Source organism: Micromonospora olivasterospora (assembly GCF_007830265.1).
Classification (GTDB): domain Bacteria; phylum Actinomycetota; class Actinomycetes; order Mycobacteriales; family Micromonosporaceae; genus Micromonospora; species Micromonospora olivasterospora.
Window position 1 is genome coordinate 6,883,122 of record NZ_VLKE01000001.1, and the last position, 57,671, is coordinate 6,940,792.

Consider the following 57,671-nt stretch of genomic DNA (forward strand, 5'->3'; position numbering starts at 1 on the left):
GATCGGTCCGCTTAGGCATTCTTGCCGCCCTCACTGTTGTTCCGGTCGAGGCCACGGCCCTCGCTCCGCTTCCGGTCGAGGCCACCGCCCTCGATCAGCTCGGCGAAACGGTCGAACAGGTAGTCCGCGTCGTGCGGGCCGGCCGCCGCCTCGGGGTGGTACTGGACGGTGAAGGCGGGCACGTCCCTGGCCCGCAGCCCCTCGACCACGTTGTCATTGAGGCAGACGTGCGACACCTGGACACCGCCGAACTCGGTGTCGATCACCTGGTCGGGTACGACGGCGCCGGCCCCCGCGCCCGGTACCTGCACCGCGAAGCCGTGGTTGTGGCTGGTCACCTCGACCTTGCCGGTGACCCGGTCGAGCACCGGCTGGTTGATGCCCCGGTGGCCGTACCCGAGCTTGTAGGTGCCGAAGCCGAGCGCGCGGCCGAGGATCTGGCTGCCGAAGCAGATGCCGAACAGCGGCACCCGGCGGCGCAGCACCTCCCGGGCGAGGGCGACCGGACCGTCCGCGGTGGCCGGGTCGCCCGGCCCGGGCGAGAGGAACACCGCGTCCGCGCCGGTGGCGAGCAGGTCGTCGATGGTCGACGAGGCGGGCAGCACGTGGGTGGTGACGCCGCGCTCGGCGAGCCGGCGCGGCACGTTGCGCTTGATGCCCAGGTCCAGCGCGGCGACGGTGAACCGGTGCGCGCCGCGCGCCTGCACCACGTACGGCTGCGGGGTGGTCACCTCGGCGGAGAGGTCCGCGCCCACCATCCCCGGCGACCGGCGCACCCGCTCGAGGAGGGCGCTCGGGTCGTCCTCGACGCTGGAGACGCCGACCCGCATGGCGCCGCGCTCGCGCAGGTGCCGGGTCAGCGCCCGGGTGTCCACGCCGCTGATGCCGACCACGCCCTCGGCGGCGAGCCGCTCCTCCAGCCCGCCGGTGGCCCGCCAGTTCGAGCCGATCCGGGCGGGGTCGCGCACCACGTACCCGGCGACCCAGATCCGGCCGGACTCGTCGTCCTCGCCGTTCACGCCGGTGTTGCCGATGTGCGGCGCCGTCTGCACGACCACCTGCCGGTGGTACGACGGGTCGGTCAGCGTCTCCTGGTAGCCGGTCATGCCGGTGTTGAACACCGCCTCGCCGAACGTCTCCCCGATGCTGCCGTACGCCTCGCCGTGGAAGGTCCGGCCGTCCTCCAGCACGAGGATCGCGGAACGTCTGCGACTCACTTAACTGCCTTTCCGTCGAGAACCGTCGGCTCGCCGCGCAGGAAGGTCGCCACGATGCGACCTGGCAGCGTCATGCGGGCGTACGGGGTGTTGCGACTGCGGCTGGCCAGGTCCGCCGGTTCGATCACGCGGCGGGCGGCCGGGTCCACCAGGGTCAGGTTGGCCGGCACACCGGGCGCCGGGTCCAGGCCGTGCGAGTCGAGCCCGGCGATGCGGGCCGGGGCGCGGGACATCCGCTCGGCGATCAGGTCCCACTGCGGGCCGAGCACGTCCAGGGCGATCGACAGCGCCGTCTCCAGCCCCAGCATGCCCGGCCGGGCGTACGCCCACTCGCACTCCTTGTCCTCCACGGCGTGCGGGGCGTGGTCGGTGGCGACGACGTCGATCACGCCGTCGGCCAGCGCGGCGCGCAGGGCGGCGACGTCGGCGGCGGTGCGCAGCGGCGGGTTGACCTTGTACACCGGGTCGTAGGTCTCCGCCTTGGCGTCGGTGAGCAGCAGGTGGTGCGGGGTGACCTCGGCGGTCACCCGCACCCCGCGCGCCTTGGCGTGCCGCAGCACCTCCACGCTGCCGGCGGTGGAGACGTGGCAGACGTGCAGCCGGCTGCCGACGTGCTCGGCCAGCAGCACGTCGCGGGCGATGATCGCCTCCTCGGCGACCGCCGGCCAGCCGGTGAGCCCGAGCCGGGTGGAGACCTCTCCCTCGTGCATCTGCGCGCCCTCGGTGAGCCGGGGCTCCTCGGCGTGCTGGGCGATGATCCCGTCGAACGCCTTGACGTACTCCAGCGCCCGGCGCATCAGCCTCGGGTCGGCGACGCAGTGCCCGTCGTCGGAGAAGATCCGCACCCGGGCGGCCGAGTCGGCCATCGCGCCCAGCTCGGCCAGCCGCTCGCCGGCCAGGCCGACGGTGACCGCGCCGATCGGCTGCACGTCGACCAGCCCGGCCTCCCGGCCGAGCCGCCAGACCTGCTCGACCACGCCCGCCGTGTCGGCGACGGGCGAGGTGTTGGCCATCGCGCAGACCGCCGTGTAGCCGCCGAGGGCCGCGGCCCGGGAGCCGGACTCGACGGTCTCGGCGTCCTCCCGGCCCGGCTCGCGCAGGTGGGTGTGCAGGTCGACCAGGCCGGGCAGGGCCACCAGCCCGGTGCCGTCGAGCACGGTGGCGTCCGGCGCGGTCGGCCCCGCGCCGGTCTCCGCCACCACGCCGTCGCGGATCAGCAGGTCGGTCGGCGCGGCGCCGACGACGCTCACGTTGGTGATCAGGTACGCGGTCACAGGTTGTTCCCCCCGAGCAGCAGGTAGAGGACGGCCATCCGCACGGAGACCCCGTTGGCGACCTGTTCGACGATGGTGGAGCGGGGCGAGTCGGCGACCTCGGTCGTGATCTCCATTCCCCGGTTCATCGGCCCCGGATGCATGACGATGGCGTGCTCCGGCAGCCGCCGCATGCGCGGCCCGTCGAGCCCGTAGCGGCGGGCGTACTCGCGGGCGGAGGGGAAGTAGGAGTCGCCCATCCGCTCCCGCTGCACCCGCAGCATCATCACCACGTCCACACCAGGAAGAACGGTGTCGAGGTCGTAGGAGACGTCGGTGCCGGGCGCGAGCGCCGCCGCGATGTCCACCGGGATCAGCGTCGGTGGGCCGACCAGGGTCACCTTCGCGCCGAGGGTGGACAGCAGCAGCACGTTCGAGCGGGCCACCCGCGAGTGGAGCACGTCCCCGACCACCGCGACGTGCAGGCCGGCGAGCCGCCCCAGCCGGGAGCGCATCGTGTACGCGTCGAGCAGCGCCTGGGTGGGGTGCTCGTGGGTGCCGTCGCCGGCGTTGACCACCGACCCGTCCACCCAGTTGGCGAGCCGGTGCGGGGCCCCGGAGGCGGGGTGCCGGACGACCACCGCGTCGGCGCCCATCGCCTGGAGGGTGAGCGCCGTGTCCTTCAGGCTCTCGCCCTTGGCCACGCTCGAGCCCTTGGCCGAAAAGTTGATCACGTCGGCGCTGAGCCGCTTGGCCGCCGCCTCGAAGGAGATCCGGGTGCGGGTGGAGTCCTCGTAGAAGAGGTTCACCACGGTCCGGCCGCGCAGCGCGGGCAGCTTCTTGACCTCGCGGCCGGCGACGGTGGCCATCTCGGCCGCGGTGTCCAGGATCTGGGTGGCGGTGGCGGCGTCCAGATCGGCGCCGGAGAGCAGGTGCCGGATCATGAGATGGTCTCCCCGTACAGCCGGACCTCGTCGGCGCCGTCGGTCTCGGCGAGGGTGACCCGGACGCTCTCCGCGAGTGAGGTCGGGATGTTCTTGCCGACGTAGTCGGCGCGGATCGGCAGTTGGCGGTGGCCGCGGTCGACCAGCACGGCGAGCTGCACCGAGGCGGGGCGGCCGAGGTCGCTGAGCGCGTCGAGGGCGGCCCGGACCGTACGGCCGGAGAAGAGCACGTCGTCGACGAGGACGACCCGCTTGCCGTCGATTCCGCCCGCCGGGAGCTGGGTCGGGCCGACCGCCCGGGTGCCCTGCCGGTGCAGGTCGTCGCGGTAGAGGGTGATGTCGAGCACACCGGCCGGGACCGTGACGGTCTCGAAGGCGCTGATCCGGCCGGCGAGCCGCCGCGCCAGGGGCGCGCCCCGGGTGGGGATGCCGAGCAGCACGGTGTCGGCGGCGCCCTGGGTCTTCTCCAGGATCTGGTGGGCGATGCGGTCCACCACGCGCGAGACGTCCGCTGCGGTGAGGATCACCTTCACCGAGGGTTGTCGCGGTGGCGACGAGTGGGCAGCCGGTGGGTAGGCCACGGCGGACCTCCTTCCCCGCCTCACGGGACGGGTCGTTAAAGGACGTCTGGCACCTCCGGCGGGCCGCGAGGGCGGCCGACCGGGGCTCCACGCCACGTTACCAGCGGTCACGGGGCCCGCCGACGCCGGCACTGACCCCTGGATCAGGGTGTCGAAACGGGATAACCCACCCAGCGCCTGCCAACGGTAGGGTCACGACCACTTGACCACGTGTCGCAATCCCCGTACCGTCACGCTCCGTAGCGAAAACTGGGGAGAACCCCGAAGCACTCGAGCAGCACTGGGAGTGTCCGAATGCCCTCTGAATACGCCAAGTCGCTGGGCGCCCGCCTGCGCTCCATCCGCCAGCAGCAGGGCCTGTCCCTGCAGGGGGTGGAGGAGAAGTCCAACGGGCGGTGGAAGGCCGTCGTGGTCGGCTCGTACGAGCGCGGTGACCGCGCCGTCACGGTGTCCCGCCTGGCCGAGCTGGCCGACTTCTACCGGGTGCCCGTCTCCGAGCTGCTGCCCGACGGCAGCGGGGTTCGCCACGAGCCCACCAGCAAGATCGTGCTGGACCTGGAGCGGCTCTACGACGACGCCTCCGAGGAGCTGGCCTACGTCGCCCGGTACGCCCGCGCCATCCAGCAGCAGCGGGGCGACTACAACGGCCGGGTGCTCTCCATCCGCGCCGACGACCTGCGCGCCCTGGCGATCGTCTACGACGCCTCGCCGTCCGGCCTGATCGAGCGCCTCACCGAGCACGGCGTGCTCGTCGCCGACCCCCGGGCGTTCTTCGCATCCTGACCCCGCACGACGCAGGCCCGCAGCCGTTCGGCTGCGGGCCTGCGTCGTTGTGCGTTTGCCGGGTGGCGTCGGGTTCCTCAGCGGGTCGCGTACTCGGCGATCCGCCCGAGCACGCCGTTGAGGAAGCGCGGCGAGTCGTCGGTCGACATCTGCCGGGCCAGCTCGACCGCCTCGCTGATCGCCACGGCGTCGTCGATCTCGTCGACGTACAGCAGCTCGTAGACCGCGATGCGGGCCAGGTTGCGGTCGACCACCGGCATCCGGTCCAGCGTCCAGCCCTCGGCGTAGCTGGCAATCAACTCGTCGATCCGGTCCAGGTGCGCGGCCACCCCCTCGACGAGGCCGACCGCGTACCCGAGGTGCTCCGGGTGGGGCTTCTCGATCCGCTCCAGGTAGCTGGCCAGCACCTCCACCGGGGGCCGGTTGCGCAGGTCGGCCTCGAACAGCACGTCCAGCGCCCGCTTGCGCGCCTTGCGGCGCGCGGGCATCTGCTGCTTCGGACCCTCGGCCATCAGGCGCGGCCGAGGTAACGGCCGTCGCGGGTGTCGACCTTGATCTTCTCGCCCGTCGTGATGAAGAGCGGCACCTGCACGGTCGCGCCGGTCTCGACGGTGGCCGGCTTGTTGCCGCCGGTGGAGCGGTCGCCCTGTAGGCCCGGCTCGGTGTAGGTGACCTCCAGCACGACGGAGGTCGGCAGCTCGATGTACAGCGGCACGCCCTCGTGGGTGGCGACGATCGCCTCCGCCTCGGGCAGGAGGTAGTTGGCCGCCTCGCCGACGGTGCCGCCGGGCACGGTGATCTGGTCGAACGTCTCCAGGTCCATGAAGACGTAGTCCTCGCCGTCGGCGTACAGGTACTGCATGGTGCGCTTGTCGACGGTCGCGGTGTCGACCTTGGTGCCCGCATTGAAGGTCTTGTCGACCACCTTGCCGGACAGCACGTTCTTCAGCGTGGTACGCACGAAGGCGCCACCCTTACCGGGCTTGACGTGCTGGAACTCGACGACGGCCCACAGCTCCCCGTCGAGGTTGAGTACCAGGCCGTTCTTCAGGTCGTTGGTGGTGGCCATTTCCTGCCTTGATCATGAATTTGGCGGACAGACCTGGCAAGTCTACTAGCTGCCCGCGGCGGCGGTTTCCGCGCTCAGGCGTCGGGCCAGGTGGTGCAGGGCGAGCCGGTACCCGTCGACGCCCAGCCCGCAGATCACCCCGGTCGCCACCGCGGAGACCACCGAGTGGTGCCGGAACTCCTCGCGGGCGTGGATGTTGGAGATGTGCACCTCGACCAGCGGGCCGCGCAGCAGCGCGCAGGCGTCCCGCAGGGCGATCGAGTAGTGCGACCAGGCGGCCGGGTTGAGCACCACCGCCGCCCGCTCGTCGGCCGCCGCGTGCAGCCAGCCCACCAGCTCGTGCTCGGCGTCGGTCTGCCGGACCAGCACGTCCAGACCCAGCTCGCGGCCGGTCTCCACGCACATGGTCACCAGGTCGGCGTAGCTGGTCAGCCCGTAGACGTCGACCTGCCGGGTGCCCAGCCGGCCGAGGTTGACCCCGTTCAGCACGTACACCCTCACGAGGCCACCTCCCGGTAGGCCCGGTGCAGCAACTCCTCGTCGGGGCCTTCCAGGATCGTCGGGCGGGCGAGGCCGTCCAGCACCACGAACCGCAGCTTCGAGCCGCGCGTCTTCTTGTCCACCCGCATCGTGGCCAGCAGCGCCGGCCAGGCGTCGGCCCGGTAGCTCGTGGGCAGCCCGAGCGCCGCCAGCACGCCGCGGTGCCGCTCGGCCGTGGCCGCGTCCAGCCGGCCGGCCAGCCGGGCCAGCGTCCCGGCGTAGACCATGCCGACGGCCACCGCGTGCCCGTGCCGCCAGCGGTAACCCTCCACCTTCTCGATCGCGTGGGCCAGGGTGTGGCCGTAGTTGAGCACCTCGCGCACCCCGGACTCGCGCAGATCGCCGGAGACCACGTCCGCCTTGACCCGGATCGCCCGCTCGACCAGCTCCCGGACCAGCGGGCCCCGCGGGTCGGTGGCCGCCGCCGGGTCCCGCTCCACCAGGTCGAGGATCACCGGATCGGCGATGAACCCGCACTTGACGACCTCGGCGAGCCCGGCGGCCAGGTCGGCCGGCGGGAGGCTGTCCAGCACCGTGAGGTCGCAGAGCACCCCGGCCGGCGGATGGAAGCCGCCGACCAGGTTCTTCCCGGCCGCGGTGTTGATCCCGGTCTTGCCGCCGACCGCCGCGTCGACCATGCCGAGCAGCGAGGTCGCCACCGGCACCCAGCGCACCCCGCGCAGCCAGCAGGCCGCGACGAAGCCGGCCAGGTCGGTGACCGCTCCCCCGCCCACCCCGACGACGGCGTCGGTCCGGGTGAACCCGGCCTCGCCGAGCCGGTCCCAGCACGCGGCCGCCACCTCGATCGCCTTGCCCGCCTCCGCGTCCGGCACCTCGATCGGCAGCGGCGCCATCCCGGCGGCGGCCAGCCGGGCGCCGATCGCGTCGGCCAGCGCCTTGAGCGGCGGCGCGTGCAGCACCGCCACCCGGGCCGCGCCGGGCAGCAACGACGGGAGGGCGTCGAGCAGATCGCGTCCCACGAGCACGTCGTACGGCCGCTCGCCGTCGACGGGAATGCGGGTAGTCACCTCGTCCATCGCCCGCCACCCTAGCCCAGCGACCGCCCCCAGACGCCCGCCTGTCCACAGGGTGGTTGGCTGCCGGGCGATCAGGGCTTGAGCAGGGCGACGATCTCGGCGGCGATCTCCTCCGGCGTCCGCCCGTCGGTGACCACGGTCACGGTCGCCACCTCGGCGTAGAGCGGTCGGCGCTGGTCCATCAGGTGCCTCAGCGTCGCCCGCGGGTTGAGCGCCAGCAGCGGCCGGCCGCTGCCCAGCCCGACCCGCTTCACCGCGTCGGGCAGCTCGACACTCAGGTGCACCACGGTGTGCCCGACCAGGGCGGCCCGGTTCTCCTCGGCGAGCACGGCGCCGCCGCCGAGGGCGAGCACGCCGGCGCAGGAGGCCAGCGCCGCGGCCGTGGCGGCCCGTTCGAGCGTACGGAAGTGCGCCTCGCCCTCGTCGACGAAGATCTCCGGGATCGGCTTGCCGGCCAGCCGCTCGATGTCCTGGTCGGTGTCCCGGAACTCCACGCCGAGCAGCGCGGCCAGCGCCTCGCCGACGGTCGTCTTGCCGGACCCCGGCGACCCCACCAGGACGCACACCGGCCGACTCATCTGATGACCAGGGAGTCGAGGTAGCCCGTCAGGTTGCGGCGCATCTCGGTCACCGAGTCGCCGCCGAACTTCTCCGTGGCGGCCTCGGCGAGCACCAGGGCCACCATCGCCTCGGCGACCACGGCGGCGGCCGGCACGGCGCAGACGTCGGAGCGCTGGTTGATCGCCGTCGCCGGCTCTCCCGTGGTGACGTCGACGGTGGCCAGCGCCCGGTTCAGCGAGGAGATCGGCTTCATCGCGGCCTTCACCCGCAGCGGCTCGCCGGTGGTGATGCCGCCCTCCAGGCCGCCGGCCCGGTCGGTCACCCGGCGCACCCCGGTGGCGGTCGGCACGATCTCGTCGTGCGCCTCCGAGCCGCGCGACCGGGCCTGCTGCCAGCCGTCGCCGATCTCCACGCCCTTGATCGCCTGGATCGACATGAGCGCGGCGGCGAGCCGGGCGTCGAGCTTGCGGTCCCACTGGACGTGGCTGCCCAGGCCCGGCGGCACCCCGTACGCCAGCACCTCGACCACCCCGCCGAGCGTGTCGGCGGCCTTCTTCGCGGCGTCGACCTCGGCGACCATCCGGGCGCTGGCGTCCGGGTCGAGGCAGCGCAGCGGGTCGGCGTCGATCCGCTCGGCGTCCTCCGGCGTCGGGCGCAGCCCCGGCTTCACGGCGATCGGGCCCAGCTCCACCACGTGCGAGACGATCTCGATGCCGAGCGCCTGCCGGACGAGGGCCTTCGCCACCGTGCCGACGGCGACCCGGGCGGCGGTCTCCCGCGCGCTGGCCCGCTCCAGGATCGGCCGGGCGTCGGTGTGGCCGTACTTCTGCATGCCGGCCAGGTCGGCGTGGCCCGGGCGCGGGCGGGTCAGCGGCGCGTTGCGGGCCTGCCGGGCCAGCTCCTCCGGGTCCACCGGGTCGGCGGCCATCACGGCCTGCCACTTCGGCCACTCCGAGTTGCCGACGCGGATGGCGACGGGGCTGCCCAGGGTCAGCCCGTGCCGGAGCCCGCCGATGATCTCGACCTCGTCCCGCTCGAACGACATCCGCGCGCCCCGGCCGTAGCCGAGCCGGCGGCGGGCCAACTCGTCGGCGATCTCGCCGCTGGTCACCTCGATCCCGGCGGGTACGCCCTCCAGCATCGCGACCAGGGCGGGACCATGCGATTCACCTGCAGTCAGCCAGCGCAACACGTCGGCAAGTCTGTCACGACCGCGTCACGTCCCGGCGCACCGCCCGCCGCGTCCCGCGAAGCGGACGCCGGGACGCGGCGGGGGGTACGGGCCGCCGCCGGACGGCCCGCACCCCCTCGCGTCAGCGCCGTCCAGCGGGTCGGCTCGGCGACGGACTCGAACCGCACCGTCGCCTCGAACCGGAAGTCGGTGAGGTGCCGGCCGAAGGTGATCTTCCTGGTGCCGCTGGTGGCCGTGCCGTGCAGCCGGCCGTCGCGCACCGTCCACTCGCCGTCGATCGCGCGCCAGCCGGCGGGCAGCGTACCGGCGGTGAAGTCCTCGGCGACGACGACGGTCCCCGGCTCGGCGGCGGGGGTGGGGGTCGGGACGACGGAGCCCTGGTGCCCCCGCGTCTTCATGCGGGGGCACCAGGGCTCCGCTACTCAGCAGGCGTAGCTACTGCCGTTGTTGACCAGCAGGGAGTCCTTGACCCAGCCCTGCGCGCCGGTGGTGTTGTCCCGCAGGTGCGTCCAGGTGCCACCCGCACCCGAGCGCCAGCAGTGATAGGTGACGCTGTGGCTGCGATAGCCCAGCCCGACCGAGGTGCACTCGGTGGTCGGGCCGATACGGATGTTGGTGCCATCGGTGGTGAACCCGCCCCCCTGCGGATGGGACGTCCAGCTGGGCTGGGTGCAGGCCAGCGGGCCGAGCTCGGGCGAGTTTTGGCCACCGGCTGGAGCGGCGCTGGCGGGCGCAGCCAGGACCGCGGTGGACAACGCCACTGCGGACAGGCCTGTGACAGTGCGTCGCATTTCTACACAACCTCCATAGATAGGCGCGTGTGGACCAAGAGCCAGGTTGGCACCTACCCGTCAGGAAGTCGTCCCATCTGTCGAATTTCGGTCAGAGCGTGTGGCGGCGGAGGTTGCCGCTGGGAGCCGCGGCCCGGTGTCGTGCAGCGACCAATCGGCCAATATTGGGTGATTGCACAAGAAAGAGCCTGACAGCCATGACGCATGTCTAGCGCTCTGTCTCGCAGTTGCCGGCCCAGCTTCGCAATCTGCCTGCCCGGCCAGTCAGCGAAGGCCCCGCCGGGCATGATCCGCCCGTCCCCAAGGACCGTCGCCAGAACGTTCAGACGCGTAGTCCCGCGGACTGATTTTCCTCCGGGTGTTGCTGGGCGTATCGCGTTCCCGCCGCGCCGGCCTTCAACCTGCGCCGGAGGACCAGCAGCCACCAGAGCAGCGGGAGTCCGAGGATGCCGGCGAACACGATGCCGTTCCCGGCAAACGCAGGCAGGAACAGCAGGGCGGCCTCGACCACGAGGAAGACCACCAGGCTGATCACCAGCACCGGGGTCCGCGCTTTCCCCAGGTCGTAGGTTCCGGGCTCCGCCGCGGGAACTCGTCCCTGCCGACTCGCGACGAGCAGTCCGACGGTCTGCAGGACGTAGGTGGTGAAGAACGCGAGCGTGGCGATTCCCAGGAAGTAGTTGAATGCACGCGCGTTGACCAGGGCGGACAGCAGCATGAGCACCGAGACCACACCGAGGCTGACGACGGCGGTGGACGGCGTCTTGCGGGCCGGCGAGACGTGCCGGAGGGCACGGGAGAACGGCATCATGTTGTCGCGCGAGAGGGAGTACAGCAGCCGCGTCGCCACCAGGACGTTGGCGAGCAGGCAGACGAGGATGTTCGTCAGTGCGACCGCCACGGTGATGCGCGAGAACACCGGACCCAGCTGCTGGGTGATGATCACCTCGATCGGGGCGGACGAGTCGGTGAGTTCACTCGGGTTCCTGATGGCGAGGACGTACACGAAGTACATGAGGAATTCGATGACGCACGAGCTCGCGAACGCGTAGAACATCGTGCGGGGAATGACCCGACGCGCACCCTTGGTTTCCTCGGCCACGTCGGCGACCGCTTCGACGCCGACCAGGCCGAAGAACGGTCCCAGCGACGCGGTCAGCCAGGCGATGAAGTACGACTGCGTCTGGCCGTCGGGCGTCGTACCTTGGAACAGCGAGCTGATCGGCTGGGCGTCGTCGTGGACGGCGAACGCCACCACCGCCACGATGAGCGTGACGGCGATGGTGATGACCAGCTCGAGGCCGACGCCGATGTTGTTGAGGAACGTGGCCAGACGCAACCGGTAGGCATTGATTAGTACGCATATGCTGACCACGCCGACGGCGATGAAGATCTGTTCGGCCTGGGTGAGGTCCCACCCCAGGAGGCTGCCCAGATAGCCGGCGAAGATGTAACCCAGGCTCGTCATTCCGCTGACCCAGCCGATGAGCGCCGCGCACCCGGTGAACCAGCCGTAGCTGGAGCCGTTGAGCCGGCTCGTCCACTGGTAGGCGTACCCGGCCAGGGGGATCTTGGCGGCCATGTCGGCGGCGATCAGGGTCCACAGCAGGAACACCGGGATCGCCAGGAAGAGGGTCCAGATGAACGGGGACCCGGCATTGAAATAGCCGGCGCCGAACCCGGTGAAGACGGCGGTGGTCGCGCTGATCGTCGAGAAGCCGATGGCGAATGAGGCGATCTTGCCGACCGAGCGGTCGAGCTTCTGCTCGTACCCGAACTCGGCAAGCCGGGCGTCCTCGTCCTCGCCGACGACGCGCGGCGGTGGAGCGAGGTCAAGTCTGGGTCCTGTCGCCTGGTCGGTCATGCCGCACTCCCTTTGCTGACGACCTCGGGCCCGCACGGCCGAGGGGTGTCAGCAGTGAATCTCCGGCAGTGGCCGGACCGGAAGGACGGAGCTTCTATCTACCGGTAACCAGGGGTTATGACCGCCGCTGGCTCGTGCGGGGGACGCGTCTGAGCATGTACCGCACCACCTGTCGCCCGCCGGCCGACAGGCGGTTCGGGCGCCAGGCGACGGCTGTCAAGCTAGCCGGTCGGTCGACGATGGGGACGAACCTGATCCCCGGCCGATCGTAGAGACGCGTGAGCGAGGACGTCGTGAAGCTGATCCCGACACCGCGGGCGACCATCGTCGTCTCGACCTCGTAGGTGGCCGCCTCCGCGGCGATGTTCGCCGGTCTGCCGTTTCGGACGTCGCTAGCCATCCAGTAGTCGCGCCAGACACCGGCCGACTGGGGGGCGACGACGATCGGTTCGTCCAGCAGCTCGCCGATGTGCAGCTGGGTGCGGTCGGCGAAGCGATGCGTACGCGGTAGGCAGGCGACCCAGGACTCCTTGGCGACGACCACCGACTCGAGATCGGGGACGTCCACCGGGAGCCGCAGGAGCGCGATGTCGCACGCGCCCGACCGGAGGCCTACGGTCGGGTCTGAGAAGTCGTACTCGGTGGTCTCCAGGGACAGCTCGGGCAGGCTTGTCTCCACCCCGTCAAGCAACTCGAACAGCAGGTCGGCGCCCATGCCGGTCAGGTAACCGACCCGGATCTGGGCGCTGCCGACGAGATTTTCGACGACGTCGAACGCCGCTTCGACCTCGTGCAGCGCCCTCCGGACGTGGGGCAGCCACTCCTGACCGAGCACGGTGAGCGCGACCGAGTGTGTGTCCCGCTCGAACAGCCGGCCACCGATGTGGCCCTCGAGTTGTCGAATCGCCGCCGACAGGGCCGGCTGGGAAATGAAGAGCCGTTCGGCCGCTTTATGGTAATTGAGTGTGTCGGCAAGGGCATCGAAGTATTTCAGCAAGCGAAGGCTCACGCCATGGTTCATCACACCTCCCAGGGTTCGTGATAGGCGCCGCTTATCAGATCATCGCAATTTTTCCCTTCCGCTGCAAGAGCTCTCGTCGCATCCTGATCTCGCCGAATCATCCGGCCAACGAAAGGTAGCCGATGTCCGCCTACTACACGTCCGTCACGATCGAGACCCCGGCTCGGCAGGAGTTCTACGACGTGACCGCCCAGCTGGAGGAGTTCGTCGCCGGCACCGGTGTACGTGACGGGCTCGCCATCGCCTACTCGGCCCACACGAGCTGCTGCGTCCTGCTCCAGGAGGAGTCCGAGGACGTCACGTACTACGGCACCCAGCTACTGCTGCAGGACACCCTCAACGTCTTCGCCAAGATCGCGCCCCCGACCCGGCACGAGGGACAGTACCTGCATCCTGGCCCGATCCACATCCGCAATGCCGCCAAATTGCGCGACGAGCTTCCGGAATGGGGCCTGAACACCGACGGGCACATTATCTCTTCGATTTTGGGCCGTTCGGAAAGCATTCCGCTCGTCGACGGCACGCTACTGCTCGGAGAGTTCGGCCGAGTCTACTTCGGCGACCTCGACGCCGTCCGTGCCCGGACCCGGACCGTTCACTTCCAGGTGCTCGGCGCCTGACCATGCTCGCTTACGCGGTGGACGTCGGTACCACCAACATCAAGGTCGTCGTCTTCGACGAGTGCCTCCGCCGGCTGGCCGTCGCCGCCGCGCCCGCGGTGTACCAGCGCACGGGCGACCGCGTCGAGTTCCGTCCCGAGGGAGTCTTCGACCTCGTCATTGAGCTGATTGCCCGGTGTGCCGGATCGATCGGGGACGCCGCCCGCCATGACGCGATGATCGCCCTGACCGGCCAGGCAGAGTCGTTGGTGCTCAACGACCGGCGGGGCGATCCCGTGCGACCAGCGCTCTCGTGGCTGGACAACCGTGCCACCGCCGAAGCCGGCGAGCTGGGCGAGCGCTTCGGCGTCGAGAATGCCTTCGCGGTCACCGGCGAGCCCGGCCCGTCGGCGACCTGGCCGGCGGCCAAGCTGCGCTGGCTCGCCAAGAACGAACCACGGACGCTCGACCGGACGGCGGCCGTCCTCATGGTCAAGGACGACCTGCTCCGCCGCTTCACGGGAACCGCGGTGGGCGAGGTGACGACGCGAGGATTCACCTACCTCTACGACGTACGACGCGGTCGCTACTGGGAGGAAATGCTCGACTTCGTCTCCGTACCGGCGGGGTCGCTCGCCCCGATCGTGCCGGCCGGGACGGACGTCGGCCGCGTACTTCCGCAGATCGCCGACCGCCTCCCGCCCGCCCGTTCCTACCGGGTCAACGCCGGAGCGCTCGACCACTTCTGTGCCATGGCCGGCACGGGTTCCTACACGCCGGGGGCCGTGAGTGAGTCCGCCGGAACGGTGCTGTCGCTGTCCATGCTCACGGCCGGCTGGTCGTTCGATCCCGAGCGGAAGGTGTCGTTCCACGCCGGGCTGCGCCCCGGCGACATCGTCCTGTTCAACGGCGTCGACAGCGGGGCGTCTCGCTCGAATGGTTCCGCCGCGAGGGTCTCGGCGGTATGTCGTACGACGATCTGGAGGAACGCCTCGCCGCGCGTACCGCCGGCAACGCACCGATCTTTCTGCCCTACCTCACCGGGGTGAACCCACCTGACCACTTCCCCCACGCCCGGGGGGCGTTCCTCAATCTGGACCTCGCGCACGACCGGATCGACCTCGCCTACGCCGTCGAGGAGGGCGTGGCCCACCTCCTGCGCCGCAACGTGGACTATCTCACCCCTGCTCGCGTACGCGAGATCGTCTCCACCGGCGGTGGTTCGTCGTCCCCGTTCTGGAACCAGCTCAAGGCCGACGTGTGCGGCGTCGACGTGCTCGTCCCGGACGAGCGGGAGGCCACCTGCCGCGGAGCGGCCGCGCTCGCCCTCGTCGCCTCCGGGCAGATTGCCGGAATTGGTGAGTCAGCCCACCTCAGTCGGCCGCCGACCGTCCGTTACCAGCCGCGCCGGTCCGCCGAGCGGGACGCGCGGTACGAGTTGTTCGGCGAATACCTGAGACGCCTGTTCGTGAACGACCCGGAAGGAGCTCCACGATGATGCTGGCCTGCTCGTCCCCGATGGTCCCGGGAGAGTCGCTGACCGCCAAGGCCGAGTCGCTGAAGCGGTGGGGTTACGACGCCCTCGCCGTGTTTCACCCGTTGGCGGAATGGAACGACGGCGTGCGCCGTGAGCTCGTCACTCTGGAACAGCGCACCGGCGTCCGGCCCGTGGAGTTCGTGCTCATCGACGAGATCTACGGCAACGCGATGTCGCCGGACGCCGAGCGCCGGGCCCGCTGCCGCGCGATGTACCTGGAGGCCGCTGCGGTCTGCGCCGAGATCGGCACGGTTACCGAGATCGAGTACGAGTACGGCGCCCGCGACCCGTTGCCCCTCTTCCATCCCTACCAGAAGCTCGACGCCGGCCAAACCGAGCAGTTCATCGACTTCTACCGCGAGGTACTGGCCGTGGTCGAGGGAACGCCCGGTCGCGTGCTGCTGGAGCCGATCAACCGATACGAGTGCCGGTACCTCAACCTCGTGACCGACAACCTCGAGATTCTCGACGCTGTCGCCCACCCGAACGCCGCGCTGCTGCCGGACACCTTCCACATGTCGATCGAGGAGGCAGACCCCGCCACCGCCATCCGCCGCGCCGGCGACCGGGTCGCCCACGTCCACCTTGGCGACAACAACCGCCTGCTACCGGGGCACGGCCGGCTCGATTGGGAGTCCATCTTCGGCGCGCTGCACGAGATCGGCTTCGACGGCGCGGTCAACCTCGAATGCTCGACCGAAGGCGACCCGGCCGTGACCCTGCCCGCGACCGCCGAGCGCCTGCGGAAGTTGATCGGGGAATGACCGGCTCCCTGACCCCGCCGTTCTTCGAGATCGGTCCGAAGAACCTGCTCCGCCGCCGCGAGATCGAGTCTGTCGCGGTCGCGGCCGGCCGCGCGGGCGACGACCACGGCGTCACGGTACTTCTCACTGTGCCCACCGCACTGGTCGCACCGGTCGAGGGCCTCGGCTGCGGTGTACGCGTGCTGGGACAGGGCATGCACACCGATCGACTCGGTCCGTCGATGAACCGGGTCACGGCGGAGTCGCTGGCAGATGCCGGCGCCTGGGGCGTGATGCTCAACCACGACGCCGACCCGCTCGACGGCACGCAGCTGGAGCTGGCGCTACGGCGCGCGGCAGAGGTAGGCCTCGAAACGGTGGTGTGTGCCGCCACCCAGCACGAGGCGGTCCGGTTTGCCGCTCTGGAGCCGACCGTCGTGCTCTACGAGCCGCCCAGTCTCATCGGCACCAGCGGGGCCGGCCGCCGCGACTGGATCGCCGCGTCGACCGAAGCCATCCACCGGGCCGGCCACACCGTGTTGGCCATGCATGCCGGTGGCATTTCGACGCCCGCGACAGCCCGGGCCGTCATGGCGGCCGGTGCCGACGGCACGGGCTCCACCAGCGGAGTGCTGTCGGCCCCGGACCGCGAGGCGGCGGCGCGCCAGTTCATCGCCGCCACCAGGATCGGCTGGGACGAGGCGCGCCGCGCCCGGCCCGCCACCACCACGTGAGATCAGTTGAGGGAGAGCACCATGACCAGCAACCTGACGGGCCGCACCGCGGTCCTCACCGGAGGCGCCCGCGGCATTGGCCTGACGCTCGCCAAGACCTTGGCGGCAGGCGGCATGAACGTCGCTCTTCTCGACCTGCTCGACACCGTCGAGGAGAGCGCGAAGGCCATCGCCGACGAGTACGGGGTCGCCACGCACGGGCAGAAGATCGACGTCACCGATCAGGACGGGGTTGCCGACGCGTTCCGGGCCGTCCGGCAGACCCTCGGCGTTCCGTCCGTTCTGGTCACGGCCGCCGGTATCGAGATCAACGGCGACTCGGTCAAGGTCACCGCGGAGCAGTGGCGGAGGGTGATCGACGTCAACCTCACCGGCACGTTCTTCGCGGCCCAGGCGTTCGCCGACGGACTACTGACGGCCGGAATGCCCGGTAGCGCGATCTTCATCGCGTCCATGTCGGGCTCGATCGTCAACGTGCCGCAATGGGCGGCGTCGTACAACGCGTCCAAGGCCGCCGTCGCGCACCTGGGCAGGTCGCTGGCCGTCGAGTGGGCGCCCGCCGGGATCCGGGTAAACTCGATCTCGCCCGGATATGTGCTCACCGACCTCACGAAGGCCATCCTCGACCGGGAGCCGGAGCTGCACGACGACTGGGTCGCCCGGATCCCGCAGGGCCGCATGGCCAAGCCTGAGGATCTCGCCGGGCTGGTCCGCTTCCTGGCGTCCGACGCCTCGACATACCTGACCGCGCAGGACATCGTCATCGACGGCGGTTACACCGCGATCTAGCTTGATCTTGAAGCTGTGGTGTGGCGGGGACTACCCGACCGGGCGGGCCGCGCGGACCGGCAGGCCGACCACCGCCGACAGGGCCGCCGCCATCTCCTCCACCGGGGCGCGGACCCCGGTGAAGTGCTCGAACTGGCCGACCGCCTGGGCGACCAGCAGGTCCAGCCCGGAGACGACCCGGCAGCCGGCCGCCTCGGCCGACGCGGCGAGCGGGGTCGGCCACGGGTCGTAGAGCGCGTCGAAGTAGACCGCCCCGGGCCGCCAGCGGGCGCCGGCGGCGAGCGGGTCGGCGACGCCCTTCGGCACGGTGGAGACCACCACGTCGGCGTCGGTGTGCGCGGGCGCGTCGGCCCAGTCGGCGCCGGCGAGCCGCAGCCCGAGCGCGTCGGCGGCCGGGCGCAGCTCGTCGAGCGCCGCCGCGCGCCGGGCCACCACGGTCACCGTCCCGGAGCCGAGGCGCGCGGCGGCGGCCAGGGCGGCCCGGGCGGTGCCGCCCGCACCGAGCACGGTCACCCGGGCGCCCGGCCGGACGTCGGCCGCCGCTAGCAGCGCGTGCATGCCGGCGGCGTCGGTGTTGTCCGCGTACCAGGAGCCGTCGGGCCGGTGGACCAGGGTGTTCGCGGCGCCCATCGCGGCGGCGACCGGCGACACCTCGGCGGCCAGCGCCAGCGTGGCCTCCTTGCAGGGCATGGTCACCGACAGCCCGGCCCACTCGGGGCCGAGGCCGGCGACCATGGCCGGCAGCTCCGCCTCCGCGCACTCGATCGTCGTGTACGACCAGCCGGCGAGGCCGGCGGCGGCGTAGCCGGCGTTGTGGATCACCGGGGAGAGGGAGTGGCTGATCGGCTTGCCGACCACGGCCGCCCGGTTTGCTTGCTTCATGTCGTTGCCAATCCACGCTTCATCCGAAGCCGAACCCTAACAAGTCATGACCTCGGCAGAGGCGGAAAGAAGGCCCCTCAGCCTCGCGCCGGGGAGCCTTCTCCGCGTCGCTGGTCAGTGCTGCCTGGCGAGGCCGACGAACGCCTTCCAGGAGGCGGGGCCGAAGGTGAGCACCGGCCCCTCCTTGTCCTTGCTGTCGCGGACGCCGACGACGCCCGGCAGGTTGTCGGCCACCTCCACGCAGTTGCCACCGTTGCCGCTGCTCCGGGTGCTCTTGCGCCAGACCGCGCCGGTCAGGTCCATGACTCTGCTGCCTCCGAGATCAACGTGAGGGTGGCCCCGTGGGGCATCGCCTCTGCTCGCACAGACTCCCAGGTCTGCCGCAGCGAGTGTACGTCCACCGTGCGCTCCACGATCGTCCCCTGCAACTGGTTGTCGAGGTACGCGAGGTCGTCACCCTCCGGTGGGGTGGCGATCACGAAGGCACCGTTCAGTCCGGGGTACGCGCCGGTCCCCTTCGGCACCACGTGCAGGTGGACCCTCGGCCGGCGGCCCACCTCCACCAGGTGCCGCAACTGCTCCCGCATGACCTTCGGGCCGCCGACCGGGCGTTCCAGCACGGTGTAGTCGAGCACCACGACGAGCTGCGGCGGCGCGGGCCGGGCGAGCACCGCCTGCCGGGCGAGTCGCGCGGCGACCTGCTGTTCCATCTCGTCGCCGACGAACTGGCTCGCGCCCTCGTTCAGAGCTCGCGCGTACGCCTCGGTCTGAAGTAGGCCGGGCACCACCAGCGGCTCGAAGTTGCGCAGCCCGGTGGCCTCCTGCTCGATCGTCACCCACTCGCGGAACCACGGCATCAGGCTTTCCTTGAGGATGGCGTCCCGAATCCGCACCAACAGCCCCTCCGCCTGGAGGACATCATCGCAGCGCAGAGTGAACCCCTCGCGGGGTGGCCGGCGGCACTGCTCGACCCCGGCGACCAGGGAGGCTGAGTAGTTGATCCGTTCGCCCAGCGCCTCCTGCGAGAGGCCGGCGCGCACGCGCAGGCGGCGCAGCTCTCCGGCGAACAGCTCCAGCATGGGCAGTCGATCCATCTCTGCACACCTCTGCACATCCGGGGGCGGGGGCTGCGCTCCTGCGCTGAGCAGCGCGAGTCCCTTCCGACAGTAGTGCTGTCCTTACCAGACTGTCACGCATGCGGACCTGCTCCACGCCGGATGGCTGGGGCGGACTCCGTCCCGGGCCGCCCTGCCTCCCCCCGGTGCCGGGCGGCCCTTCCAGCTTTCCGAGGAGGTCGATGTGCGTATCCGTTGGTTCAGGTGCCGGACCAAGGCCCTGCCGTCTCTGCCGAAGCGGGAGCGGGGGAAACACCTGCCGGGGTGGATGACGCAGCCGACCGATGTCTTCCCGACCAACGACCCGGGCCGCGCCGGCAGGCTGACGAGGGCCCAGGAGTGGCGGGCGAACGGGGGGCGTCCGTGAGGCCCCGCCGGGTGCCGCACCCGCCGCCGCGCTCCACCGGGCCGCGCCCCGCCCCGACGCCGCCGCGCCCGGTCCCCTGGCTCACCCTCGAAGACCACTGCGCGGCGGGCCCTGACTGGGTCTGCGAGGCATGTGGCGAGGCTTGGCCCTGCCTCGCGTGGACGAGCCTGCCGGTTGACTCCAGCCTGCGCCGGGCCCTGCTGCCCAGCTTCGTCGGCCTGACCAGGCAGGCGATCCGAGACCTGCGCGGCAGGCCCGAGGGCCCGGAGCCGCCCGAGATCGTGACGCGCTTCCTGTGGTTCCTGCCGCTGAACGATGACGAGGCGCGAGCGACGGCGCTGAGGCTGCGCTGATGCCCCGCGTCATCCCACACGTCGCCATGCGCCCGCTGTGGCGGTGCCGGAACTGCGGTGCGGAGTGGCCCTGCCAGCCGGCCCGGCTGTCCCTGCTCAGCGAGTACCGGGGCAACCGCACCGCGCTCCTCATCTACCTGGCCACCCTCATGGCCGAGGCGCGCGACCAGTTCGCCCAACTCCACGACCAGGCGGTGCCGCCCGACCTGACCGACAGGTTCATCACATGGGCACGAGCACGATCCCGAGACTGACGTTGCTCCCACCCAAACGAGAAGGACCCCGGTGTCGCTGGCTGCCCTCAGGAGGGTCCGGCAACGGTGCTTGCCGGGCTGACCCGGATCGGTCACCCCGTACCGCGCCGCCCCGCGACCGTGTGCTTCCTGAACCAGCTGCAGCAGACCACGGTCGCGCAATACCCCGATCCGGCGATGCACCATCGACTGCGGTGTGGATGTCGCCGCGGTGAGGGCTGGCTCGCTGGCGGTGATGATCCCGTTGTCGTCCATACGGGTGATGATCCCGTTGTCGTCCATACGGTTGATCAGGGCGTTCCACAACTGCCGCAGCCGGTCCCGCTGCGGTGTTGTGGTGGCGATGTGGTCGGCGTGCTGCTCGAACAGCCTCTCGGCCGCATCCGGGTCGCGCACCCTCCGGCTGCCCGCAGAGGGTTGGGGTTGGGGTTGGTCGGGGTGCAGTGGGGCGGTGGTGGGTGGCTCGTCGGCCGGGTGATGGGGGGTGTCGCCGGCGTGGAGAGTGCCGGCGTCGGTGCGGGTCACCGCTGGGGATGGTTGTCAGTCCATGACCGGCCCCTGGTAGGTGGCCCAGTCGCCGAGCTTCCTGCGGCCGTCGTCGGGCTGATTGTCGATGGGCGGCGGGCCGAAGTTGGCGGGTATCGCAGCACCGTGCCCGTCGGGCACACCAATGTCGGGAACCCACCCTGCCGGCCCGGGCATCGGCGACTGAGGTGCCGGATCCTGCACGCCCGGTCCGGGCGGGAACGACTGCGTCCCTGGGAACTGGCTGTGCTGGTCGCCGCTGGGCGGCGACCACGATGTCGGGCCGGGCGGGGTCTGCGCCCAGGGCGGATCCATCGGTTGCGGCCCGGGGCCGGTTTCCGTGTCCATGGCCGTGGGCGGGCCGACCCACGCCGCCGGAGGGAGCGGATCAAACAGATCGAGAGCTGGGTTCCCCTGCCAGGTGGCCCAGTCGCCGAGGTTCCCGCTGCCCTCGCCGGCCTGATCGTCGATGCGCGGCTGGCCGCGGTCGGTGGACATCGCAGCACCGTGGGCGGTCACATCAATGTCGGAAACCGGCCAACCCGGTTCCGTCCACCCCGCCGGCCAGGACGACGCGGTGGGGGCATCCGGGTCATCCAGCGGCCCGGGCAGCCAGGGCAGACCCGTGCCCGCCGGCGGGGCAGGTGCCGGCCCGGGCATCGGCGACGTATCCCCGCGGTCCAGCCAGGACAGATCCTCACTACCCTGCGGGCGGCGGTCCGGTTCGGGGGCAGCGCCCGGCACCGATGCCTGCCCAGGCTGACCCGGATCGGTCACCCTGTACCGCGCCGCCCCGCCACGGTGTGCCTCCTGGACCAGCTGCAGCAGACCACTGCCGCGTAATGCCCCGATCCGGTCGCGCACCGTCTGCCGCGGTGTGGATGTCGCCGCGGCGAGGGCTGGCACGTTGGCGGTGATGATCCCGTCGTCGTCCATACTGCCGATCAGGGCGTCCCACAACTTCAGCAGCTGTTCCCGCTGCCGCGTTCTGATGTGGCCGGCGTGCTGGTCGAACAGCCTCCGGGCCTCATCCCGGTCGCCCTGCGGGCGGCGGTCCGGTTCGGGGGCAGCGCCCGGCACCGATGCTTGCCCAGGCTGACCCGGATCGGTCACCCCGTACCGCGCCGCCACGCCACCGTGTGCTTCCCGGACCCGCTGCAGCAGACCACGGTCGCGCAATACCCTGATCCGGTTACGCACCGCCGGCTGCGGTGTGGATGTCGCCGCGGCGAGGGCTGACCACCTGGCGGTGATGATCCCGTCGCCGTCCATACGGTTGATCAGAGCGTTCCACAACCGCCGCAGCTGATCCCGCTGCCGCGTGATGCGGCCGGCGTGCTGGTCGAACAGCCTCCGGGCCTCATCCCGGTCGCGCACCCTCCGGCTGCCCGCAGTGGGTTGGGGTTGGGGTTGGGGTTGGGGTTGGGGTTGGTCGGGGTGCAGCGGGCGGTGGTGGGTGGCTCGTCGGCCGGGTGATGGGAGGTGTCGCCGGCGTGGACAGTGCCGGCGTCGGTGCGGGTCACCGCTGGAGAGGGCGCGAGGGATGGCTGCCAGTCCATGACCGGCCCCTGGTAGGTGGCCCAGTCGCCGAGGTTCCCGCTGCCCTCGCCGGCCTGATCGTCGATGCGCGGCTGGCCGCGGTCGGTGGACAGCGCAGCACCGTGGGCGGTCACATCAATGTCGGAAACCGGCCACCCCGGTTCCGTCCACCCCGCCGGCCAGGACGACGCGGTGGGGGCATCCGGGTCATCCAGCGGCCCGGGCAGCCAGGGCAGACCCGTGCCCGCCGGCGGGGCAGGTGCCGGCCCGGGCATCGGCGACGTATCCCCGTGGTCCAGCCAGCACAGATCCTCACTACCCTGCGGGCGGCGGTCCGGTTCGGGGGCAGCGCCCGGCACCGATGCCTGCCCAGGCTGACCCGGATCGGTCACCCTGTACCGCGCCGCCCCGCCTCCGTGTGCCGCCTGGACCAGCTGCAGCAGACCACGGTTGCGTAATGCCACGATCCGGTTATGCACCGTCGACGGCGGTGTGGATGTCGCCGCGGCGAGGGCTGGCTCGCTGGCGGTGATGATCCCGTCGTCGTCCATACTGCCGATCAGGGCGTTCCACAACTTCAGCAGCTGTTCCCGCTGCCGCGTTCTGATGTGGCCGGCGTGCTGGTCGAACAGCCTCCGGGCCTCATCTCGGTCGCCCTGCGGGCGGCGGTCCGGTTCGGGGGCAGCGCCCGGCACCGATGCTTGCCCAGGCTGACCCGGATCGGTCACCCCGTACCGCGCCGCCACGCCACCGTGTGCTTCCTGGACCAGCTGCAGCAGACCACTGCCGCGCAATGCCACGATCCGGTGATGCACCGTCTGCTGCCGTGTGGATGTCGCCGTGGCGAGGGCTCGCTCGCTGGCGGCGATGGTCCCGTCGGCGCCCATACGGTCGATCAGGGCGTTCCACAACTTCGGCAGCTGATCCGGCTGCCATGCTGTGGTGACGATGCGGTCGGCGTGCCGGGCGAACAGCGCCCGGGCCTCATCCTGGTCAAGCACCCACCGGCTGCCCTCAGGAAGGTCCGGCAACGGTGCTTGCTGGGACTGACCCGGATCGCTCACCCCGCCCGGGGACTCGACCTGTCCAGTGTCCTGCGGCGGATCCCACGCGTCGACGTGTGGTGTACCCAGATCCATCCCGTCAAGATCCGGGTCCCATACGTTCAGGAATTCCTGATCACCGGACGCCGGGCCAGTACCAGACGGGTCGTCGAGGTTCCTGTTGCCGTCGTCGAGCTGCTTGCCGATGGGCGGGCCGAAGTCGGCGGGTATCGCAGCACCGTTCCCGTCGGGCACACCAATGTCGGGAACCCGCCACCCTGCCTGCCAGGGCGATGCCGTGGGGATGCCCGGGTCGTCCAGCGGCCCGGGCAGGCCCGTGTCCGTCGAGGAGACAGGTGCCGGCCCGGGCATCGGCAACGTGTCCCCGTGGTCCAGCCGGGACAGATCCTCACCCTGCGGGCGGTCCGGTTCGGGGGCAGGGCCCGGCACCGGTGCTTGTTGGGGCTGACCCGGATCGCTCACCCTGTACTGCGTCGCCACGCTACTGTGACTTTCCTGGACCAGCTGCAGCAGACCACTGCCGAGCAATACCTTGATCCGGTCGCGCATCGTCTGCCGCGGTGTGTTTGTCGCCGCGGCGAGGGCTAGCTGGCTGGCGGTGATTTTCCCGTTGTTGTCCATAAGGCGGATCAGGGCGTCCCACAACCGCCGCAGACCATCCCGCTGCCGTTTTGTGGTGGCGATGTGGTCGGCGTGCCGGGCGAACAGCGTCCGGGCCTCATCCTGGTCGAGCACCCACTGGCTGCCCGCAGGAGGGTCCGGCAACGGTGCTTGCTGGGGCTCACCCGGATCGCTCACCCGGTACCGCGCCGCCACGCGACCGCGACTTTCCTCGACCAGCTGCAGCAGACCACGGTCGCGCAATACCCCGATCCAGTTACGTACCGGCTTCTGCGGTGTGTCTGTCGCCGCGGCGAGGGCTCGCCCGCTGGCGGTGATGGTCCCGTTGTTGTCCATACTGCCGATCAGGGCGTCCCACAACCGCCGCAGATCATCCCGCTGCCGCTGAGTTATGGTGGCGACGATGTGGTTGGCGTGCCGGGCGAACAGCGCCCGGGCCTCCTCCTGGTCGAGCACCCACCGGCTGCCCTCAGGAAGGTCCGGCAACGGTGCTTGCTGGGACTGACCCGGATCGCTCACCCCGTCCGGGGACTCGACCTGTCTAGTGTCCTGCGGCGGCTCCAACGCGTCGAGGTGTGGTGTACCCAGATCCATCCCGTCAAGATCCGGGTCCCATACGTTCAGGAATTCCTGATCACCGAACGCCGGGCCAGTACCAGACGGGTCGTCCCTGCCCAGTGGATCGGAGTGGGGGAAGTCGGCAGGGTCGGGGGCGGTGGTGTCTGCCCGCATGGCCTGGGACGGGCCGCGTGGCGGGCTGGTGGAGGCGAGCAGGAACGCGCTGGTGTCGGTGCCGGTCATGGTTGTCGGCCGCGGGTGGCGGGCGGCCTGGCCGAGGAGATCGGTGATGGTGGCGGGCCGACCGTCCCCGTCGAACGCGGCCACCCGGGTGCTGGATGCGAACAGGTGTCGCAGCCACGGATCACGTATCGGGTCGTCCGGCTCGGGTCGGTCGGCGGCGCCGGGCAGCAGAGGGTCCCGCACCTGGATCCTCGGCGGCCCGGACTCCTGCGGCTGGCTGTGTAGGGCGAACACGTGCTGCGGTTCGTTCGGTGGCGCGGCCCTGACCACCACCATCGACCCCGGCGCCGCCCGCAACGCGGCCAGCACGTCCTCTCCCGCGACCCCGTCCGGGTGGGCGACCCGCTCGGGTACCGTGTCGAGGATCTCCATCAGTTGCGGCCAGCCCATGGTGGGCGCGAGCCGGCCGTCCGGCCCGATGATCCGGTCGTCGAACACCGCCCGGTTGCCCAGCCGCTTGTACTCGGTGTGGAACACATCGAGAGTGGCCGCCACGCACCACCACAGGTCACCGCTGCCGGGACGTGCCTGCTGCGCGGCGGCCCAGTCGGCGGCCCGCTGCCCGGACCCGAACGGCGTGAGATCCTGCCCAGTCGCCGCGGCAGCCGGCTCGCCGTGTCTGCCGGGGCCGCCACTGACCGGTTCGTCCCGCAACGACACATCCCGCCACGAGCCCGCGTCGCTGAACGAATCCGCGTCGCTGAACGAATCCGCGTCGCTGAGGCCGTGCTTGCCAGGCACCCCGCCAAGCGACTCGTCCGGCAAGGACACGTCACTGATCGACATGGTGTCGCTGGTGTCGAGGTTGCTGAACACGTCATCGCTGGACACCGACATGTCACTGGCGGTGGCGTTGTCACGGCCGCCGACGCTGGCGTTGTCACGGCCGCCGGCGCTGGCGTGGTGGTGGATCGGCGTGCCATCGGCGGGGTAGGCGGCGCCAGCGGGCACGGTACTACCGGCGCTGACCGCGTCGGGGGTGCCTGGCGTCCCCGCCGTGCCGGGCGTGGCGGGCGTGGCGCTGCCGGCGGCCTGGGCGAGGACCTGCTGGTACCGGTCCTTCCATTCCTGTTGGAACGATCCGGCGAGGATGTCGTGACCGGCCGGATCCAGGCCGTACCGGTGGGCCAGCGCGGTGAACTGGGCCCGCGCCAGACCAGCCGCCGCCACGGTGTGCCGCTCGGGCGTCACCGGCACCGCCGGCGCGCCGGCACGCCCGCTTTCCTGAACGTCGATGGCAGCCACACCGGCGGCCGCTTCCGTGACGCCGGGAACGACCGCGGCCGAGAAACGGGCGGGCAGGTCGACGACCACCTGCCGGACCGCGTCCGCCACGGCACTGACCCGCGCGGCGTCGGGACCGGCCACCACAGCGGGCAGCACGGCCGGCAACACGGCGGGGGCACCGAGGATCGCATCGACCCTCCGGTCCACCTGGCTCCACACGTCGCCCTCGACCACCGCGCGCACAGCGGCGGACGGCACCGCCACCCCAGCGCCCCCGGCGCACCCGCGCCCCCCGCCATGCCAGCTGCCGACGACGTGCCGGGGCCTGTCGGCGTGCCGGGGCCTGTCGACGTGCCGGGGCCTGTCGGCGTGCCGGGGCCTGTCGGCGTGCCAGCGCCTGTGGGTAGGCCGGCGGCGAGGTACTGGTCGATGTGGTGTTGGACGGCCAGGTGCGCGATCGAGCGCAGCGCCTGCCGGTCGAACTCCGCCGGCAGCGCCGCGATCACCTGCTCCGACCACACCTCGGCCGGGACCTGCCCACCCGCGGACGCCAACGCCTCGGCCATCCGGGCCACCGCCCGCTCCCGGACACCCGTCAGAAATCCCTCGGTCAGCGCGGCAGCGGGCAGACCGACATCGGACAGGAAACCCGCAACAACCCGATCACCCTCCCGGGCCTCGACCCAGCCGGCGAAAACCCGCTCGATGGGTATGGCGAGGGCGGCCATGCTCTTGCCCGCCCGAGCCACCCCGGCCAGCAACCCACCGTAACGGTCCACCAGATCCTGCTGGAACCCTCGCCACCGCTCGACCACCGGCCCACCCGCTGCCGCGACCCACGCCGGCACCGGCGCAGCCGGCACCGACAGGCTCGGCACCGACCACGACGGCACCGACGGGTCCAGGGGCGGCGTGGGCAGGTCCAGCAGCTTCGGCGTGGGCAGGTTCGACGCCGGCAGCGGCGGCGGCGCTGCCGGCGGCGGGGCCTGCCCGCCGGTACCCGCAGCCGTCGGATCGTCGACCCCAGCCTGGTACCCCGTGGACGTGTCCCCACCAACCGGTGTCGGCCCCACCGGCATGACCGGCTTCCCGTCGGGCGTGAAGTCGGGGCGAGGCATCTGCACCCGGGGCCCATTCATGGCGCGACTCACGACGAGCCCGAGGCCGCTCGCGGCCGCCCCGCCCGCCCCCGACAGCGCCCCGGACAGAAGATCCGCACCGAGATTGCCGGTGTCGTAGTACCCGTCGACCATCAGGCTGGCACCGATACCGAACAGCCCCTCCGTGCCGGTCTCCAACACCGGCCGCGTCAGCAGATCGGTCAACAGCATTCTGGTGCTGTCCGACAGGCCGAGTTTGCTGACCGCGGCGGCGACCGCGCCAGCGGCCTTGCCCAACGCCGGCCCGCCCACCGTGCCGAGGAACGCCACCGCCCCCGCGTACGCCGCCTGCTTACCGACCGCCGACCAGTTCACCCCCGACTGCAAACCATCGGTCATCATCGACACCTGCGCCAGCAGCGCAGAACCCGGCATGGTCAGCATCTGCATCGCCGTGCTACTCGCCGCCGAGCGGACCAACGCCGAACGCAGGATCGCCTGGATGACGCTCCGCGCCTCGGCGAGGTGTGCCATCGCCCCCACGGGATTCCAGAACCACATCGCGGCGGCGGCGGCGAACTCGGCCTGCATGAAGGAGAACATGGCCACCGTCGTACGCTTGCCGGTCTCCGTCTCCAGGAAGAACTTCTTCTCCGCATCGACCACGGCGAGCATCAGATCGGCCGTCTCGGCCATCTTCCCCACGAACGGAAGGGTCTGCGCCACGAACCGGTCGAAGGCCTCACCCTCCCCCGCCCCCCGGACCGCCCTGATCGTCTGCTCCAGCAACGGACCCAGCACCGTACGCACCCGATGCTCCAGCGATTCCAGCGTGCCGATGTCATCCCGCAACAACGGCAGCTCCGCCCGGGACACCCTGACCCCGGTGAACGCTTCCAAAGCCCGCAGCGAACTCTCACTGAGCTCAAGGGTCGGAACGGCGGCGACCATCGCGCAACGCTCCCTTCCTGCCCGGATCAGGGGCACCCAGTGCGAATCAGTCAGCCGCGCTGACCGCCACCCAGCCCCGACCATCTGGCCGAAGCCGTCGCGGAGTCCGGCGTCCCACTCGCGCCGTAAGCCGGCCGCGAGCCGTTTGGTATCAGGCGGGTCTCGGCGTGCGCGGCGAACTGGGTCGACGCGCCCTCCGCCGCCACCTCCACGTGGTGCTCAAAGGACAACTGGCACCCAGGCCGTCGGTGAGCCGGTCCAGGGCGGCATTAGCCGGCGACGTCGACCGATCGGGAGCCAACGGGAAGTGCGCGGCGAAGTTCGCATCCACGTGTGCCAGGTACACCGAACGGATCCGCCCCAGCGCTGTCGTCGATCCTGCCGACCAGATCCAGGGCCGCTGCCCGGCGCGGCCGTGGACGGCGAGGCGCTGTACGGCGCTCGCATCGCCACCGCTCCGGTGTTCCTGCTCGCGGCGATCGGACGCGGCACCGGTGTGATCCTGGAACAGCGCCAGGTCCGCGTGAGCCGTGTCCTGGCCAGTGCGTACGGGGCGGCGCAGGTTTCATGCGAGTCCCCGAGCCGGGCGAGCGTTTCGGCCGCTGCGCTGTCGAGAGCGGCGACATGATCGGAGACGAAGACTCGGAGCGAGTCGTGGACCGCTCTGGCCAGTGCCACGCCGGCAGCCCGACCGTTGGACATGGCTGATGCCCCGCGCCAGCTGGCGATCCAGCCGATCGCCGGATTCTGCGCGGGCCGGGCCTGACCGGACATGAGCACTCTCCTTGGGATACACACTGCTCCATAACCCGGGATTCCTATCAGGAAGCTAGGGTATTGGATAGAACGCCAGCAAGCGATACCGCAGAGGTCGAGCAGGGATGTAGGTTCCGTCACAGGAGCCGGATGCTGTTGGTGATCTTGGTTGCTTGATCGCCGTGGGGGTGCTTCGCTGCTGGAGCTGGGGGCGCTTCGATGCCTAGATAGCGCTATGTCGATGGGTGTTGGTTCGGCTTCTGGCGCCCCGACACCCGGCTTTCGGCTGTGGTGACCGGCAGCGGAAGGTTCGGTGAATTGGGCCGGCTCGAGTTGCCGGCTGCGGAGCGAGCACTGCAGGACTGGGGAACGATCGCCGTTCCCCTCACGGCGGAACTGCCTGCCAGTGCGTCTACTGGCGTACCTCGCCGCCCTTGTCGGCGCGCTCCTCGTCGCCGCTCCGGCGCAGGCGCACGTCCGCGCGGCCTCGGTCGCCGTCGACCTGCGCAGCCAGGGCGACGGCGCCGCGGCTGTCGTCGACGTGGAGTACGGCGTCCTCGCCCGACTGCTGAGTCTCTGGGCTTGCATGCCACCCGGATCCTGCTGGCTTATTGCCGGGTTCATGCAGCCAGGGCGAGGCGGGCGAGGTGGCTGGTGCGGGTTCGGTCGAGGGGGTGACCGTTCTGGTAGGCGGTCAGTCGTATCAGGTTAACCGCGACGGCGCTGAAGACGTTTTGCAGGTGGGTCTTGTCCAGGCCGCGGTAGCGGGCTTGGCGTATGCCAGTGACGTTGGCGGCTTGGCTGACGGTCCCTTCGACGCCGGCGCGTCGGGCGTATTTGGCCTGCCAGGCATTGGTGTGCTGCTCGGCGCGGGCCAGTTGTATCGCGTGGTGGACCTCGCGGGGACGCACGGACAGCTTGCGGCCGGTGTGCCCCCGCCGGGGCCCGGCGCGGGGTGTGGATGTGTGGGCGGGGATGGCTGGTGTCGCCGGTGTCGACTACCGTCACTTTGCGGTGAGGGGTGCGTGGCTCTCGGCGATCAACACTGTCGGTGGTGGTGGGCGTCGGTCGGGTCGTGGGGTGAGGTGTGGGGGTTTTGGCCGGCGGGTGGGCGACGGGGTGGTGAGGTTGTCGCCGGCGAGGTGGTCGGGGCTGGGGTGGGCGGTCCGCGGGGCTGGCTGATCCGTACTGGGTGTCCTTGGTTCGGGGGCGGGGAGGGAGCGTTGCGCGTTGGTCGCCGCTGCTTTTTCGACTGTTGAGCTCAGTGAGAGTTCGTTGCGGGTTTTGGAAGGGTTCACCGGGGTGCGGGTGTCCCGGGCGAAGTTGCCGTTGTTGTGGGATGACATCGGCACGCTGGAGATGCTGGCGGGTCGGGTGCGTACGGTGCTGGGTCCGTTGCTGGAGCAGACGGTCAGGGCGGTCCGGCAGGCGGGGGAGGGTGAGGCCTTCGACCGGTTCGTGGCGCAGACCGCTCCGTTCGTGGGGAAGATGGCCGAGACGGCCGATCTGATGCTCGCCGTGGTGGAGGCGGAGAAGAAGTTCTTCCTGGAGACGGAGACCGGCAAGCGTACGACGGTGGCGATGTTCTCCTTCATGCAGGCCGAGTTCGCCGCCGCCGCCGCGATGTGGTTCTGGAATCCCGTGGGGGCGGCGGCGCACCTCGCCCAGGCGCGGACGATCATTCAGGTGGTCCTGCGTTCGGCGTTGGTGCGGTCGGCGGCGAGTAGCACGGCGATGCAGATGCTGACGATGCCGGGTTCTGCGTTGTTGGCGCAGGTGTCGATGATGACCGACGGTCTGCAGTCGGGGGTGAACTGGTCGGCGGTCGGTAAGCAGGCGGCGTACGCGGGGGCGGTGGCGTTCCTGAGCACGGTGGGCGGGCCGGCGTTGGGCAAGGTCGCTGGCGCTGTCGCCGCCGCGGTCAGCAAGCTCGGCCTGTCGGACACGACCAAGATGCTGTTGACCGATCTGCTGACGCGGCCGGTGTTGGAGACCGGCACGGAGGGAATCTTCGGTATCGGTGCCAGCCTGATGGTCGACGGGTACTACGACACCGGCAATCTCGGTGCCGATCTTCTGTCCGGGGCGCTGTCGGGGGCGGGCGGGTCGGCCGCGAGCGGGCTCGGGCTCGTCGTGAGTCGCGCCATGAATGGGCCCCGGGTGCGGGTGCCGCATATCGCGTTCACGCCCGACGGTAGGCCGGTCCTGCCGGTGGCGTCGACACCGGTTGGTGTGGACCCGTCCACGGGCTACCAGAGCGGGGTCGACGATCCGAAGGCTGTGGCTGCCGGCACGCAGGCCCCGCCGCCCACCCCGCCGCCGCTGCCGGCATCGAACATGCTCACGCCGAAGCTGGACCTGCCCGTGCCGCACCTGGACCCGTCGGTGCCGTCGTGGTCGGTGCCGAGCCTGTCGGTGCCGGCTGCGCCGGCGCCGCAGTGGGTCGCGGCAGCGGGTGGGCCGGTGGTCGAGCGGTGGCGACAGTTCCAGCAGGATCTGGTGGACCGTTACGGTGGGTTGCTGGCCGGGGTGGCTCGGGCGGGCAAGAGCATGGCCGCGCTCGCCATACCGGTCGAGAGGGTTTTCGCCGGGTGGGTCGACGCCCGACAGGGTGATCGGGTTGTTGCGGCTTTCCTGTCCGCGGTCGGTCTGCCCGCTGCCGCGCTGACCGAGGGGTATCTGACGGGTGTCCGGCAGCGGGCGGTGGCCCGGATGGCCGAGGCGTTGGCGTCCGCGGGTGAGCAGTTCCCGGCCGAGGTGCGGGCGCAGCAGGTGGTCGCCGGGCTGCCGGCGGAGTTCGACCGGCAGGCGCTGCGCTCGATCGCGCACCTGGCCGTCCAACACCACATCGACCAGTACCTCGCCGCCGGCCTACCCACAGTCGCGGGCACGCCGACAGGCCCCGGCACGCCGACAGGCACCGGCGTGTCGTCGGCCGCTGGCACACCGGGAGGCGCTGGCACGTCGTCGGGCGCGGGCGTGCCGGCAAGTGCCGGGGCGGGGGTGCCGTCCGCCGCCGCGGTCGAGGTGGTCGAGAGGGAAACGCGGAACTGGGTGGACCGAAGCCTCGATGCGATCCTCGGCACCTCCGCGCTGCCCGCAGTGCTGCCCGCCGTGCTGCCCGCTGTGCTGCCCGCTGTGGTGGCCGGTCCCGACGCCGCGCAGGTCAGTGCCGTGGCGAACGTGGTCCGGCAGGTGGTCACCGACCTGCCCGCCCGTTTCTCGGCCGCGACCATTGCCGATATCACCGCACCGCACGCCATCCCGTTCCCGGCGGACGCCCCGGCAAGCTGGCGTACCGGCGCGCCGGCAGTGTCGGTGACTGTCGAGCAGCACACCGCAGCCGCGGCCAGCCTGGCAGAAAAGCAGTTCACCGCCCTGGCCCACCGCTACGGTGTCGACCCGGCCGGTCACGACACCCTCGCCGAACTGTTCCGAGGAGACTGGGTGGATGGATACCATCAGGTGCTCACGCAGGCCGGCGGCAGCACGCCCGGCATGCCGGACACGGCCAGCGCCCGCGGTACGGAGCCGGGCGGCGCTGCCTTCCGCGTTGACGCCACGCCGATCTACGACAGCGACACGACCCCGGTCAGTGACGTGTCCGTGGCAAGCGATGCGGTGTTCAGCCCCGATCTCGGCTCCAGGGACACGGATTCGACCGGTTTCAGGGACACGGGTTCGATCGGTGACGTGTCGGTGCTGGACGAACCGGTCGGTGTCGACTCTGCCGGTTTCGGCGAGCCGGCCGTCGCGGCTACCGGGTCGGCCGGGCAACGAATCCACGAGCTCGCCAGCGGCGGCTACGGCCGTGCCAGCGACGCTCAGTTGCGCCGCCTCGCCGCGGACATCGGTATCCAGACGGCGTCGCCGGACGGGGTCCTGCCCCGACTGTTCGAGGTGTCCAGGGACATCGTCATGGCGGACACGTTCAGCGGGGTGTACTTCGCAGACCCGGCGGCGGCGGATCCGGACGCGGCGGCGGATCGCACGGCGGCGCAGGCGCTGCCGTGGGTGCGGGGATGGTTCACCATCGCCGGGCACCGGAACCTGGCCGAGCGGCTGGCCGACGATCCCGTGCGTCAGGCCTTGTTCCTCCGGATGCTCACCGCCTCGCCCGCCTGGCAACACGCCGTCGCGCAGGCGCGACAGCGCGGCGGCGACGCACCCGACATCATGCTGGTCTGGTGCGACGCGGCATGGCAGGCACCGGGACAGGCCACCTCCTTCGGTGAATGGCTGCGCACCCGGCTGCGCGCCCGGCGGCTGATGTCGTCCACGCACGAGGTGGACCAGATACCCGGCGAGCTGCGGCCACACGTGGACGAGCCGGTGCGGTCGGTGTTGTTCTCGGACGCCTCGGTGGAGTTGTTCGGACCGGATCTCGTGGAGGCGGTACGGACCGCGGACATCATCGACAACGGTCAGGAACCCGGCGTCCGCTGGCCGGACCAGCAAGACTTCGCCGCCGCTGGCGGCCGGCACCGGTGGGCCGGCAACACCTCACACGGGCAGTCACCCGATCCAGCGCAAGACGGCGACCCGTCCGGTCCTGGCCCGGCGTCCGCCGCCCAGTGGATGGGGGGCCCGTCGCGGGATCCAAAGGCGGAATTGCCGGTGCCGGGCCCCGCCCTCGGACCGGACCGCCCGCAGGGTGAGGACCTGTCCTGGCTGGACGACTGGGATGCGCTGCCGATGTCCGGGCTGGCACCTGCCCCGCCGGCAGGCACGGGGCTGCCCGGGCTGCCCTGGCTGCCCTGGCTGCCCTGGCCGCTGGACGCCCCGGACGCCCCCAGCGCGTCGGCCTGGACGGCGGGGCCGGCCGCGTCGGCCTGGACGGTGGGGTGGACGGAACCGGGGTGGCCGGTTTCCGGCATTGATGTGACCGCCCACGGTGCTGGGATGTCCACCGACCCCGGCCAGCCGCGCGATCAGGCCGGCGACGGCGGGGATCTCGGCGACTGGGCCACCTGGCAGGGGCCGGACATGGACTGGCAACCATCCCTCGCGCCCTCCCCGGCGGTGACCCGCACCGACGCCGGCACTGTCCACGCCGGCGACACCCCCCATCACCCGGCCGACGAGCCACCCACCACCGCCCCACTGCACCCCGACCAACCCCAACCCACTGCGGGCAGTCAGTGGGTGCGCAACCGGAATGATGCCCAGACGCTGTTCGACCAGCACGCCGACCACATCGCCACCACAACACAGCAGCGGGAACAGCTGCCGCAGTTGTGGAACGCCCTGATCAACCATATGGACGACGACGGGACCATCACCGTCACCGAGTCAGCCCTCGCCGCAGCGACATCCACACCGCAGACGACGGTGCATAAACGGATCGTGGTATTGCGCGACAGTGGTCTGCTGCAGCTGGTCCAGGAAGCACACAGTCGCGTGGCGGCGCGGTACGCGGTGAGCGATCCGGGTCAGCCCCGGCAAGCACCGATGCCGGACCTTCCCGCGGGCAGCCAGTGGGTACGCAACCGGAATGATGCCCAGACGCTGTTCGACCAGCACGCCGACCACATCGCCACCACAACACAGCAGCGGGAACAGCTGCCGCAGTTGTGGAACGCCCTGATCAACCATATGGGCGCCGACGGGATCATCACCGTCACCGAGTCAGCCCTCGCCGCAGCGACATCCACACCGAAGCAGACGGTGCATGACCGGATCAGGGTATTGCGCGACAGTGGTCTGCTGCAGCTGGTCCAGGAAGGACGCCGTGGTATGGCGGCGCGGTACGGGGTGAGCGATCCGGGTCGGCCCCGGCAAGCACCGTTGCCGGGCCTTCCCGCGGGCAGCCAGTGGGTACGCAACCGGAATGATGCCCGGACGCTGTTCAACCAGCACGCCGACCACATCGCCACCACAACACAGCAGCGGGAACAGCTGCCGAAGTTGTGGAACGCCCTGATCAACCATATGGACGACGACGGGACCATCACCGCCAGCGAGTCAGCCCTCGCCGCAGCGACATCCACACCGCGGCCGACGGTGCATAAACGGATCGTGGCATTACGCGACCGTGGTCTGCTGCAGCTGGTCCAGGAAGCACACCGTGGCGTGGCGGCGCGGTACGCGGTGACCGATCCAGGTCAGCCCCGGCAAGCACCGGTGCCGGGCCCCGCCCCCGAACCGGACCGCCCACAGGGTAGTGAGGATCTGTCCCGGCTGAACCACGGGGATACGTCACCGATGCCCGGGCCGGTACCTGCCCCGCCAGCGGGCACGGGCCTGCCCGGGCTCTCAGGGCCGCCCGGGCCGCTGGACGCCCCGGACGCCCTCACGGCGTCGGCCTGGCCGGCGGGGCCGCCCGCGTCGGCCTGGCCGATGGAGGAGGGACCGGCGGGACCGGCGGGGCCGGTTTCCGGCATTGATGTGACCACCCACGGTGCTGCGATCTCCACCGACCCCGGCCAGCCGCGCGATCAGGCCGGCGACGGCAGCGGGAACCTCGGCGACTGGGCCACCTGGCAGGAGGACCCAGCCCTCGATCTGTTTGATCCGCTCCATCCGGCGGCGTGGGTCGGCCCGCCCACGGCCGTGGGCACGGGACTCTACCCCGGGCCGCAACCGATGGATCCGTCCTGGGCGCAAGCCCCGCCCGGCCCGACACCGTGGTCGCCGCCCAGCGGCGACCAGCCCAGCCAGTTCCCAGGGACACAGTCGTTCCCGCCCGGACCGGGCATGCAGGAACCGGCACCTCAGTCGCCGATGCCCGGGCCGGCACCTGCCCCGCCGGCGGACACGGGGCTGCCCGGGCTGCCCTGGCTGCCCGGGCCGCTGGACGACCCGGACGCCCCCACCGCGTCGGCCTGGACGGCGGGGCCGCCCGCGTCGGCCCGGACGGCGGGGTGGGCGGAACCGGGGTGGCCGGTACCCGGCATGGGCGTGACCGACGGGCACGGTGCGGCGATCTCCACCGACTTCGACCAGCCGGGCATCGACGATCAGGCCAGCGACGGCGGGAACCTCGGCGACTGGGCCGGCGACGGCGGGAACCTCGGCGACTGGGCCACCTACCAGGGGCCGGACATGGACTGGCAGCCATCCCTCGCGTCCTGGCCGGCGGTGGCCCGCACCGACGCCGGCGCTGTCCACGCCGGCGGCACCCCCCATCACCCGGCCGACCAGCCACCCACCACGCCCGCCTCGCCGCACCCCGACCAACCCCAACCCCAACCCGCTGCGGACAGCCGGCGGGTGCGCGACCCGGGCGAGGCCCGGGCGCTGTTCGACCAGCACGCCGGCCACATCGCCACCACAACACCGCAGCGGGACCGGCTGCGGCAGTTGTGGAACGCCCTGATCGACCGGATGGACGACAACGGGATCATCACCGCCAGCGTGTCAGACCTCGCCGAGGCGACATCCACACCGCGGCCGACGGTGCATCGCCGGATCGGGGTATTGCGCGACAGTGGTCTGCTGCAGCTGGTCCAGGAAGCACACGGTCGCGGGGCGGCGCGGTACGGGGTGAGCGATCCGGGTCCGCCCCGGCAAGCACCGCTGCCGGCCCCTCCCGAGGGCAGCCAGTGGGTACGCGACCCGGGCGAGGCCCGGGCGCTGTTCGACCAGCACGCCGGCCACATCGCCACCACAACACGGCAGCGGGAACCGCTGCGGCAGTTGTGGAACGCCCTGATCGACCGGATGGACGACAACCGGATCATCACCGCCAGCCTGTCAGACCTCGCCGAGGCGACATCCACACCGCAGCAGACGGTGCATCACCGGATCGGGGTATTGCGCGACAGTGGTCTGCTGCAGCGGGTCCAGGAAGCACACAGTCGTGTGGCGGCGCGGTACGGGGTGAGCGCTCCGGTTCAGCCCCGGCAAGCACCACCGCCGGGCCCTGCCCTCGGACCGGACCGCCCGCAGGGTGAGGACCTGTCCTGGCTGGACCACGGGGCTACGGTGCCGATGCCCGGGCCGGCACCTGCCCCGCCGGCGGGCACGGGCATGCCTGGGCTGCCCGGGCCGTTGGACGACCCGGACGCCCCCACCGCGTCGTCCTGGCCGGCGGGGTGGGCGGAACCGGGGTGGCCGGTACCCGGCATGGGCGTGACCGACGGGCACGGTGCTGCGATCTCCACCGACTTCGACCAGCCGGGCATCGACAATCAGGCCAGCGACGGCGGGAACCTCGGCGACTGGGCCACCTACGAGGTGGACCCAGCCGGTTCGCTCGATGTGGACCCGGCCGATCTGCTCTATCCGTTTGCGGCCGTGGGCACGGAACCCGACCCCGAGCCGCAACCGATGGATCCGCCCCGGCCGCAGGCCCCGCCCGGCCCGACATCGTGGTCGCAGCTCAGCGGCGACCAGCCCAGCCAGTCCCCCGGGACTCAGTAGTTCCCGCCGGGACCGGGCGTGCAGGACTCGGCACCTCAGATCGCGCGGCCTGCCGGTCCGGGCGGCTGACCGCCCCGGCGGGCCTGTCCGCGTGGACAGCTCCGAGACCAGATCCAGTACATGCTTCTGGCAATCGGCCAGGGTCGCCCCGGCTGCGTTTGCCGAAAGGGCCTCGCCGTAGTTTCCGGACCGGACCGAAAACAACGCCAGCCCTGATCGCGGCCCCGTACGAACGCCAGGGAACTTGGATATCCATCACGTCCTTGACCAGCGTTGGCGTTGTTTTCGGTCCGGAAACTACCGGCGGGCCGGATGATGTCCGTCTGATCCAACTGTCATCAAACGCTGTGGTCGACTCGGATCGGCCTGCATTGGATCGGGGGGTCGGATTCCCGTGGTCGGGAGTGATCCATTGGCTCCGTTCCGTACCTGTCGTCAAATGGTCCTCTGCCGACAGAGACATCCGGGGCGAATGCCGCATGCCCGGCCAGACACTCAACCCCGCACCCTAAAGATCAACTACAGTAAATGATCCCGGGTGACATGAGCGTTAGGAGACCCCTAAGGCCCGTGAAACTCAAGAACTAAAACTAAAGCAGAAGGTGTAAATCAAATGGCAACTCAAGACCTTGACCCGTTCCGGGTGGCGGTGGAGGGAGCGGCGGCGCCGCCTCCCGCCAATGAGCTGATCTCAGCGACGCGAATGTGTTGATTGGTGCGACACGGATGAAGGCACTCAGGCCGGACAGTGCTGGAAGTGGACGTGAGGTCCTCGGTAGGTAGTTCTCACCACAAGATCACCCACACGGTGAGGACCCCACGTGATCGCATATCGTGCCATGGTCGACGTCCCGAGGGAACTCGTGCGGTACCTCAGCCGGCTGCTTGCCGCGGAACGCCGAGCCAAGGGGACACGGCGCGGCACCCGCGCGTTGACCTGCTTCTACCAGGCACTGCTGGTGCTGGTCTGGTTCCGCAAGGCCGAGGACGTGACCCTGCTCGGCGCCGGGTTCGGCATCTCCCGGGCGACCGCGTACCGCTACCGCGACGAGGGCATCGCCGTGCTCGCCGCGCAGGCGCAGGATCTGCACACCGCGCTGCGCCGAGTCGCCGACGACGGCTGGTCCCACGTGATCCTCGACGGCAAGCTGTTCGACTGCGACCGGCTCACCGAGACCACCCTGTCGGTCAAGGGCGAGATCATCGACGCCTGGTACTCCGGAAAGCACCGCGACTTCGGCGCGAACATCCAAGCGATCATCCGCCCGGACGGACTGCCGATCTGGACATCGGCGGCGATGCCCGGGCACCTGCACGACACCAGCTGCGCCCGCGAACTCGGGGTGACCGCCGCGCTGAACTGGTCCGCCGCCGAACTGGACCTACCCGCACTGGCCGACTCCGGCTACGAAAGCGCAGGCCACGGCATCAAGACCCCAGTCAAGCAGCCTACTGACGGCAGCCGGCTCGCACCCGACAACCGCGCCTACAACCGGCTGCTGCGCGGGCTGCGCTGGCAAGGCGAATGCGGCTTCGCCATCCTGATCGGACGCTGGAAAACGCTACGCCATACCACCGCCAGCCCACGCCGGATCGGCGACGTCGTCGCCGCCGCGCTGCATCTGACTCATTTCGAGTACAAGTACCTACCCGAATCTTGTTGAGATCACTTCAATATCTCCCGACCGATTCTTGGCTGATCAGTTTGCCGGATAGTGTGGCTACCTCATCCTCGGTGTAGCGGTGGCCGTCGGGGGCGGTCTTACCCTGTAGTCCCTGTGCCCAGGCTTTCACCCATGCGGCCATCCCCCGCCCCAACTTTTTCTTTTTGGGCAGGGATACCCGGTCGGGGAGTTCACCCTTTTCTCCCAGCGCCTTCAGGTATTCGCGAAGGGTGGCGGGCCCGTCCTTGCTGGGCCGCCAAGTGACCACGTGATCTGGTGGTGGGGGCAGCGGCGGCGCCGCCTCCCGCCAATATGTCCCGACCGATTCTTGGATGATCAGTTTGCCGGATAGTGTGGCTACCTCCTTCTGGCTGTAGCGGTGGCCGTCGGGGGCGGGCTTACCCTGCAGTCCCTGTGCCCAGGCTTTCACCCATGCGGCCATCCCCGGCCCCAGCCTCCCCTGTTCGTCGGGGGTCAGGGATACCCGGTCGGGGAGTTCACCCTTTTGTCCGGGTGGGCGACACGCTCGGGTACCGTGTCGAGGATCTCCATCAGTTGCGGCCAGCCCATGGTGGGCGCGAGCCGGCCGTCCGGTCCGATGATCCGGTCGTCGAACACCACCCGGTTGCCCAACCGCTTGTACACGGTGTGGAACACATCGAGAGTGGCCGCCACGCACCACCACAGGTCACCGCTGCCGGGACGCACCTGCTCCGCAGCGGCCCAGTTAGCGACCCGCTGCCCGGACTCGAACATCCCGACGGCCTGCCCGGTTGCCGCAACGGCCTGCCCGGTTGCCGCAACGGCCTGCCCGGTTGCCGCAACGGCCTGCCCGGTTGCCGCGACAGCCGGCTCGCCGTGTCTGCCGGGGTCGCCACTGACCGGTTCATCCCGCGACGAAGCCGCGTCGCTGAGACCGTGCTTACCCGGCACCCCACCAAGCGACTCGTCCGGCGAGGACACGTCACTGATCGACATTGTGTCGCTGGTGTCGAGGTTGCTGAACACGTCGTCGCTGGCGACAGACATGTCACTGTCACTGTCACGGCCGCTGGCGTTGGCGGTGGCGGTGGCGGTGGCGTTGTGGTGCATCGGCGTGTCATCGGCGCGGGAGGCAGCGCCAGCCGGCACCGTGCTACGGGCGCTGGCCGCCTCCGGCGTCCCAGCCGTGCCGGGCGTGCCGGGGGTGGCGCTGCCGGCGGCCTGGGCGAGGACCTGGTGGTATCCGTTGACCCAGTCCCGTTGGAAGGATTCGGCGAGGGGGTCGTGGCGGGCCGGCTTGACGCCGTACTGGTGGGCCAGGCCGGTAAACTGCTCTACTGCCTGGCTGGTCGCTGCTGCGGTGTGCTGCTCGGGCGTTATCGGCACGGTCGGCGCGCCGGCGCGCCCGCTTTCTGTAACGCCGACGGTAGCCCAGTTGGCGGCCGGTGCGGTGGCGCCGGGGATGGCCGCGGCCGAGAAACGGGCGGGCAGGTCGGTGACCGCCTGCCGGACCACGTTCGCCACGGCGCTCACCTGCGCGGCGTCGGGACCGGCCACCACAGCGGGCAGCACGGCCGGCAGGACGGCGGGGGCACCGAGGATCGCATTGAGGCTTCGGTCCACCCGGTCCCGCACGGCGCTCTTGACCGCCTCGATCGCGGCGGCGGACGGCACCGCCGCCCCGGCACCTGCCGGCACGCCGGCACCTGTCGGCGTGCCAACGGCCCACGACGTGCCAGCGGCCGTCGGTAGGCCGGCGGCGAGGTACTGGTCGATGTGGTGTTGGACGGCCAGGTGCGCGATCGCGCGCAACGCCTCCAGGTCGAACTCCGCCGGCAGCCCGGCGACCACCTGCTCCGACCACACCTCGGCCGGGAACTGCCCACCCGCGGACGCCAACGCCTCGGCCATCCGGGCCACCGCCCGCTCCCGGACACCCGTCAGATACCCCTCGGTCAGCGCGGCAGCGGGCAGACCGACCGCGGACAGGAAACCCGCAACAACCCGATCACCCCGCCGGGCGTCGACCCACTCGGCGAAAACCCGCTCGATGGGTACGGCGAGCGCGGCCATGCTCTTGCCCGCCCGAGCCACCCCGGCCAGCAACCCACCGTAACGATCCACCAGATCCTGCTGGAACCGATACCACCGCTCCACCACCGGCCCACCCGCTGCCACAACCCACTCCGGCACCGGCGCAACCGGCACCGACAGGCTCGGCACCGACCACGACGGCACCGACGGGTCCAGGTGCGGCGTGGGCAGGTCCAGACTCGGCGTAGGCAGGTTCGAAGCCGGCAGCGGCGGCGAGGTGGACGGCGGGGCCTGCCCGCCGGTCACCGCAGCCTTCGGGTCGTCGACCCCAGCCTCGTACCCCGTGGACATGTCCCCACCCACCGGTGTCGGCCCCACCGGCATGACCGGCCTACCATCCCACGTGAAGTCGGGGCGAGGCACCCGCACCCGGGGCAGGTTCACGGCGCGATTCAAGACGAGCCCGAGCCCGCTCGCGGCCGATCCCCCTCCCCCCGAAATCGCCCCGGAAATTGTGTCCGCAGCAAAATTATCGGGGTCGAACTCGAGCTTCCGGTCGACCATCGCGGTGGCAAACCAACCGAGAATTCCCTCCGTGCCGGCCTCCAACACCGGCCGCGTCAACAGATCGGTCAACAGCATCCTGGTGCTGTCCGACAGGCCGAGTTTGCCGACCGCGCCGGCGACAGCGCCAGCGGCCTTGCCCAACGCCGGCCCGCCCACCGTGCTCAGGAACGCCACCGCCCCCGCGTACGCCGCCTGCTTACCGACCGCCGACCAGTTCACCCCCGACTGCAAACCATCGGTCATCATCGACACCTGCGCCAACAAGGCAGAACCCGGCATCGTCAGCATCTGCATCGCCGTGCTGCTCGCCGCCGAGCGGACCAACGCCGAACGCAGGACCACCTGGATGATCGTCCGCGCCTGGGCGAGGTGTGCCGCCGCCCCCACCGGATTCCACCACCACATCGCGGCGGCGGCGGCGAACTCGGCCTGCATGAAGGAGAACATGGCCACCGTCGTACGCTTGCCGGTCTCCGTCTCCAGGAAGAACTTCTTCTCCGCATCGACCACGGCGAGCATCAGGTCGGCCGTCTCGGCCATCTCCCCACGAACGGAGCGGTCTGCGCCACGAACCGGTCGAAGGCCTCACCCTCCCCCGCCTGCCGGACCGCCCTGATCGTCTGCTCCAGCAACGGACCCAGCACCGTACGCACCCGATGCTCCAGCGTTTCCAGCGTGCCGATGTCATCCCACAACAACGGCAACCTCGCCCGGGACACCCGCACCCCGGTGAACGCTTCCAAAGCCCGCATCGAGCTCTCACTGAGCTCAACAGTCGAAAAAGCGGCGGCGACCAACGCGCAACGCTCCTTCCCCGCCCCCGAACCAAACGCACCCAGTACGGATCAGCCAGCCACGCGGACCGCCCACCCCAGCCCCGACCACCTCGCCGGCGATAACCTCGGCACCGTCGCCCACCCGGCGGCCAAAACCCCCAACACCTCACCCCACCCGGCCGACGCCCACCACCACCGGCAGTGTTGATCGCCGATAGCCACGCACCCCTCACCGTAAAGTGACGGTAGTCGACACCGGCGACACCAGCCATCCCCGCCCACACGTGCGCCACCACACACCCTGACCCCGCGCCGGGCCCCGGCGGGGCCTCACCCCGACCCGAGCCGTCGAGCAGGCCCATGCCAGATCAGACCCACCACCTGATCGACCAACCCGCAGCGGTACTTCGAGGCGTTGGGGCCCCGGCGCAGCAATGCGCTGGGGCTACCCGACGACGTCGACGTCGACGTCGACGGCGAGATCGATTCATCAGGTACCGAGTACCACCAGGCGAGTGTGTACTGCGTCGTCACCGGACCAGACCAGTAACGCACCGCTGACTCCAGCGCCGAACAGCCCGACCCACTCAACTGGAATCTCCTCGACCTCGACAAGCCCCGCACCGTCGGCTGACCCACGCACTGCATCGGCCCGAGAGCAGCAGCTCGCTCTCGAGCCGTTCCGGCGCCTGCCCCACATCTGAAACTTGCACGTGCTGCCGATCCGCGCGGCGGTCAAGTCGTAGGCGGCGCTCAGCTCCGTCACGAGCAGGACCCTCGGCGCCGCCGCGGCGGCCGCCGCCGAACGGGACACCGCCCGCACCGCCCCGGCCGAGTCCGAGACAGCCCGCCGCGACGCCAACGCCGAACTGCGCGCCGAGCGGGCCGCCCTGGCCGAGGTACGCCGCCAGGTCGAGCAACTCCACACCGACCGGCGGCAGGCTGAGCAGGCGGCCCAGGACGCCCGCACCGACGCCGCCCGACTCCAAGCCCAGCTCGACCAGGCCCAGGGCGGGCGGCGGTGACCCGCCGACCTGGACGGGGCGGACCGTTTGGACGCTAGGCTGTGTCTCGTCGATCTTGGGTGAGGTCACGTAGCCAGATCTTCATCGTGGCGATGTCGACGGTGGCCCGGTACATGTAGTCGCGCTTGTCGTACCTGGTCGCGACCGCCCGGAACTGCTTGAGCTTGTTGAACGCCCGCTCGGCGGTGTTGCGCTGCTTGTAGCGCTCCCGGTCGAAGGTCGGTGGCCGGCCGCCGCGGGATCCCTTCTTGCGACGGTTGGCCGCCTGATCGGCCTTGATCGGGATCGTGGCCTTGATGCCGCGGCGGCGTAGGTGAGCACGGATAGCCTTCGAGCTGTACGCCTTGTCAGCCAGGACATGCCCGGGGCGGGTACGCGGCCGGCCGACCCGGCGCGGGATCCGGATAGCGGCCATGACCTGCGTGAAGCCGGTACAGTCGGCCCGCTGCCCGCACGTGGTGTGCCGCGCGATCGGACGGCAACGCCGGTCAGCGGCCAGGCGCAGCTTGGTGGTCAACCCGCCACGGGACCGGCCGAGGGCTTCCCTTCCGCCCTTTCATCCCTGGCGGCCTCCCCCTTTTCGGGTGATCCGCCGCCGGGGCGGGCCGCGCACCCGCCGCGTGCTGGTGCGCCCGGATCGAGGAGGTGTCCACCCCGACCGTCCACTCGTCGCCTTCCTCCGCGTCGCAGTCGATCCGCAACGCCGCGCAGATCCGCGACCAGGTGCCGTCCATCGCCCACCTGCGTTTGCGCTGGTAGACCGTCTTCCACGGACCGAACCGCTCCGGCAGGTCACGCCACGGAATCCCGGTACGTTCCCGGTACAAGATCCCCGAGACCGTCGTCCGATGGTCACGCCATCGGCCCCCACGCGGCGGATCCGCTGGCAGCAACGGCGCCAGAAGCGCCCACTCGTCATCGGTCAACTCATGCCGTCGAGACACGCCAATCTATCTACCAAAACCTGCCCCGAAGATCCACGAGACACGCCCTAGATCCAAGGCCGGGTAGTTAGGGCGTTGCGGCTGCTGTCAAGCGGGGTTTGCGGGGTTTGCGGGGTGGGGATGGTGTGGGTGGTGGGAGTGGTTCGGTGGTGTCGTCGTGGATGGTGATGGCGAGGTTGGTGATCTTCTGGTTGGTGGTGGGTCTGCCGGGTGGGTGTTTGGCGTAGCGGGACAGTGGTGATTTGACGCGGCGGGTGCTGGTGCGTGCTCGGCGTGGTGGGAGGAGTTCAGCGAGGACGGCGCGGCCGATAGCGCCGGTGAGGTCGGTGTTCTCGGGCAGGACGTCGGCGGCGTTGGTGAGTTGTTCCCGGGCGGTGTGCAGGGCGATGGTGAAGCTGGCCCGGTCGGGGTCGGTCCCGGGCCGGGTTTCGGTGGCGTGGACCATCGCGGTGCGCAGCGCCTGGTAGACGGTCAGCAGTGCCCACAGTTCCTGCTGGATGCCGGTCGGGTCGCCGGAGCGCAGGATTCGTCCGTGCAGGATGGTGTGGCGCAGGGCGTAGTACGCCGATTCGTGTTCCCAGCGCTGGTGATAGAGCTCGACCAGGCGGTGTGCCGGGTGCCGGCGGGGGTCGCGCAGGGAGGTGACGAGGCGGTAGACGCCGGTGTAGGTGGTGGCGTCGGCGCAGGTGACGGTGACGGTGGCGTCGATGACCCGGACGGGGACGTGGTTGAGGACGCTCAGGTATGAGCCGTCGTCGAGGCGGGCCAGGACCGGCAGGCGGCGGTTGCCGCGCAGCCGGCCCAGGAATTGGGCGCCGGTGCCGGCGACCGCGGTCAGGAACATGTTGGAGTCGAAGCCCTTGTCCCACAGCACGAGCATGCCGGCATCCAGCAGATGCAGCAGTTTGCTGGCGTAGCTGGTCTCGCCCTCGGCGGTCGGTCCGAACACCGCACCGAGCATGCCGCGGGTGCCGGTCTCGACCAGCGTCATCAACTCCACCGCCGGGTAGCCGTTTCCGGTGCGTTTGCCGAGCCAGGCACGGTTGCGGGCGGTGTCGGCGGTGCGTTGGGAGGTACAACCGTCGAAGGACACCGTGCGATAGCGGCCGAACCGCACCCCGGGAGTGTGTGGCTGCGCGAGAGGCCCGGCGAGGACCTCGAAGAGGGCCTTCACCGGAGCGGGACCGACGCGGCGGCGCAGGTCACGTAGCCCTTTACCCGATGGGACGACCACGACCAGCCCCACCAGCCCGGCGATCATCTTGGCCCAGACCCGCCGGTAGCCGACCTCCGGGAACAGGCACATCGCCAGCACGAAGTACACCCCGACCCGGGACGGCAGGTTCCGTAGTCTTGCCTGCACCGTACCGGTCTCGGCCAGCACCGCATCGACGAGTTCAAAGGGCACGATCGAGGTGAGTTCCCCGAGATGGCCCGGGGCGAACACTCCCGCCGCGACCCGGACAGTGCGGGTGATGGCGGCCACAGTGCGGGACAGGGCAGAATGATCCGGCAACGGAACTCCCGGGCAGAAACGGTGGATCTTGGTCGACCGCCAGTTCTACCGGAGTTCCGTTGCTTTTACCGCCCCCGGGCCCATCGGCTTGACAGCCACGCCCGCCGCCTAACTACCCGGCCTTGGCCCTAGATCAGTCTCTTGGCCGACGGCCGCGCGGTCGGTCCGCAGGCAGCTGAGCATCCAGAGCTGCCACCACCACCTCGGAGCGGGTAATGCGGCCACCCAGCGACCGAGGACCCGCGCCGATCTGCTGCTGGACCCATCCGACCAGGGTGTCCATCACCTGCAGCTCACCGGCCAGAGGCCGGATCGGCAACTGCACTCTGCGTACCTTTGCCGTCTTGCCACGCTGCGCTGAGGTACGCCATGGGAACGGCTCACCGGCGTCTGCGGCAGCCGGCCGGCGAGCTTCGGCGACCAGCCGGGGTAGATCGGCCAGGTGCGCGCGGAGCGCGTCGAGAACAAGCTCCGTGTTGCTGGTCGAGTTGCGCCGTGCTCGCTCGAACCGGGCCATCAGCGGCGCCGGGACGCTGAGGACCGTCGGGCTGACCGCCAAGGCGGCGGGATCGTCCAGGTCCACCGACAGGTCCGGCATCCCGATGGCGCGGGCACGGCCCGTTGACGCCTCCTCCGGCGAGGGCGCAGACGCTGCCGGCGCAGGAGCGGCGGGAGCAGCCTCGGTGCGGCCGGCGCCGGACGCCGGCGGTTCCTCGGTGGCCGCGGGGGCCGCGGGGGCCGCCTCAGCCCGGGTGGCGGGGGCGGGGGGCGGGGCTGGCTGATTCCGTGTCATCAGGCACGCGCGGGCTGGTCGCCGGCGCGGTCAGCGCCGACACCGCCGAGGTGCCGTCCCTGCCTGCAAGGCCGTCATCAGGCCCTTGCCGTCGTCGCCCACCTGCACGCCCTCCGGTAGCCGCCCGTCGACGGGGACGTCCTCCGGCTTGAGGTAACCGAGGTCCAGGCCGAGGTTGCCCTGCGGGTCGCAGTCGACCAGGAGCACCCGCCGTGGCGAGTTCGCCTGCTCCGCCGCCAGCGCCAGCAGACCTCCGAGGTTGGCGGTGACCGACGTCTTGCCCTGACCACCCTTCCCGTTGAGCACCGCCAGCACGCGGCCGAGGGACGGCCGTAGTCGACGCGACAGCTCCATCGCCGCCGCGAGGTCGGGATCGGCTCCCACCATCTGCCCGAACGTCATCGGTCTGCCTTCTCTCATCGCGCAGGTTGCGTCTTCGGCCGTGTGCACCATGCGACATGCGATACGACGCGCTATAGAGCACGCAACAACGTTCGTCACTCGACAAGCCATATTGTCACCACCAGAGTGGACGGTATGACAAGTCATCTTGTCCAGACGAGTAGGTCAGCTATGTCGCGAGAGCGGGTGAGCACCACGCCGCGGGAAGGCGCACACGATATCGATCGCCAGTTGGTACAGGCCCTTGTTTGCGATCCGGCGTCGCGTATCACGGGACAGACCGTGCACGACAGCGCCGGTACGCCTCAGGAGCGGATCCACCTGCGGCAGCTCACTGCCTTGGTGGCCATCCGCGCAGCGGCGGAGGAGCTGGCGAACACCGCCGCCTCCGAGGCCGCGCGGTGCGGCGCCAACTACCCGGCGATCGGTGAAGCGGCCGGGATGACGCGGCAAGCCGCGAGAACGTGCACTTCTACGGCACCCACTCGGTCGACATCGACGGCGAGCTCGCCCAGCTCGACGCCGACGGCTACCGGCCGCTGCGGCTGCCCGAGGACTCCGCGGCCTCCGCGGTGGGCTGACCGGGTACGGCCGGCGCAACGTTGCTGGCGATGCCCAGCGCCCGGTACAGCGTCGAACGCCCCACCCCGAGGTGCGCCGCGATCGCGGTCACCGACTCGCCCCGGGCCAGCCGGGCCCGGGCGATATCGAGCTGGTCGGCGGTGACCGCGACCGGTCGACCACCGCGACGCCCGGCCGCGGCCGCCGACCGCAGCCCGTCAAGGGTGCGCTCGCGGATCAGCTCGCGTTCCAGCTCGGCCGCCAGCGCGGCGACGGCGAACAGCAGCCGGTCGGCGATGGTCGCGCCGTCGGGCCGGTGCACGCCGGCGCACACCCCCGTCAGGATTTCCAACACGATGCCGCGGGCGTGCAGCTCGTCCTCGACGAACACCAGCAGCTCCTTCATGCTGCGGGCCACCCGGTCCGGCTTGTAGATGACCAGGGTGTCACCGGGTTGGAGCCGGTCCAGGGTGGCGCGCAGCTTCGGCCGCTCGCCGCGGGTGCTCGCCGTCTCGACCACCACCTCGCGGCAGTGGGCGCCGGCCAGGGCATCGAGCTGCGTCTGGTGGTCCTGCCCGCGGGTCGACACCCGCGCGTACCCGACCCGGATCCGGTTGTGCGGTTGCCCGGCGCCGGCCGGCCCGACGGTGGGGACGGTCGTCATGGCGAGCATCGTCTCGGAAACGTCCCGCAACCACGGCGACGACACGCCGGTTCCGGGACGGGTTTCGGGACTCGGCGGCCTGCGGGAACATCGGCGGCCGCGCCCGGTAGTGGATCGTCCCGCAAACGAGCGTTTCCGGGACGGCTGATCCGGCCCGTCAATCCGGCCGTGCAGCCCGCCACCCCAACGCTTTAGCGCCCGATTCCCGGCCGTTGGTCCAACGGGCCGTGCCGGGAACGGACGACATCGCCGAGTACACCGCCCTGCTGTGCTGGCCCGCAAGGAACAGGTGCGGGCCGAACGGCAGGCCATGGTAAGCGCGATGGGCCTGCCGATCGGCAGCGTGCGCACGAGGCAGTCGACGCCTGTGGTGTGCTGGCTTCCGCTGAGCGTCGGTGAGCGGACCGGGATCGTCCGCCGTAGCGGCAATGCCTTCGAGCGGGTCTCGGCCCGTCGTGCGCCCCGGCGGCGGGCAAGCATCCATAGCAGGGGCCCGTACGAAGCCATCCACCGACCCACCATCGAGCGGAGTCAACAACGGCGTCGCTACCTCGTCGATCTACGACATGGACGAGTCCGGGTTGTCGTCCGCATCTTCCATTGGCGAGTCCGGGTCGTCATTCACATCTTCCATTAGCGAGTCCGGGTCGTCATTCACATCTTCCATTGGCAAGTCCGGGTTGTCGTCCGCATCTTCCATTGGCGAGTCCGAGTCATTTTGGGCGGCCAATGCCACAGGTTCGGGGTTGTTTCCAGCGGCAACCCGCCCACCCGGCACGGCAGGCAATCCCGCCAGCCCTGCAGCACCATCTGGCAGGGGCCACAACCGCACCGTCCAGTCCTGGCTTGCGGAGGCCAGCATCCGCCGGCCCGGCCCCGCCTGCCACGACGTCACCCCCCACACCGGGCCGGTGTGGCCTTCCAACGTCTGGAGCAGGCGGCCGTCGGCCGTATCCCAGATCCGTACCGTCCGATCCGCGCTGGCGGAGGCCAGCAGCCGCCGGCCCGATTCCTCCTGCCACGACGTCACCGCCAACACCGGGCCGGTGTGGCCTTCCAACGTCCGGAGCAGGCGACGGTCGGCCGCATCCCAGATCCGCACCGTCCGATCCCTGCTGGTGGAGGCCCGCATCCGCCGGCCCGACGCCTCCTGCCACGATGTCACCGCCCACACCGGGCCGGTGTGGTCCAACGTCTGGATCAGGCGGCCGTCGGCCGCATCCCAGATCCGCACCGTCCGATCCGTGCTGGTGGAGGCCAGCATCCGCCGGCCCGACACCGCCGGCCACAACGTCACCGCCCACACCGGGCCGGTGTGGCCTTCCAACGTCTGGAGCAGGCGGCCGTCGGCCGCATCCCAGATCCGCACCGTCTGATCCATGCCGGCGGAGGCCAGCATCCGCCGGCCCGGCCCCGCCTGCCACGACGTCACCGCCCGCACCGCGCCGGTGTGGCCTGCCAATGTCCGGAGCAGGCGGCCGTCGGCCGCATCCCAGATCCGCACCGTCCCGTCCCCGGCGGCGGAGGCCAGCAGCCGCTGGCCCGACGCCTCCTGCCACGACGTCGACGCGTACACCGGGCCGGTGTGGCCGGTCAGCAGCTGCGGGGACACCACCGGTGGCGGCGTGGCAGCACCGGCGGGAGCCTGTCCGGCGTGCGCGTCCGATTCCGCGGCCGCTGCCTCACCCTGGCCAATCCGGCCGCTCAACTCCCCGACACTGGTCGCGGGCACAGGTGCGGGGTCGTTTCCAGCGGCAGCCCGCCCACCCGGCGCGGCAGGCAATCCCGCCAGCTCTGCAGCACGATCCGGCAGGGGCCACAACCGCACCGTCTGATCCCCGCCGGCGGAGGCCAGCATCCGCCGGCCCGGCCCCGCCGGCCACGACGTCACCGTCAACACCATGTCGGTGTGGTCTTCCAACGTCTGGAGCAGGCGGCCGTCGGCCGCATCCCAGATCCGCACCGTCTCGTCGTCGCTGGCGGAGGCCAGCAGCCGCCGGCCCGACGCCTCCTGCCACGACGTCACCGCCGACACTTCGTCGGTGTGGCCTTCCAACGTCCGGATCAGGCGGCCGTCGGCCGCATCCCAGACCCGCACCGTCCGATCCTCGCCGGCGGAGGCCAGCAGCCGCCGGCCCGACGCCTCCTGCCACGATGTCACCGCGTACACCGTGCCGGCGTGGCCTTCCAACGTCCGGGGCAGGCGGCCGTCGGCCGCATCCCAGATCCGCACCGTCTCGTCCGCGCTGGCGGAGGCCAGCAGCCGCCGGCCCGACGCCTCCTGCCACGATGTCACCGCGTACACCGTGCCGGCGTGGCCTTCCAACGTCCGGAGCAGGCGGCCGTCGGCCGCATCCCAGATCCGCACCGTCTCGTCCCCGCTGGCGGAGGCCAGCATCCGCCGGCCCGGCCCCGCCGGCCACGACGTCACCGCCGACACCGTGCCGGTGTGGCCTTCCAACGTCTGGAGCAGGCGGCCGTCGGCCGCATCCCAGATCCGCACCGTCTCGTCCGCGCTGGCGGAGGCCAGCATCCGCCGGCCCGGCCCCGCCGGCCACGACGTCATCGCCAACACTGTGCCGGTGTGGCCTTCCAACGTCTGGAGCAGGCGGCCGTCGGCCGCATCCCAGATCCGCACCGTCCGATCCCCGCCGGCGGAGGCCACCAGCCGCCGGCCCGACGCCTCCTGCCACGACGTCACCGCCCACACCATGCCGGTGTGGCCGGTCAGCAGCTGCGGGGACACCACCGCCGGCGGCGGCGTGGCAGCACCGGCGGGAGCCTGCCCGACGTGCGCGTCCGACTCCACGGCCGCTGCCTCAACCCGGCCAACCCGGCCACTCAATTCCCCGATACTGGTCGCGGGCACAGGTGCGAGGTTGTTTCCAGCGGCAGCCCGCTCACCCGGCACGGCAGGCAACCCCGCCAGCCCCGCAGCACCATCCGGCAGGGGCCACAACCGCACCGTCCGATCCTCGCTGGCGGAGGCCAGCATCCGCCGGCCCGGCCCCGTCTGCCACGACGTCACCGCCGACACCGTGCCGGTGTGGCCGTCCAACGTCCGGACCAGGCGGCCGTCGGCCGCATCCCAGATCCGTACCGTCCGATCCGCGCTGGCGGAGGCCAGCAGCCGCTGGCCCGACGCCGCTGGCCACGATGTCACCGCCCGCACCGTGCCGGTGTGGCCTGCCAATGTCCGGATCAGGCGGCCGTCGGCCGCATCCCAGATCCGCACCGTCTGATCCCCGCTGGCGGAGGCCAGCATCCGCTGGCCCGACGCCGCCGGCCACGATGTCACCGCCAACACCGGGCCGGTGTGGCCTTCCAACGTCCGGACCAGGCGGCCGTCGGCCGCATCCCAGATCCGCACCGTCTGATCCCAGCTAGTGGAGGCCAGCATCCGCTGGCCCGACGCCGCCGGCCACGATGTCACCGCCAACACCGGGCCGGTGTGGCCTTCCAACGTCTGGAGCAGGCGGCCGTCGGCGGCATCCCAGATCCGTACCGTCCGATCCGTGCTCGTGGAGGCCAGCATCCGCTGGCCCGACGCCGCCGGCCACGATGTCACCGCCAACACCGCGGCGGTGTGGCCTTCCAACGTCCGGACCAGGCGGCCGTCGGCCGCATTCCAGATCCGTACCATCCGGTCGTAGCTGGTGGAGGCCAGCATCCGCTGGCCCGACGCCGCCGGCCACGATGTCACCGCCGACACCGCGGCGGTGTGGCCTGCCAATGTCCGGATCAGGCGGCCGTCGGCCGCATTCCAGATCCGTACCGTCCGGTCGTAGCTGGTGGAGGCCAGCAGCCGCTGGCCCGACGCCTCCTGCCACGATGTCGACGCGTACACCGGGCCGGTGTGGCCGGTCAGCAACTGCGGAGACACCACCGGCGGCGGTGTGGCAGCGCCGGCGGGAGCCTGCCCGACGTGCGCGTCCGGCTCCGCGGCAGCTGCCTCACCCTGGCCAATCCGGCCACTCAACTCCCCGACACTGGTCGCGGACACAGGTGCGGGGTCGTTTCCAGCGGCAGCCCGCCCACCCGGCACGGCAGGCAACCCCGCCAGCCCCGCAACACCATCCGGCAGGGTCCACAACCGCACCGTCCGATCCTCGCTGGCGGAGACCAGCATCCGCCGGCCCGGCCCCGCCGGCCACGACGTCACCGCCCACACCGAGCCGGTGTGGCCGTCCAACGTCCGGACCAGGCGACCGTCGGCCGCATCCCAGATCCGCACCGTCCGATCCTCGCCGGCGGAGGCCAGCAGCCGCCGGCCCGACGCCTCCTGCCACGACGTCACCGCCCACACTTCGTCGGTGTGGCCTTCCAACGTCTGGAGCAGGCGGCCGTCGGCCGCATCCCAGATCCGCACCGTCGAGTCGTCGCTGGCGGAGGCCAGCAGCTGCCGGCCCGACTCGTCCTGCCACGACGTCACCGCCGACACTTCGTCGGTGTGGCCTTCCAACGTCTGGAGCAGGCGGCCGTCGGCCGCATCCCAGATCCGCACCGTCTCGTCCCCGCTGGCGGAGGCCAGCAGCTGCCGGCCCGACTCGTCCTGCCACGACGTCACCGCCGACACTTCGTCGGTGTGGCCTTCCAACGTCTGGAGCAGGCGGCCGTCGGCCGCATCCCAGATCCGCACCGTCTCGTCCCCGCTGGCGGAGGCCACCAGCTGCCGGCCCGGCCCCGCCTGCCACGACGTCACCGCCCGCACCTCGTCGGTGTGGCCTTCCAACGTCCGGATCAGGCGACCGTCGGCCGCATCCCAGATCCGCACCGTCCCATCCCCGCTGGCGGAGGCCACCAGCCGCCGGCCCGACTCCTCCTGCCACGACGTCACCGCCCACACCGGGAGGGTGTGGCCTTCCAATGTCTGGAGCAGGCGACCGTCGGCCGCATCCCAGATCCGCACCGTCCCATCCGTGCCGGCCGAGGCCCGCAGCCACCGGCCCGACGCCTCCTGCCACGACGTCGACGCGTACACCAGGCCGGGGTGGCCGGTCAGCAGCTGCGAGGACACCACCGCCGGCGGCGGCGTGGCAGCACCGGCGGGAGCCTGCCCGACGTGCACGTCCGGCTCCGCGGCAGCTGCCTCAACCCGGCCAATCCGGCCACTCAACTCCCCGACACTGGTCGCGGGCACAGGTGCGGGGTCGTTTCCAGCGGCAGCCCGCCCACCCGGCACGGCAGGCAACCCCGCCAGCTCTGCAGCACCATCCGGCAGGGGCCACAACCGCACCGTCTGATCCCCGCCAGCGGAGGCCAGCATCCGCCGGCCCGGCCCCGCCGGCCACGACGTCACCGTCAACACCATGTCGGTGTGGTCTTCCAACGTCTGGAGCAGGCTACCGTCGGCCGCATCCCAGATCCGCACCGTCTCGTCGTCGCTGGCGGAGGCCAGCAGCCGCCGGCCCGACGCCTCCTGCCACGACGTCACCGCCAACACTTCGTCGGTGTGGCCTTCCAACGTCCGGATCAGGCGGCCGTCGGCCGCATCCCAGACCCGCACCGTCTCGTCCCCGCTGGCGGAGGCCAGCATCCGCCGGCCCGACTCGTCCTGCCACGACGTCACCGCCGACACCGTGCCGGTGTGGCCTTCCAACGTCCCGACCAGGCGGCCGTCGGCCGCATCCCAGATCCGCACCGTCTCGTCCGCGCTGGCGGAGGCCAGCAGCCGCCGGCCCGACGCCTCCTGCCACGACGTCACCGCGTACACCGTGCCGGTGTGGCCTTCCAACGTCTGGAGCAGGCGGCCGTCGGCCGCATCCCAGATCCGCACCGTCTCGTCCCCGCTGGCGGAGGCCAGCATCCGCCGGCCCGACTCGTCCTGCCACGACGTCACCGCCGACACCGTGCCGGTGTGGCCTTCCAACGTCTGGAGCAGGCGGCCGTCGGCCGCATCCCAGATCCGCACCGTCTCGTCCGCGCTGGCGGAGGCCAGCATCCGCCGGCCCGACTCGTCCTGCCACGACGTCATCGCCAACACTGTGCCGGTGTGGCCTTCCAACGTCTGGAGCAGGCGGCCGTCGGCCGCATCCCAGATCCGCACCGTCCGATCCCCGCCGGTGGAGGCCAGCAGCCGCCGGCCCGGCCCCGCCGGCCACGACGTCACCGCCCACACCATGCCGGTGTGGCCGGTCAGCAGCTGCGGGGACACCACCGCCGGCGGCGGCGTGGCAGCACCGGCGGGAGCCTGCCCGACGTGCGCGTCCGGCTCCGCGGTCGCTGCCTCACCCTGGCCAATCCGGCCGCTCAACTCCCCGACACTGGTCGCGGGCACAGGTGCGGGGTCGTTTCCAGCGGCAGCCCGCCCACCCGGCACGGCAGGCAACCCCGCCAGCTCTGCAGCACCATCTGGCAGGGGCCACAACCGCACCGTCTGATCCCCGCCAGCGGAGGCCAGCATCCGCCGGCCCGGCCCCGCCGGCCACGACGTCACCGTCAACACCATGTCGGTGTGGTCTGCCAATGTCTGGAGCAGGCGGCCGTCGGCCGCATCCCAGATCCGCACCGTCTCGTCGTCGCTGGCGGAGGCCAGCAGCCGCCGGCCCGATTCCTCCTGCCACGACGTCACCGCCGACACCTCGTCGGTGTGGCCTTCCAACGTCTGGAGCAGGCGGCCGTCGGCCGCATCCCAGATCCGCACCGTCTCGTCCCCGCTGGCGGAGGCCAGCAGCCGCCGGCCCGATTCCTCCTGCCACGATGTCACCGCGTACACCGTGCCGGTGTGGCCTTCCAACGTCCGGATCAGGCGACGGTCGGCCGCATCCCAGATCCGCACCGTCTCGTCCCCGCTGGCGGAGGCCAGCAGCCGCCGGCCCGACGCCTCCTGCCACGATGTCACCGCGTACACCGTGCCGGTGTGGCCTTCCAACGTCCGGATCAGGCGGCCGTCGGCCGCATCCCAGATCCGCACCGTCTCGTCCCCGCTGGCGGAGGCCAGCAGCCGCCGGCCCGACGCCTCCTGCCACGACGTCACCGCCGACACCGTGCCGGTGTGGCCTTCCAACGTCTGGAGCAGGCGGCCGTCGGCCGCATCCCAGATCCGCACCGTCTCGTCCCCGCTGGCGGAGGCCAGCATCCGCCGGCCCGACTCGTCCTGCCACGACGTCATCGCCAACACTGTGCCGGTGTGGCCTTCCAACGTCTGGAGCAGGCGGCCGTCGGCCGCATCCCAGATCCGCACCGTCCGATCCCCGCCGGTGGAGGCCAGCAGCCGCCGGCCCGGCCCCGCCGGCCACGACGTCACCGCCCACACCATGCCGGTGTGGCCGGTCAGCAGCTGCGGGGACACCACCGCCGGCGGCGGCGTGGCAGCACCGGCGGGAGCCTGCCCGACGTGCGCGTCCGGCTCCGCGGCCGCTGCCTCACCCTGGCCAATCCGGCCACTCAACTCCCCGACACTGGTCGCGGGCACAGGTCCGGGGTCGTTTCCAGCGGCAACCCGCCCACCCGGCACGGCAGGCAACCCCGCCAGCCCCGCAGCACCATCCGGCAGGGGCCACAACCGCACCGTCCGATCCCTGCTGGCGGAGGCCAGCAGCTGCCGGCCCGGCCCCGCCTGCCACGATGTCACCGCCGACACCTCGTCGGTGTGGCCTTCCAATGTCTGGAGCAGGCGGCCGTCGGCCGCATCCCAGATCCGCACCGTCTCATCCCCGCTGGCGGAGGCCAGCAGCCACTCGTCCGGCCCTGCCTGCCACGACGTCACCGCCCACACCGGGCCGGTATGGCCTTCCAATGTCCGGACCAGGCGACCGTCGGCCGCATCCCAGATCCGTACCGTCTGATCCCCGCTGGCGGAGGCCACCAGCCGCTGGCCCGACCCCTCCTCCCACGATGTCACCGCCAACACCGGGCCGGTGTGGCCGTCCAATGTCTGGATCAGGCGGCCGTCGGCCGCATCCCAGATCCGTACCGTCCAACCCATGCCGGCGGAGGCCAGCAGCCGCTGGCCCGACTCCTCCTGCCACGACGTCACCGCGTACACCGGGTCGGTGTGGCCCTGCAATGTCTGGATCAGGCGGCCGTCGGCCGCATCCCAGATCCGCACCGTCCGATCCACGCTGGCGGAGGCCAGCATCCGCCGGCCCGACCCCTCCTGCCACGACGTCACCGCCAACACCGAGCCGGTGTGGCCTGCCAATGTCCGGAGCGGGCGGCCGTCGGCCGCATCCCAGATCCGCACCGTCCGATCCACGCTGGCGGAGGCCAGCATCCGCCGGCCCGACCCCTCCTGCCACGACGTCACCGCGTACACCGGGTCGGTGTGGCCCTGCAATGTCTGGAGCAGGCGGCCGTCGGCCGCATTCCAGATCCGCACCGTTTCATCCATGCTGGCGGAGGCCAACCGCAGGCCCGACTCCTCCTGCCACGACGTCACCGCCGACACCGGGCCGGTGTGGCCGGTCAGCAGCCGCGGAGACACCACCGCCGGCGTGGCAGCACCGGCGGGAGCCTGCCCGACGTGCGCGTCCGATACCGCGGTCGCTGCCTCAACCCGGCCAACCCGGCCACTCAACTCCCCGACACTGGTCGCGGACACAGGTGCGGGGTTGTTTCCAGCGCCAACCCGCCCACCCGGCAGGGCAGGCAACCCCGCCAGCCCCGCAGCAGCGCCCGGCAGGGGCCACAACCGCACCGTCCGATCCATGCCGGCGGAGGCCAGCATCCGCCGCCCCGGCCCCGCCGGCCACGACATCACCGCCGACACCATGTCGGTGTGGCCTTCCAACGTCCGGACCAGGCGACCGTCGGCCGCATCCCAGATCCGCACCGTCTCGTCCCCGCTGGCGGAGGCCATCAGCTGCCGGCCCGACTCGTCCTGCCACGACGTCACCGCCAACACCGGGCCGGCGTGGCCTCTTAATGTCTGGAGCAGGCGGCCGTCGGCCGCATCCCAGATCCGCACCGTCCGATCCGCGCCGGCGGAGGCCAGCAGCCGCCGGCCCGACTCGTCCTGCCACGACGTCACCGCCAACACCGGGCCGGCGTGGCCTCTTAATGTCTGGAGCAGGCGGCCGTCGGCCGCATCCCAGATCCGCACCGTCCGATCCATGCCGGCGGAGGCCACCAGCCGCCGGCCCGACTCCTCCTGCCACGACGTCACCGCCAACACCGGGTCGGTGTGGCCGTCCAACGTCCGGAGCAGGCTACCGTCGGCCGCATCCCAGATCCGCACCGTCTCGTCGTCGCTGGCGGAGGCCAGCAGCCGCCGGCCCGACTCCTCCTGCCACGACGTCACCGCGAACACCGCGTCGGTGTGGTCTTCCAATGTCTGGAGCAGGCGACCGTCGGCCGCATCCCAGATCCGCACCGTCTCGTCCATGCTGGCGGAGGCCACCAGCCGCCGGCCCGACTCCTCCTGCCACGACGTCACCGCCAACACCGGGCCGGTGTGGCCTTCCAACGTCCCGACCAGGCGACCGTCGGCCGCATCCCAGATCCGCACCGTCCCATCCGCGCTGGCGGAGGCCACCAGCCGCCGGCCCGACTCCTCCTGCCACGACGTCGACGCGTACACCGGGCCGGTGTGGCCGGTCAGCAGCCGCGACGACACCACCGCCGGCGGC

The 57,671-nt window shown here is 71.2% G+C and carries 41 protein-coding genes and 1 pseudogene (2 of these 42 cut by a window edge); 12 read left to right on the forward strand and 30 right to left on the reverse strand.

All coding sequences use genetic code 11. From position 1 onward, the window contains the following. The 5 genes in view from carB to pyrR are tightly spaced (each overlapping or abutting the next) and all read right to left on the reverse strand, a layout consistent with a single transcriptional unit that may run on beyond the window. Positions 1 to 19, reverse strand: partial view of a carbamoyl-phosphate synthase large subunit gene (gene carB, locus JD77_RS30945; RefSeq protein ID WP_145777305.1) — the 5' end (the start) only. The gene continues 3,398 nt to the left of window position 1, outside the view; 19 of the gene's 3,417 nt are visible here — the first part of the coding sequence; its start codon is at positions 17 to 19; its stop codon lies beyond the left edge, outside the window. Next, positions 12 to 1,217, reverse strand: a complete 1,206-nt coding sequence (gene carA / locus JD77_RS30950) for a glutamine-hydrolyzing carbamoyl-phosphate synthase small subunit (RefSeq protein ID WP_145777306.1) — start codon at positions 1,215 to 1,217, stop codon at positions 12 to 14. The genes carB and carA overlap by 8 nt, the downstream gene beginning before the upstream one ends. Continuing rightward, the gene (locus tag JD77_RS30955) at positions 1,214 to 2,491 is read right to left on the reverse strand and encodes a dihydroorotase (RefSeq protein WP_145777307.1); all 1,278 of its coding nucleotides are present in this window, start codon (positions 2,489 to 2,491) and stop codon (positions 1,214 to 1,216) included. The genes carA and JD77_RS30955 overlap by 4 nt, the downstream gene beginning before the upstream one ends. Next, a complete protein-coding gene (locus tag JD77_RS30960; protein WP_145777308.1) occupies positions 2,488 to 3,414 on the reverse strand; it encodes an aspartate carbamoyltransferase catalytic subunit in 927 nt (308 codons plus the stop codon). The genes JD77_RS30955 and JD77_RS30960 overlap by 4 nt, the downstream gene beginning before the upstream one ends. Continuing rightward, positions 3,411 to 3,995 carry a bifunctional pyr operon transcriptional regulator/uracil phosphoribosyltransferase PyrR gene (gene pyrR / locus JD77_RS30965; RefSeq protein WP_145777309.1) on the reverse strand — a complete coding sequence of 195 codons (585 nt, stop codon included), beginning with the start codon at positions 3,993 to 3,995 and terminating at the stop codon, positions 3,411 to 3,413. Before pyrR ends, JD77_RS30960 begins: the two co-directional genes overlap by 4 nt. 294 nt (positions 3,996 to 4,289) lie before the next feature. Here pyrR and bldD point away from each other — a divergent pair, with 294 nt between their 5' ends. Beyond that, complete coding sequence (bldD, locus tag JD77_RS30970) at positions 4,290 to 4,778, forward strand: transcriptional regulator BldD (protein ID WP_145777310.1); 489 nt, start codon at positions 4,290 to 4,292, stop codon at positions 4,776 to 4,778. 77 nt (positions 4,779 to 4,855) lie between these two features. On the opposite strand, the gene nusB is transcribed toward bldD, so the two are convergent. The 10 genes from nusB to JD77_RS31020 form a co-directional block, all read right to left on the reverse strand. Beyond that, on the reverse strand, positions 4,856 to 5,266 hold the full coding sequence (gene nusB / locus JD77_RS30975; RefSeq protein ID WP_211372883.1) for a transcription antitermination factor NusB: 411 nt from the start codon (positions 5,264 to 5,266) through the stop codon (positions 4,856 to 4,858). Positions 5,267 to 5,289: 23 nt separating this feature from the next. Next, entirely contained in the window at positions 5,290 to 5,847 is a 558-nt protein-coding gene (gene efp, locus JD77_RS30980) for an elongation factor P (RefSeq protein ID WP_145777312.1), read from the reverse strand. Between the two features lie 45 nt (positions 5,848 to 5,892). Continuing rightward, the gene (gene aroQ, locus JD77_RS30985) at positions 5,893 to 6,348 is read right to left on the reverse strand and encodes a type II 3-dehydroquinate dehydratase (protein WP_145777313.1); all 456 of its coding nucleotides are present in this window, start codon (positions 6,346 to 6,348) and stop codon (positions 5,893 to 5,895) included. Beyond that, on the reverse strand, positions 6,345 to 7,424 hold the full coding sequence (gene aroB / locus JD77_RS30990) for a 3-dehydroquinate synthase (RefSeq protein ID WP_145777314.1): 1,080 nt from the start codon (positions 7,422 to 7,424) through the stop codon (positions 6,345 to 6,347). Before aroB ends, aroQ begins: the two co-directional genes overlap by 4 nt. Before the next feature lie 71 nt (positions 7,425 to 7,495). Beyond that, positions 7,496 to 8,002: a shikimate kinase gene (locus JD77_RS30995; RefSeq protein ID WP_145777315.1), complete on the reverse strand. Its 507-nt coding sequence runs from the start codon at positions 8,000 to 8,002 to the stop codon at positions 7,496 to 7,498. Continuing rightward, complete coding sequence (gene aroC / locus JD77_RS31000) at positions 7,999 to 9,177, reverse strand: chorismate synthase (protein WP_145777316.1); 1,179 nt, start codon at positions 9,175 to 9,177, stop codon at positions 7,999 to 8,001. The genes JD77_RS30995 and aroC overlap by 4 nt, the downstream gene beginning before the upstream one ends. Continuing rightward, entirely contained in the window at positions 9,162 to 9,575 is a 414-nt protein-coding gene (locus tag JD77_RS34550; protein ID WP_246141162.1) for a hypothetical protein, read from the reverse strand. Before JD77_RS34550 ends, aroC begins: the two co-directional genes overlap by 16 nt. A gap of 24 nt (positions 9,576 to 9,599) precedes the next feature. Continuing rightward, entirely contained in the window at positions 9,600 to 9,968 is a 369-nt protein-coding gene (locus tag JD77_RS31010) for a hypothetical protein (protein WP_170286614.1), read from the reverse strand. 322 nt (positions 9,969 to 10,290) lie between these two features. Further along, entirely contained in the window at positions 10,291 to 11,832 is a 1,542-nt protein-coding gene (locus JD77_RS31015) for an APC family permease (protein ID WP_145777318.1), read from the reverse strand. 115 nt (positions 11,833 to 11,947) lie between these two features. Further along, positions 11,948 to 12,853, reverse strand: a complete 906-nt coding sequence (locus JD77_RS31020; protein ID WP_211372756.1) for a LysR family transcriptional regulator — start codon at positions 12,851 to 12,853, stop codon at positions 11,948 to 11,950. 122 nt (positions 12,854 to 12,975) lie between these two features. Between JD77_RS31020 and JD77_RS31025 the strand changes: the two genes are divergently transcribed. Genes JD77_RS31025 through JD77_RS31050 form a run of 6 tightly spaced genes read left to right on the forward strand, consistent with a single transcriptional unit; the run spans position 12,976 to position 17,255 of the window. After that, a complete protein-coding gene (locus JD77_RS31025; protein WP_091463233.1) occupies positions 12,976 to 13,473 on the forward strand; it encodes a YjbQ family protein in 498 nt (165 codons plus the stop codon). A 17-nt stretch (positions 13,474 to 13,490) separates the two neighbouring features. After that, the gene (locus JD77_RS31030; protein ID WP_211372757.1) at positions 13,491 to 14,501 is read left to right on the forward strand and encodes an FGGY family carbohydrate kinase; all 1,011 of its coding nucleotides are present in this window, start codon (positions 13,491 to 13,493) and stop codon (positions 14,499 to 14,501) included. Beyond that, positions 14,417 to 14,950, forward strand: a complete 534-nt coding sequence (locus JD77_RS31035; RefSeq protein ID WP_145777320.1) for an FGGY-family carbohydrate kinase — start codon at positions 14,417 to 14,419, stop codon at positions 14,948 to 14,950. The genes JD77_RS31030 and JD77_RS31035 overlap by 85 nt, the downstream gene beginning before the upstream one ends. Further along, positions 14,947 to 15,753 (forward strand): sugar phosphate isomerase/epimerase family protein, encoded by an 807-nt coding sequence (locus tag JD77_RS31040; protein WP_145777321.1) that lies wholly within the window; start codon positions 14,947 to 14,949, stop codon positions 15,751 to 15,753. The genes JD77_RS31035 and JD77_RS31040 overlap by 4 nt, the downstream gene beginning before the upstream one ends. Next, positions 15,750 to 16,466, forward strand: coding sequence for a triose-phosphate isomerase (locus tag JD77_RS31045; protein ID WP_211372758.1), 717 nt, complete (start codon positions 15,750 to 15,752; stop codon positions 16,464 to 16,466). The genes JD77_RS31040 and JD77_RS31045 overlap by 4 nt, the downstream gene beginning before the upstream one ends. Positions 16,467 to 16,487: 21 nt before the next feature. Next, positions 16,488 to 17,255, forward strand: coding sequence for an SDR family oxidoreductase (locus JD77_RS31050; RefSeq protein ID WP_145777323.1), 768 nt, complete (start codon positions 16,488 to 16,490; stop codon positions 17,253 to 17,255). A gap of 30 nt (positions 17,256 to 17,285) precedes the next feature. Here JD77_RS31050 and JD77_RS31055 read toward each other — a convergent pair whose 3' ends face one another. The 3 genes from JD77_RS31055 to JD77_RS31065 all read right to left on the reverse strand — a co-directional run bounded on the left by JD77_RS31055 (position 17,286) and on the right by JD77_RS31065 (position 19,231). Continuing rightward, on the reverse strand, positions 17,286 to 18,137 hold the full coding sequence (locus tag JD77_RS31055; protein WP_145777324.1) for a shikimate dehydrogenase: 852 nt from the start codon (positions 18,135 to 18,137) through the stop codon (positions 17,286 to 17,288). Between the two features lie 114 nt (positions 18,138 to 18,251). Next, positions 18,252 to 18,440: a DUF397 domain-containing protein gene (locus JD77_RS31060; protein ID WP_145777325.1), complete on the reverse strand. Its 189-nt coding sequence runs from the start codon at positions 18,438 to 18,440 to the stop codon at positions 18,252 to 18,254. Then, entirely contained in the window at positions 18,431 to 19,231 is an 801-nt protein-coding gene (locus tag JD77_RS31065; protein WP_145777326.1) for a helix-turn-helix domain-containing protein, read from the reverse strand. The genes JD77_RS31060 and JD77_RS31065 overlap by 10 nt, the downstream gene beginning before the upstream one ends. Positions 19,232 to 19,615: 384 nt before the next feature. Between JD77_RS31065 and JD77_RS31075 the strand changes: the two genes are divergently transcribed. Together JD77_RS31075 and JD77_RS31080 are read left to right on the forward strand one after the other, a co-directional pair. Continuing rightward, positions 19,616 to 19,972 carry a hypothetical protein gene (locus JD77_RS31075; protein WP_246141164.1) on the forward strand — a complete coding sequence of 119 codons (357 nt, stop codon included), beginning with the start codon at positions 19,616 to 19,618 and terminating at the stop codon, positions 19,970 to 19,972. Next, positions 19,972 to 20,226 carry a flavin reductase gene (locus JD77_RS31080; protein ID WP_145777329.1) on the forward strand — a complete coding sequence of 85 codons (255 nt, stop codon included), beginning with the start codon at positions 19,972 to 19,974 and terminating at the stop codon, positions 20,224 to 20,226. The genes JD77_RS31075 and JD77_RS31080 overlap by 1 nt, the downstream gene beginning before the upstream one ends. 540 nt (positions 20,227 to 20,766) lie before the next feature. Here the strand turns inward: JD77_RS31080 and JD77_RS31085 are convergent. Both JD77_RS31085 and JD77_RS32630 read right to left on the reverse strand, forming a co-directional pair. Further along, positions 20,767 to 22,128, reverse strand: a complete 1,362-nt coding sequence (locus JD77_RS31085) for a helix-turn-helix domain-containing protein (RefSeq protein ID WP_145777330.1) — start codon at positions 22,126 to 22,128, stop codon at positions 20,767 to 20,769. Continuing rightward, positions 22,032 to 26,261, reverse strand: a complete 4,230-nt coding sequence (locus JD77_RS32630; RefSeq protein WP_170286615.1) for a hypothetical protein — start codon at positions 26,259 to 26,261, stop codon at positions 22,032 to 22,034. The genes JD77_RS31085 and JD77_RS32630 overlap by 97 nt, the downstream gene beginning before the upstream one ends. A gap of 2,208 nt (positions 26,262 to 28,469) precedes the next feature. Here JD77_RS32630 and JD77_RS31095 point away from each other — a divergent pair. Further along, positions 28,470 to 28,682, forward strand: a complete 213-nt coding sequence (locus tag JD77_RS31095) for a hypothetical protein (protein WP_145777332.1) — start codon at positions 28,470 to 28,472, stop codon at positions 28,680 to 28,682. Between the two features lie 748 nt (positions 28,683 to 29,430). On the opposite strand, the gene JD77_RS31100 is transcribed toward JD77_RS31095, so the two are convergent. Next, the gene (locus JD77_RS31100; RefSeq protein ID WP_145777333.1) at positions 29,431 to 29,787 is read right to left on the reverse strand and encodes a transposase; all 357 of its coding nucleotides are present in this window, start codon (positions 29,785 to 29,787) and stop codon (positions 29,431 to 29,433) included. 298 nt (positions 29,788 to 30,085) lie between these two features. On the opposite strand from JD77_RS31100, the gene JD77_RS31105 reads away from it, so the two are divergent. Beyond that, positions 30,086 to 37,174, forward strand: coding sequence for a helix-turn-helix domain-containing protein (locus tag JD77_RS31105; protein ID WP_145777334.1), 7,089 nt, complete (start codon positions 30,086 to 30,088; stop codon positions 37,172 to 37,174). 821 nt (positions 37,175 to 37,995) lie between these two features. Next, positions 37,996 to 38,838: a transposase family protein gene (locus JD77_RS31110; RefSeq protein WP_425463583.1), complete on the forward strand. Its 843-nt coding sequence runs from the start codon at positions 37,996 to 37,998 to the stop codon at positions 38,836 to 38,838. A 7-nt stretch (positions 38,839 to 38,845) separates the two neighbouring features. Here the strand turns inward: JD77_RS31110 and JD77_RS31115 are convergent, their stop codons facing one another. The 9 genes and pseudogenes from JD77_RS31115 to JD77_RS31160 all read right to left on the reverse strand — a co-directional run. Continuing rightward, positions 38,846 to 39,280 (reverse strand): hypothetical protein, encoded by a 435-nt coding sequence (locus JD77_RS31115; protein ID WP_145777335.1) that lies wholly within the window; start codon positions 39,278 to 39,280, stop codon positions 38,846 to 38,848. A 32-nt stretch (positions 39,281 to 39,312) separates the two neighbouring features. Continuing rightward, complete coding sequence (locus tag JD77_RS31120) at positions 39,313 to 41,961, reverse strand: hypothetical protein (protein ID WP_145777336.1); 2,649 nt, start codon at positions 41,959 to 41,961, stop codon at positions 39,313 to 39,315. After that, the gene (locus tag JD77_RS31125; RefSeq protein WP_145777337.1) at positions 41,940 to 42,173 is read right to left on the reverse strand and encodes a hypothetical protein; all 234 of its coding nucleotides are present in this window, start codon (positions 42,171 to 42,173) and stop codon (positions 41,940 to 41,942) included. The genes JD77_RS31120 and JD77_RS31125 overlap by 22 nt, the downstream gene beginning before the upstream one ends. Positions 42,174 to 43,256: 1,083 nt before the next feature. Continuing rightward, a pseudogene (locus tag JD77_RS31135) lies at positions 43,257 to 44,172 on the reverse strand (IS5 family transposase). Between the two features lie 61 nt (positions 44,173 to 44,233). After that, entirely contained in the window at positions 44,234 to 45,682 is a 1,449-nt protein-coding gene (locus JD77_RS31140; protein ID WP_170286341.1) for an IS4 family transposase, read from the reverse strand. Between the two features lie 133 nt (positions 45,683 to 45,815). Continuing rightward, positions 45,816 to 46,265: a hypothetical protein gene (locus tag JD77_RS31145; RefSeq protein WP_246141166.1), complete on the reverse strand. Its 450-nt coding sequence runs from the start codon at positions 46,263 to 46,265 to the stop codon at positions 45,816 to 45,818. A gap of 240 nt (positions 46,266 to 46,505) precedes the next feature. Further along, positions 46,506 to 46,877, reverse strand: a complete 372-nt coding sequence (locus JD77_RS31150; protein WP_246141168.1) for a ParA family protein — start codon at positions 46,875 to 46,877, stop codon at positions 46,506 to 46,508. A 529-nt stretch (positions 46,878 to 47,406) separates the two neighbouring features. Then, complete coding sequence (locus JD77_RS31155; protein WP_246141169.1) at positions 47,407 to 48,102, reverse strand: recombinase family protein; 696 nt, start codon at positions 48,100 to 48,102, stop codon at positions 47,407 to 47,409. Between the two features lie 559 nt (positions 48,103 to 48,661). Further along, positions 48,662 to 57,671, reverse strand: the 3' portion of a protein-coding gene (locus JD77_RS31160) for a WD40 repeat domain-containing protein (protein ID WP_145777338.1). 3,455 nt of this gene lie beyond the right edge of the window; the window shows 9,010 of its 12,465 coding nt (coding positions 3,456-12,465); the start codon falls outside the window, past its right edge — the gene reads right to left on this strand; the stop codon is at positions 48,662 to 48,664.

What these genes read in the sequence shown, in the direction of transcription:
- bldD (WP_145777310.1), top strand. Translation starts at nt 4,290, where the DNA reads ATGCCCTCTGAATACGCCAAGTCGCTGGGCGCCCGCCTGCGCTCCATC.
- JD77_RS31115 (WP_145777335.1), bottom strand. Translation starts at nt 39,280, where the DNA reads ATGGCCGCATGGGTGAAAGCCTGGGCACAGGGACTGCAGGGTAAGCCC.
- JD77_RS31040 (WP_145777321.1), top strand. Translation starts at nt 14,947, where the DNA reads ATGATGCTGGCCTGCTCGTCCCCGATGGTCCCGGGAGAGTCGCTGACC.
- JD77_RS30995 (WP_145777315.1), bottom strand. Translation starts at nt 8,002, where the DNA reads ATGAGTCGGCCGGTGTGCGTCCTGGTGGGGTCGCCGGGGTCCGGCAAG.
- JD77_RS31150 (WP_246141168.1), bottom strand. Translation starts at nt 46,877, where the DNA reads ATGACGTTCGGGCAGATGGTGGGAGCCGATCCCGACCTCGCGGCGGCG.
- JD77_RS31015 (WP_145777318.1), bottom strand. Translation starts at nt 11,832, where the DNA reads ATGACCGACCAGGCGACAGGACCCAGACTTGACCTCGCTCCACCGCCG.
- JD77_RS31055 (WP_145777324.1), bottom strand. Translation starts at nt 18,137, where the DNA reads ATGAAGCAAGCAAACCGGGCGGCCGTGGTCGGCAAGCCGATCAGCCAC.
- efp (WP_145777312.1), bottom strand. Translation starts at nt 5,847, where the DNA reads ATGGCCACCACCAACGACCTGAAGAACGGCCTGGTACTCAACCTCGAC.
- JD77_RS34550 (WP_246141162.1), bottom strand. Translation starts at nt 9,575, where the DNA reads ATGAAGACGCGGGGGCACCAGGGCTCCGTCGTCCCGACCCCCACCCCC.
- JD77_RS31125 (WP_145777337.1), bottom strand. Translation starts at nt 42,173, where the DNA reads ATGCGGGCTTTGGAAGCGTTCACCGGGGTGCGGGTGTCCCGGGCGAGG.
- JD77_RS31065 (WP_145777326.1), bottom strand. Translation starts at nt 19,231, where the DNA reads ATGGATCGACTGCCCATGCTGGAGCTGTTCGCCGGAGAGCTGCGCCGC.
- JD77_RS31060 (WP_145777325.1), bottom strand. Translation starts at nt 18,440, where the DNA reads ATGGACCTGACCGGCGCGGTCTGGCGCAAGAGCACCCGGAGCAGCGGC.
- JD77_RS31010 (WP_170286614.1), bottom strand. Translation starts at nt 9,968, where the DNA reads ATGCGACGCACTGTCACAGGCCTGTCCGCAGTGGCGTTGTCCACCGCG.
- aroB (WP_145777314.1), bottom strand. Translation starts at nt 7,424, where the DNA reads ATGGACGAGGTGACTACCCGCATTCCCGTCGACGGCGAGCGGCCGTAC.
- JD77_RS31035 (WP_145777320.1), top strand. Translation starts at nt 14,417, where the DNA reads ATGTCGTACGACGATCTGGAGGAACGCCTCGCCGCGCGTACCGCCGGC.
- JD77_RS31025 (WP_091463233.1), top strand. Translation starts at nt 12,976, where the DNA reads ATGTCCGCCTACTACACGTCCGTCACGATCGAGACCCCGGCTCGGCAG.
- JD77_RS31050 (WP_145777323.1), top strand. Translation starts at nt 16,488, where the DNA reads ATGACCAGCAACCTGACGGGCCGCACCGCGGTCCTCACCGGAGGCGCC.
- JD77_RS31020 (WP_211372756.1), bottom strand. Translation starts at nt 12,853, where the DNA reads ATGAACCATGGCGTGAGCCTTCGCTTGCTGAAATACTTCGATGCCCTT.
- JD77_RS30960 (WP_145777308.1), bottom strand. Translation starts at nt 3,414, where the DNA reads ATGATCCGGCACCTGCTCTCCGGCGCCGATCTGGACGCCGCCACCGCC.
- JD77_RS31045 (WP_211372758.1), top strand. Translation starts at nt 15,750, where the DNA reads ATGACCGGCTCCCTGACCCCGCCGTTCTTCGAGATCGGTCCGAAGAAC.
- JD77_RS31120 (WP_145777336.1), bottom strand. Translation starts at nt 41,961, where the DNA reads ATGGCCGAGACGGCCGACCTGATGCTCGCCGTGGTCGATGCGGAGAAG.
- JD77_RS31155 (WP_246141169.1), bottom strand. Translation starts at nt 48,102, where the DNA reads ATGACGACCGTCCCCACCGTCGGGCCGGCCGGCGCCGGGCAACCGCAC.
- JD77_RS31080 (WP_145777329.1), top strand. Translation starts at nt 19,972, where the DNA reads ATGCCCCGCGTCATCCCACACGTCGCCATGCGCCCGCTGTGGCGGTGC.
- nusB (WP_211372883.1), bottom strand. Translation starts at nt 5,266, where the DNA reads ATGCCCGCGCGCCGCAAGGCGCGCAAGCGGGCGCTGGACGTGCTGTTC.